The organism is Roseomonas fluvialis (genome assembly GCF_022846615.1).
GTDB lineage: Bacteria > Pseudomonadota > Alphaproteobacteria > Acetobacterales > Acetobacteraceae > Neoroseomonas > Neoroseomonas fluvialis.
In genome coordinates this window covers 5308262-5362511 of record NZ_AP025637.1, presented here as the reverse complement: position 1 = coordinate 5362511, position 54250 = coordinate 5308262, and the positions used below count along the sequence as shown (strand labels likewise).

General features: G+C 70.3%; 61 protein-coding genes and 1 other RNA gene (2 of these 62 cut by a window edge). 21 read left to right on the top strand and 41 right to left on the bottom strand.

Annotation, left to right across the window (positions count from 1 at the left end; all coding sequences use genetic code 11):
• The 11 genes from MWM08_RS25740 to MWM08_RS25690 form a co-directional block, all read right to left on the bottom strand.
• A protein-coding gene (locus MWM08_RS25740) for an alpha/beta fold hydrolase (protein WP_244457318.1) crosses the window boundary here: on the bottom strand, positions 1-208 show its beginning. 794 nt of this gene lie to the left of the window's left edge; 208 of the gene's 1002 nt are visible here — the first part of the coding sequence; the start codon lies at positions 206-208; its stop codon lies beyond the left edge, outside the window.
• A gap of 5 nt (positions 209-213) precedes the next feature.
• Positions 214-996 carry a class II aldolase/adducin family protein gene (locus MWM08_RS25735; RefSeq protein ID WP_244457317.1) on the bottom strand — a complete coding sequence of 261 codons (783 nt, stop codon included), beginning with the start codon at positions 994-996 and terminating at the stop codon, positions 214-216.
• Positions 993-1769, bottom strand: a complete 777-nt coding sequence (locus MWM08_RS25730; protein ID WP_244457316.1) for an MBL fold metallo-hydrolase — start codon at positions 1767-1769, stop codon at positions 993-995. Before MWM08_RS25730 ends, MWM08_RS25735 begins: the two co-directional genes overlap by 4 nt.
• Positions 1770-1820: 51 nt before the next feature.
• On the bottom strand, positions 1821-2231 hold the full coding sequence (locus MWM08_RS25725; RefSeq protein WP_244457315.1) for a carboxymuconolactone decarboxylase family protein: 411 nt from the start codon (positions 2229-2231) through the stop codon (positions 1821-1823).
• A gap of 62 nt (positions 2232-2293) precedes the next feature.
• Entirely contained in the window at positions 2294-3034 is a 741-nt protein-coding gene (locus MWM08_RS25720) for an acetoacetate decarboxylase (RefSeq protein ID WP_244457314.1), read from the bottom strand.
• Between the two features lie 27 nt (positions 3035-3061).
• Positions 3062-4225, bottom strand: a complete 1164-nt coding sequence (locus MWM08_RS25715) for a patatin-like phospholipase family protein (protein WP_244457313.1) — start codon at positions 4223-4225, stop codon at positions 3062-3064.
• Between the two features lie 72 nt (positions 4226-4297).
• A complete protein-coding gene (locus MWM08_RS25710) occupies positions 4298-5125 on the bottom strand; it encodes a GNAT family N-acetyltransferase (RefSeq protein ID WP_244457312.1) in 828 nt (275 codons plus the stop codon).
• Between the two features lie 32 nt (positions 5126-5157).
• The gene (locus tag MWM08_RS25705) at positions 5158-6117 is read right to left on the bottom strand and encodes a Bug family tripartite tricarboxylate transporter substrate binding protein (protein ID WP_244457311.1); all 960 of its coding nucleotides are present in this window, start codon (positions 6115-6117) and stop codon (positions 5158-5160) included.
• Positions 6118-6319: 202 nt separating this feature from the next.
• Entirely contained in the window at positions 6320-6574 is a 255-nt protein-coding gene (locus tag MWM08_RS25700) for a hypothetical protein (protein ID WP_244457310.1), read from the bottom strand.
• 213 nt (positions 6575-6787) lie between these two features.
• The gene (locus MWM08_RS25695) at positions 6788-7375 is read right to left on the bottom strand and encodes a hypothetical protein (protein WP_244457309.1); all 588 of its coding nucleotides are present in this window, start codon (positions 7373-7375) and stop codon (positions 6788-6790) included.
• A 135-nt stretch (positions 7376-7510) separates the two neighbouring features.
• A complete protein-coding gene (locus tag MWM08_RS25690) occupies positions 7511-7981 on the bottom strand; it encodes a YHS domain-containing (seleno)protein (RefSeq protein WP_244457308.1) in 471 nt (156 codons plus the stop codon).
• A 99-nt stretch (positions 7982-8080) separates the two neighbouring features.
• Between MWM08_RS25690 and ffs the strand changes: the two genes are divergently transcribed.
• The 7 genes from ffs (at position 8081) to MWM08_RS25655 (ending at position 15507) form a co-directional block, all read left to right on the top strand.
• Positions 8081-8173, top strand: an RNA gene (gene ffs / locus MWM08_RS25685) — signal recognition particle sRNA small type.
• Positions 8174-8204: 31 nt separating this feature from the next.
• Positions 8205-10142 carry a DNA polymerase III subunit gamma/tau gene (locus MWM08_RS25680; protein ID WP_244457307.1) on the top strand — a complete coding sequence of 646 codons (1938 nt, stop codon included), beginning with the start codon at positions 8205-8207 and terminating at the stop codon, positions 10140-10142.
• Between the two features lie 12 nt (positions 10143-10154).
• On the top strand, positions 10155-10478 hold the full coding sequence (locus MWM08_RS25675; protein WP_244457306.1) for a YbaB/EbfC family nucleoid-associated protein: 324 nt from the start codon (positions 10155-10157) through the stop codon (positions 10476-10478).
• Positions 10479-10518: 40 nt separating this feature from the next.
• Positions 10519-11115: a recombination mediator RecR gene (gene recR / locus MWM08_RS25670; protein WP_244457305.1), complete on the top strand. Its 597-nt coding sequence runs from the start codon at positions 10519-10521 to the stop codon at positions 11113-11115.
• A gap of 344 nt (positions 11116-11459) precedes the next feature.
• Positions 11460-12215: an alpha/beta fold hydrolase gene (locus tag MWM08_RS25665; RefSeq protein ID WP_244457304.1), complete on the top strand. Its 756-nt coding sequence runs from the start codon at positions 11460-11462 to the stop codon at positions 12213-12215.
• Entirely contained in the window at positions 12215-14590 is a 2376-nt protein-coding gene (locus MWM08_RS25660; protein WP_244457303.1) for a spermidine synthase family protein, read from the top strand. Before MWM08_RS25665 ends, MWM08_RS25660 begins: the two co-directional genes overlap by 1 nt.
• Positions 14587-15507, top strand: coding sequence for a protein-L-isoaspartate O-methyltransferase family protein (locus MWM08_RS25655; protein ID WP_244457302.1), 921 nt, complete (start codon positions 14587-14589; stop codon positions 15505-15507). Before MWM08_RS25660 ends, MWM08_RS25655 begins: the two co-directional genes overlap by 4 nt.
• 9 nt (positions 15508-15516) lie before the next feature.
• On the opposite strand, the gene MWM08_RS25650 is transcribed toward MWM08_RS25655, so the two are convergent.
• From MWM08_RS25650 to hisF, 4 genes are read right to left on the bottom strand one after another with little or no spacing between them, the layout of a single operon-like run.
• On the bottom strand, positions 15517-15903 hold the full coding sequence (locus MWM08_RS25650; protein ID WP_244457301.1) for a histidine triad nucleotide-binding protein: 387 nt from the start codon (positions 15901-15903) through the stop codon (positions 15517-15519).
• A complete protein-coding gene (locus MWM08_RS25645) occupies positions 15894-16424 on the bottom strand; it encodes a GNAT family N-acetyltransferase (RefSeq protein WP_244457300.1) in 531 nt (176 codons plus the stop codon). Before MWM08_RS25645 ends, MWM08_RS25650 begins: the two co-directional genes overlap by 10 nt.
• Positions 16421-17002 carry a phosphoribosyl-ATP diphosphatase gene (locus MWM08_RS25640; protein WP_244460031.1) on the bottom strand — a complete coding sequence of 194 codons (582 nt, stop codon included), beginning with the start codon at positions 17000-17002 and terminating at the stop codon, positions 16421-16423. Before MWM08_RS25640 ends, MWM08_RS25645 begins: the two co-directional genes overlap by 4 nt.
• Entirely contained in the window at positions 17002-17784 is a 783-nt protein-coding gene (gene hisF / locus MWM08_RS25635) for an imidazole glycerol phosphate synthase subunit HisF (protein ID WP_244457299.1), read from the bottom strand. The genes MWM08_RS25640 and hisF overlap by 1 nt, the downstream gene beginning before the upstream one ends.
• Positions 17785-17926: 142 nt before the next feature.
• Between hisF and MWM08_RS25630 the strand changes: the two genes are divergently transcribed.
• Entirely contained in the window at positions 17927-18298 is a 372-nt protein-coding gene (locus MWM08_RS25630; RefSeq protein WP_244457298.1) for a hypothetical protein, read from the top strand.
• A 277-nt stretch (positions 18299-18575) separates the two neighbouring features.
• On the opposite strand, the gene hisA is transcribed toward MWM08_RS25630, so the two are convergent.
• Positions 18576-19304, bottom strand: a complete 729-nt coding sequence (gene hisA / locus MWM08_RS25625) for a 1-(5-phosphoribosyl)-5-[(5-phosphoribosylamino)methylideneamino]imidazole-4-carboxamide isomerase (protein ID WP_244457297.1) — start codon at positions 19302-19304, stop codon at positions 18576-18578.
• 238 nt (positions 19305-19542) lie between these two features.
• Complete coding sequence (locus MWM08_RS25620) at positions 19543-20499, bottom strand: Bug family tripartite tricarboxylate transporter substrate binding protein (protein WP_244457296.1); 957 nt, start codon at positions 20497-20499, stop codon at positions 19543-19545.
• A 98-nt stretch (positions 20500-20597) separates the two neighbouring features.
• Here MWM08_RS25620 and MWM08_RS25615 point away from each other — a divergent pair, with 98 nt between their 5' ends.
• Positions 20598-21296, top strand: coding sequence for an AzlC family ABC transporter permease (locus MWM08_RS25615; RefSeq protein ID WP_244457295.1), 699 nt, complete (start codon positions 20598-20600; stop codon positions 21294-21296).
• Positions 21283-21606, top strand: coding sequence for a hypothetical protein (locus MWM08_RS25610; RefSeq protein WP_244457294.1), 324 nt, complete (start codon positions 21283-21285; stop codon positions 21604-21606). The genes MWM08_RS25615 and MWM08_RS25610 overlap by 14 nt, the downstream gene beginning before the upstream one ends.
• Before the next feature lie 134 nt (positions 21607-21740).
• Here the strand turns inward: MWM08_RS25610 and MWM08_RS25605 are convergent, their stop codons facing one another.
• Both MWM08_RS25605 and MWM08_RS25600 read right to left on the bottom strand, forming a co-directional pair.
• A complete protein-coding gene (locus tag MWM08_RS25605; protein ID WP_244457293.1) occupies positions 21741-22352 on the bottom strand; it encodes a Maf family protein in 612 nt (203 codons plus the stop codon).
• Positions 22349-23251 (bottom strand): pyruvate, water dikinase regulatory protein, encoded by a 903-nt coding sequence (locus tag MWM08_RS25600; protein WP_244457292.1) that lies wholly within the window; start codon positions 23249-23251, stop codon positions 22349-22351. The genes MWM08_RS25605 and MWM08_RS25600 overlap by 4 nt, the downstream gene beginning before the upstream one ends.
• Positions 23252-23548: 297 nt before the next feature.
• On the opposite strand from MWM08_RS25600, the gene hemE reads away from it, so the two are divergent.
• Positions 23549-24607 (top strand): uroporphyrinogen decarboxylase, encoded by a 1059-nt coding sequence (gene hemE, locus MWM08_RS25595; protein WP_244457291.1) that lies wholly within the window; start codon positions 23549-23551, stop codon positions 24605-24607.
• A gap of 38 nt (positions 24608-24645) precedes the next feature.
• On the opposite strand, the gene MWM08_RS25590 is transcribed toward hemE, so the two are convergent.
• From MWM08_RS25590 to MWM08_RS25575, 4 genes are read right to left on the bottom strand one after another with little or no spacing between them, the layout of a single operon-like run.
• Positions 24646-24891, bottom strand: coding sequence for a hypothetical protein (locus MWM08_RS25590; RefSeq protein WP_244457290.1), 246 nt, complete (start codon positions 24889-24891; stop codon positions 24646-24648).
• Positions 24888-25595, bottom strand: a complete 708-nt coding sequence (gene dnaQ, locus MWM08_RS25585) for a DNA polymerase III subunit epsilon (protein WP_244457289.1) — start codon at positions 25593-25595, stop codon at positions 24888-24890. Before dnaQ ends, MWM08_RS25590 begins: the two co-directional genes overlap by 4 nt.
• A gap of 45 nt (positions 25596-25640) precedes the next feature.
• A complete protein-coding gene (gene coaE / locus MWM08_RS25580) occupies positions 25641-26261 on the bottom strand; it encodes a dephospho-CoA kinase (RefSeq protein ID WP_244457288.1) in 621 nt (206 codons plus the stop codon).
• Positions 26258-27097 (bottom strand): shikimate dehydrogenase, encoded by an 840-nt coding sequence (locus MWM08_RS25575; protein WP_244457287.1) that lies wholly within the window; start codon positions 27095-27097, stop codon positions 26258-26260. The genes coaE and MWM08_RS25575 overlap by 4 nt, the downstream gene beginning before the upstream one ends.
• 113 nt (positions 27098-27210) lie before the next feature.
• Here MWM08_RS25575 and MWM08_RS25570 point away from each other — a divergent pair, with 113 nt between their 5' ends.
• Positions 27211-27549, top strand: coding sequence for a hypothetical protein (locus tag MWM08_RS25570; protein ID WP_244457286.1), 339 nt, complete (start codon positions 27211-27213; stop codon positions 27547-27549).
• 82 nt (positions 27550-27631) lie between these two features.
• Here the strand turns inward: MWM08_RS25570 and MWM08_RS25565 are convergent, their stop codons facing one another.
• Positions 27632-28882 (bottom strand): MFS transporter, encoded by a 1251-nt coding sequence (locus tag MWM08_RS25565; RefSeq protein ID WP_244457285.1) that lies wholly within the window; start codon positions 28880-28882, stop codon positions 27632-27634.
• Positions 28883-28942: 60 nt separating this feature from the next.
• Between MWM08_RS25565 and MWM08_RS25560 the strand changes: the two genes are divergently transcribed.
• The gene (locus tag MWM08_RS25560) at positions 28943-29779 is read left to right on the top strand and encodes a helix-turn-helix domain-containing protein (RefSeq protein ID WP_244457284.1); all 837 of its coding nucleotides are present in this window, start codon (positions 28943-28945) and stop codon (positions 29777-29779) included.
• On the opposite strand, the gene MWM08_RS25555 is transcribed toward MWM08_RS25560, so the two are convergent.
• The 6 genes from MWM08_RS25555 to MWM08_RS25530 form a co-directional block, all read right to left on the bottom strand.
• On the bottom strand, positions 29743-30324 hold the full coding sequence (locus tag MWM08_RS25555; RefSeq protein WP_244457283.1) for a class I SAM-dependent methyltransferase: 582 nt from the start codon (positions 30322-30324) through the stop codon (positions 29743-29745). The genes MWM08_RS25560 and MWM08_RS25555 overlap by 37 nt on opposite strands.
• A gap of 19 nt (positions 30325-30343) precedes the next feature.
• The gene (locus MWM08_RS25550; RefSeq protein WP_244457282.1) at positions 30344-31204 is read right to left on the bottom strand and encodes an FkbM family methyltransferase; all 861 of its coding nucleotides are present in this window, start codon (positions 31202-31204) and stop codon (positions 30344-30346) included.
• Between the two features lie 79 nt (positions 31205-31283).
• Entirely contained in the window at positions 31284-31778 is a 495-nt protein-coding gene (locus tag MWM08_RS25545; protein WP_244457281.1) for a deaminase, read from the bottom strand.
• Between the two features lie 13 nt (positions 31779-31791).
• Positions 31792-33483, bottom strand: a complete 1692-nt coding sequence (locus MWM08_RS25540; RefSeq protein WP_244457280.1) for an ABC transporter permease subunit — start codon at positions 33481-33483, stop codon at positions 31792-31794.
• A 139-nt stretch (positions 33484-33622) separates the two neighbouring features.
• Entirely contained in the window at positions 33623-34660 is a 1038-nt protein-coding gene (locus MWM08_RS25535; RefSeq protein ID WP_244457279.1) for an extracellular solute-binding protein, read from the bottom strand.
• Positions 34657-35712, bottom strand: a complete 1056-nt coding sequence (locus MWM08_RS25530) for an ABC transporter ATP-binding protein (RefSeq protein ID WP_244457278.1) — start codon at positions 35710-35712, stop codon at positions 34657-34659. Before MWM08_RS25530 ends, MWM08_RS25535 begins: the two co-directional genes overlap by 4 nt.
• Positions 35713-35982: 270 nt before the next feature.
• Between MWM08_RS25530 and MWM08_RS25525 the strand changes: the two genes are divergently transcribed.
• Genes MWM08_RS25525 through MWM08_RS25510 form a run of 4 tightly spaced genes read left to right on the top strand, consistent with a single transcriptional unit; the run spans position 35983 to position 39969 of the window.
• A complete protein-coding gene (locus MWM08_RS25525; RefSeq protein ID WP_244457277.1) occupies positions 35983-37002 on the top strand; it encodes an ABC transporter substrate-binding protein in 1020 nt (339 codons plus the stop codon).
• Complete coding sequence (locus tag MWM08_RS25520; protein ID WP_244457276.1) at positions 36999-37790, top strand: ABC transporter ATP-binding protein; 792 nt, start codon at positions 36999-37001, stop codon at positions 37788-37790. Before MWM08_RS25525 ends, MWM08_RS25520 begins: the two co-directional genes overlap by 4 nt.
• Positions 37787-38623 carry an ABC transporter permease gene (locus tag MWM08_RS25515; RefSeq protein ID WP_244457275.1) on the top strand — a complete coding sequence of 279 codons (837 nt, stop codon included), beginning with the start codon at positions 37787-37789 and terminating at the stop codon, positions 38621-38623. Before MWM08_RS25520 ends, MWM08_RS25515 begins: the two co-directional genes overlap by 4 nt.
• Positions 38624-38631: 8 nt before the next feature.
• The gene (locus tag MWM08_RS25510; RefSeq protein WP_244457274.1) at positions 38632-39969 is read left to right on the top strand and encodes a cytosine deaminase; all 1338 of its coding nucleotides are present in this window, start codon (positions 38632-38634) and stop codon (positions 39967-39969) included.
• Here the strand turns inward: MWM08_RS25510 and MWM08_RS25505 are convergent.
• On the bottom strand, positions 39956-40537 hold the full coding sequence (locus tag MWM08_RS25505) for an NAD(P)H-dependent oxidoreductase (RefSeq protein ID WP_244457273.1): 582 nt from the start codon (positions 40535-40537) through the stop codon (positions 39956-39958). The genes MWM08_RS25510 and MWM08_RS25505 overlap by 14 nt on opposite strands.
• Before the next feature lie 26 nt (positions 40538-40563).
• On the opposite strand from MWM08_RS25505, the gene MWM08_RS25500 reads away from it, so the two are divergent.
• From MWM08_RS25500 to MWM08_RS25490, 3 genes are read left to right on the top strand one after another with little or no spacing between them, the layout of a single operon-like run.
• On the top strand, positions 40564-41325 hold the full coding sequence (locus MWM08_RS25500) for a cysteine hydrolase family protein (RefSeq protein WP_244457272.1): 762 nt from the start codon (positions 40564-40566) through the stop codon (positions 41323-41325).
• The gene (locus MWM08_RS25495) at positions 41325-41753 is read left to right on the top strand and encodes a cupin domain-containing protein (RefSeq protein ID WP_244457271.1); all 429 of its coding nucleotides are present in this window, start codon (positions 41325-41327) and stop codon (positions 41751-41753) included. Before MWM08_RS25500 ends, MWM08_RS25495 begins: the two co-directional genes overlap by 1 nt.
• A complete protein-coding gene (locus MWM08_RS25490) occupies positions 41753-42337 on the top strand; it encodes an NAD(P)H-dependent oxidoreductase (RefSeq protein WP_244457270.1) in 585 nt (194 codons plus the stop codon). The genes MWM08_RS25495 and MWM08_RS25490 overlap by 1 nt, the downstream gene beginning before the upstream one ends.
• Positions 42338-42343: 6 nt before the next feature.
• On the opposite strand, the gene MWM08_RS25485 is transcribed toward MWM08_RS25490, so the two are convergent.
• Genes MWM08_RS25485 through MWM08_RS25465 form a run of 5 tightly spaced genes read right to left on the bottom strand, consistent with a single transcriptional unit; the run spans position 42344 to position 47380 of the window.
• Positions 42344-42739 carry a GNAT family N-acetyltransferase gene (locus MWM08_RS25485; protein ID WP_244457269.1) on the bottom strand — a complete coding sequence of 132 codons (396 nt, stop codon included), beginning with the start codon at positions 42737-42739 and terminating at the stop codon, positions 42344-42346.
• Positions 42740-42782: 43 nt separating this feature from the next.
• Positions 42783-44192, bottom strand: coding sequence for an FAD-binding oxidoreductase (locus tag MWM08_RS25480; protein WP_244457268.1), 1410 nt, complete (start codon positions 44190-44192; stop codon positions 42783-42785).
• A complete protein-coding gene (locus tag MWM08_RS25475) occupies positions 44189-45550 on the bottom strand; it encodes an FAD-binding oxidoreductase (protein WP_244457267.1) in 1362 nt (453 codons plus the stop codon). The genes MWM08_RS25480 and MWM08_RS25475 overlap by 4 nt, the downstream gene beginning before the upstream one ends.
• Positions 45543-46358 (bottom strand): creatininase family protein, encoded by an 816-nt coding sequence (locus MWM08_RS25470; protein ID WP_244457266.1) that lies wholly within the window; start codon positions 46356-46358, stop codon positions 45543-45545. Before MWM08_RS25470 ends, MWM08_RS25475 begins: the two co-directional genes overlap by 8 nt.
• Positions 46355-47380 (bottom strand): ABC transporter substrate-binding protein, encoded by a 1026-nt coding sequence (locus MWM08_RS25465; RefSeq protein ID WP_244457265.1) that lies wholly within the window; start codon positions 47378-47380, stop codon positions 46355-46357. Before MWM08_RS25465 ends, MWM08_RS25470 begins: the two co-directional genes overlap by 4 nt.
• Positions 47381-47622: 242 nt before the next feature.
• On the opposite strand from MWM08_RS25465, the gene MWM08_RS25460 reads away from it, so the two are divergent.
• Positions 47623-48618 carry an aromatic ring-hydroxylating oxygenase subunit alpha gene (locus MWM08_RS25460; RefSeq protein WP_244457264.1) on the top strand — a complete coding sequence of 332 codons (996 nt, stop codon included), beginning with the start codon at positions 47623-47625 and terminating at the stop codon, positions 48616-48618.
• Here MWM08_RS25460 and MWM08_RS25455 read toward each other — a convergent pair.
• The 5 genes from MWM08_RS25455 to MWM08_RS25435 all read right to left on the bottom strand — a co-directional run.
• Positions 48615-49649 (bottom strand): ABC transporter ATP-binding protein, encoded by a 1035-nt coding sequence (locus MWM08_RS25455; protein ID WP_244457263.1) that lies wholly within the window; start codon positions 49647-49649, stop codon positions 48615-48617. The genes MWM08_RS25460 and MWM08_RS25455 overlap by 4 nt on opposite strands.
• A 4-nt stretch (positions 49650-49653) precedes the next feature.
• Entirely contained in the window at positions 49654-51831 is a 2178-nt protein-coding gene (locus MWM08_RS25450) for an ABC transporter permease (protein ID WP_244457262.1), read from the bottom strand.
• A 6-nt stretch (positions 51832-51837) separates the two neighbouring features.
• Positions 51838-52869 (bottom strand): ABC transporter substrate-binding protein, encoded by a 1032-nt coding sequence (locus MWM08_RS25445; protein ID WP_244457261.1) that lies wholly within the window; start codon positions 52867-52869, stop codon positions 51838-51840.
• Positions 52870-52958: 89 nt separating this feature from the next.
• A complete protein-coding gene (locus MWM08_RS25440) occupies positions 52959-53735 on the bottom strand; it encodes an inositol monophosphatase family protein (RefSeq protein ID WP_244457260.1) in 777 nt (258 codons plus the stop codon).
• Positions 53732-54250: the 3' portion of an SDR family oxidoreductase gene (locus MWM08_RS25435; RefSeq protein ID WP_244457259.1), read on the bottom strand. It continues 264 nt past the right edge of the window; only the last 519 of its 783 coding nucleotides appear in the window; the start codon falls outside the window, past its right edge — the gene reads right to left on this strand; the stop codon is at positions 53732-53734. The genes MWM08_RS25440 and MWM08_RS25435 overlap by 4 nt, the downstream gene beginning before the upstream one ends.

Sequence of the window (54250 nt, the reverse complement as noted above, 5' to 3'; positions counted from 1 at the left end):
TCGGGTCCAGCACGCCATCCGGCCGGATCAGCCATTCGAGGTCGGGGTGCTGCGCGCCGTAGCTGGTGGGATACAGCACCACGTTGTCGCGTGCGGCCGAGAGCGTGCCATGCGCGCGCCAGACGATCTTCGCATCCGGCAGCACGCCGCCGCGCTTCAGCGCCAGGTCGCCCAGCGCGAAGGTTCCGTCCTGAACAGGCCAGTCCATGCGCGTCAGTCCCGGAACCCGGGGTCGGTGCGGTCGAGCATGCGCAGCAGGCCCTGCCATTCCAGCGGGCCATAGGTCCGCGAATTGCCGGGGGCGTACATCGAGCACGACTTCTCGACCACCGCGGGGCTCGGCATTTCCAGGTCCGTGTTGCAGGCCATGGCCGCCAGTTGCGCCTGGCAGGCGCGCTCCAGGCCCCACATCGCGATGAACGTCTCGCTGACGCTGGCGCCGAGCGTCAGCAGCCCGTGGTTGCGCAGGATGCAGTAGTTCAGCGGGCCGATGGACTGCGCGAGCAGGTCGCGCTCGGACGGGTCGCGTTCCGGCCCGCGGAAGTCGTGATAGGCGATGCGGCCGTAGAAGCGGGTTGCGGTCTGCGTCAGTGGCAGCAGCCCGCATTTCAGCGCGCTGACCGCCATGCCGGCGATGGTGTGCGTGTGCATCGCCGCCGCCGCATCGGGCCGCGCGCGATAGATCGCGGAATGGATGGTGAAGCCCGCCGGATGCAGGCCATAGGGCAGGTCGGGACGATACAGAACCTCGCCCTCCCCGTTCACCTTCAGCAGGGATGACGCGGTCATCTCGCTGAACAGCAGCCCATTCGGATTGATCAGGAACTGACCCGGCGCATCCGGCACGCGCGCCGTGATGTGGGTGTAGATCATGTCCGACATGCCGTAGCGCTCGCAGAGCCGGTAGCAGGCCGCGAGGTCGACACGCGCCTGCCATTCGGCGGCGCTGACCGACCCCTGCAGTGGCGCGATGCGCAGTGCCGATGTCTCGTTCATGGCGTGCCCTCCAGAGGTCCCAGGTCGTAGCGCGTCGTTTCGTCCAGGCTGCCGCCGAACCAGGCGCGGATGCCGGCCTGCTGCGTCCCGATCGGCCGCGGCACGCCGTTCTCGACCACCATCGGCAGGTCATGGCCCGGGATCAGCAGGCAGCCGGGGCGTTCGCGGCAGATCTCCCAGACCATGTCGATGGTGGCGCGGCTGACCGCCGGGTCATAGGTCATGTCCGTGCGCCGCGTGGTCAGTTCAACTCGGTTCTTCACTGCGTCCTGCAGCAGCACGCAATCCTGCCTGTCGCCGGTCATGACGAAGATCAGGTGGCCCGGGGTGTGGCCTGGCGCCAGGCGCGCCACGATGCCTGGCAGCACTTCGTCCCCATCATCCATCAGCTGCAGCGTCGGCCAGCGCGACAGCGCCTCAATCGTGTGTTCCGGCACGGATGTCTCGCCCCAGGGCACGCCGAGCGCCCAGGCCAATTCCACCCGCCCGATCCAGATGCGTGCCTGGCGGAACATAGGCCAGTTCACCGAATGGTCGTGGTGCGAATGGCTGATCAGCAGGTCGGTCACGTCGGACAGCGCGATGCCGCGCTGCTTCAGGTGTTCGGCCAGCGGGCGCCGAAGCCCGTAGCCGCCGCCGTCCAGCACGACTATGCGGCCGTGCCCGCGCAGAAGCACCACCGTGCTCCAGCCCAGGCCCCCATGCAGCACCGCCTTGCCCGGATACCCCGTGACCAGGACCTCGAGGTCCCAGCCGCCGCCCTGCCACTTCATGCCGCGCGTCCCTTCCCGTGCGCGAAGCGTAGAGCGGGCCGCGCGCCGCCGCTATGCCCCGAGCCCGCCTTCCGGTTCGCCGCGCATCTCGGCAAAGACCGCGCGCGCGACTATCAGCCCTTCGCGCACGGATGGCAGGCCGACATAGCCGGACATATGCAGAAGCGCCTCGGAAAGCTCCTGTTCCGACCAGCCCGCACGGCGCGCCATGCGCAGATGGATGGCGAGCTCCGGCCAGGCATGCGTCGCGGTGTCGGAGATCACGACGATAAGCGTACGCGTCTTCACGTCGAGCCCCGGCCGCGCCCAGAGCTTCGCGAAGACCGCCTCGCGCGCGTAGTCGCCGAAGGCTTCCATGATCGGGTCGTCGTAGACGCCCTTGGCCATGCCCTCGACCGTGGCCGAGCCCATCAGGCTGCGACGCATCGCGTCGCCCTTGTGCCAGTCGTCCGACTTGGACATCACGATTCCTTCCCATGGCTGCGGGGGCGAGCCTATCGCCGCGCCGCGTCGGGCGGAACCGCTCAGCCCGCCAGGTAGTCGTGCACCACCTCGCCAAGGCCGAGCGTGAGGTCCGCGACCAGATGCGTGGCCGACACCACCTCGAGCACAGGAAGCTCCGCCACCGGCGCCATGGCATGCGGTGCAAGCTGCAGCGCCCCAGGCCCGGTCCAGCCGCCCTTCAGCACCACGTCCTGCATGTAGTAACGCACCAGCTCGAGCACCCGCGGGCTGCCGTCCACATGCGGGATGATCTTGAGCAGGAAGCCAGGTTCCGCCATCGATGCCGCGAGCGCGTGCTCGGGCACGGGCCGGTGCTTGTAGCCCATGGTGGCGGTGGCGATGCGCTGGCTGCCATAGTCGAGCGTGCCGACCAGCGTGTCCTGCTCGACCCGCAGCACCGGCTTCGCCAGCTTCTTCGGAAAGCCCCACAATTCGCGCCCGCCCGCGATCGGCGATTCGTCATCCAGGAACATCGCGTGCACGTAGCCGCCGCGCTGGTCGCCCAGGCGCACCGGGATGACCTGGCCGCTTTCCGTGTAGTCGCCGAAGCCGGTGCTGTCCGGCATGCGGATGAACTCGTACTTCACCAGCGGTTCGTCGAATTCGAGCGGCCCGGGCACCACGCGTCGCAATGCGACGGGGTCGGTGCGGTAGGTGATGATCATGAATTCGCGGTTCACGAAGCGGTACGGCCCGACCGGATAGGCGGGGCTGGTGAGGGGCATGGCGAAGGCGCGGCGACGCACGTCGTCGGGGGACATCGGCGGGATCTCCGGTGCGGTATGGTGTCAGGCGAGGTCGCGTCGGCCTTGGGCGCGCAGCCGGTCGCCGACAACGTCGAAGGTGCGCGCGCCAAGGTCGGGCGGCATGGGTTCGCACCAAGGCGCCGCGTCCAGCGTCTCGCGCGCATCGGCGCGGCCATGCGCCCAGCGTTCCTCCATGGTGCCGCGGCTGAACTCGTAGTCCTTGGCCTGGCCCTGTTCGTCCTCGGGTCGGTAGATCAGCTGCGCGACGTCCATGGTGGAGGTGCAGCCGAAGGCATGCAGGAAGCGCGCCTCCGGCGTGTCGCGCAGTTCGGGTGGCAGCTTCGCCAGCAGCCCTTCGATGTTGTGGCGCAGGTCGTGGACGATGCGGATGATGCGCGACGCCGCCCGGGTGCGGCTGCTGTAGCGGATGTCCTTCTCGCGCTCCGCCGCTTCCAGCAGGGTGCGCGGCAGGCGGCCGCGCGCCGGGAAGACATCGACCTGGAAAATCAGGCGCGACCGGCGCGGCACGCTCGCGATCACGTATTGCAGCGGCGTGTTGGACACCAGGCCGCCATCCCAGAAGTACTCACCGTCGATCTCGACCGCGGGGAAGCCGGTGGGTAGCGCGCCGCTCGCCATGACGTGCTCGGCGCGCAGCGGTTTTTCCGCGCTGTCGAAATAGGCGAAGTTGCCGGTCTCGACATTCACCGCGCCGACGCTGAGGCGCACACCCTCGCGGTGGTTGATCCGGTCGAAGTCGATCAGGGATTCGAGCGTCCCCTTCAGCGCGCCGGTGTCGTAGTAGCTGGTGGGCGGCGGGTCCCGCAGCCAGGCGCCCGGCGCCTGCGGTGCAAAGAAGCCCGATTGGCCGAACAGCACCGCATTCGCCGCGCCGGCCTGGCGGCGTAGTTCCGGCACGACGCCGAACACGAGGTCCGTCCACCCGGCCCAGCGCGGCGGCGCGGTCACCGTCTCCCAGAAGCGGCGCAGCTTCGCCACGCGATCCTTGGGCGGATTGCCGGCGATGATCGCGGCATTGATGGCGCCGATCGAAATGCCCGCCACCCAGTCCGGCTGCCAGGCGCTGTCGGCGATCTCCTCGAAGACGCCGGCCTGATAGCTGCCCAGCGCGCCGCCGCCCTGCAGGACCAGCGCGACGGGCCGTTCGTCGGCAGCGTCGCGGGTGGCGCGGGGGCGTCGGGTCATGGGCGGCTCCGTCGGCAATGAGGCGCGTATCGTAGCCGGCACGATCCGCCGCGCACGCGAATTCGCGCGCGATCAGCCGAAGCGCATCGCCGGCAGCGAATCCTGCGCGCGCACCATGTAGCGGTAGCGATACGCCTCTGCCATGCCGAGCCCCGTGTTGAGCGCGAGTGAGGCCGCATTCGCCGCGGCCACCTGGCAGAACAGCCAGGCCGCGCCCTGTTCGCGCGCCCAGTGCGCGGCCGCGCGCACGGCACGCGCGGCGAGGCCCCGCCGGCGGAAGTCCGGTCGCACCGCGAGGTCGAAGAAGCCCGCCGTCTCGCCTGACGCGACCACCGAGATCACCGCCGCAGCGGCGCCGTCCTGGTGCAGCGTGATCCAGGCGCCGGGCACCATCAGCAGCGCGGGGTTGCCTTCCTTCTCGCGGCGGCGCGCGGGGGTCTGGTGCTCGGCTGTCGCGGTCACCGCCATCCAGTCGGCGTCCGGCGCGGGCAGGGCGGTGGCGGCGGCGTCGGGGGCCGCGATGGCGCCGATCGGCGCGAGCAGGATGACCGTCTCGTCCTTTTCGACATAGCCTCGCGCAGCGAGCATACCGACCAGCCCCGGCGGGTCGAGCGGGGTGGACCGGAAGCGCGGCGGCAGGCCATGGGCAGCGTACAGCGCCTCGATCCGCGCGATGCGGTCCTCGAGCGCCGGGTCCGGCGCGGGGTCGATGGACGATGCGGCATTGGCGCGCCCGGTGCCGCCGGCGAAGGCCCGCACCACGAAGGGGCCGTCGAAGGCGACGCGCGCGGCAGGCACGGTGGACAGCGCCGCGTGCTCCAGCGCGCGGATGTCGGGCGTCGCGCGCTCCGGCGCGCGCAGGCCGGTCAATGCGCGCTCCGGCGCGCGCAGGTCGGTCAATGCGCGCTCCGGTGCGCGCAAGCCTGACGGTGTCACGGCTGCAGGCCCAGGCGGCCGATCAGCATTTCCTCCATGCGGGCCGATTCCGCGAGGAAGGCGCCATAGGCAGCACCGTCGCGGTAGTCGTCGGTCATGTCGTTGCGCGCCAGCGCGGCGCGGTAGTCCTCGTTCTGCATGCCGGCACGGAAGGCCGCGCGCAGCGCCTCGGCGATCGGGTCGGGCAGCCGCGGCGGGGCGATGATGCCGAAGGGTGCGGTGACGGTCAGGCGGTAGCCCAGTTCGCGCAGCGTCGGGGCATCGGGCCAGCGGGGCAGGCGCTGGGCGCTCCAGACATGCAGCCAGGCGGCCTCGCCCTCATCGACCAGCGTGCCGATGCGCACCGGGCCCGCCATCACGTCCACGTCGCCGGCGGCCAGGGCGCGCGCGCCGTGCAGAGCGCCGCGGAAGGGAACGTGCACGGCCTGCACGCCCTCGCGCCGCAGCAGCCGGGCCATGGTCAGGTGGCCGTTCGAATTCACCCCGGAGCTGCCATAGGACAGCACGCCCGGCTTCTCGCGAGCCTCGCGCAGGAAGCCGGCCCAGCCATCGGGGAAGCGCCCGGCCTTGGCGATGGCGCCGAAGGCCGCGCCCGCGATGCCCATGAGCGGCGTCGTGTCGCCCGGAATCTCGAACGGCATTTGTTCGAGCAGCGCGGTCCGCAGCGCCGCCGACGGAAGCTGCGCAATCAGCGTCCCGTCGGGCGGGGCGGAGACCAGCGCGGCGATGGCGCGCATGCCCGCGCGGCCGGGCTTGTTCTGCACCAGGATCTCCTGGCCCAGCGTCGGTTCGGCGGCATCAGCCAGGGCGCGCATCACCACGTCGTTCGTGCCGCCGGCGGCGAAAGGCACCACGAGCTTCACCGGCCCGGGCGGCGCCCAGGCGCGCGCCTGGCGGCGCAGCGCCGGCACGCCCAGGGCGCCCAGCAACACGGCGCGTCGCGCCAAACCGGACATCAACCGTGTCCCCTCCGTCCCCGCGGCATGGCCTGGCGCGCCCTGCACCGGCCGGCGGCGCATCCTGCGCAACCTCCGGGCGGCGCGCCAGCGACCCGCCGTTGCATTCGCCCGCGTGCCGGGCACACGCCCGCCACGCCAACCTGCCCCGCTGGATCGCACGAAGGCGTTAAGGAGGAAAGATGGCGCGGGCGCGGTTCGCTCACCAACGGTCGCGCGGGCCCCAGGCGTAGCGGTGGTCTCGCGAGTGATGGCGCGGCCTCTCCTGGCGCCAGCCATGCCAGGCCGGCGCCGGCCGATGCGGCCGGTACCAGTGCCGCGGCGGCGGCGCCGGGCGGTGGTGCCAGGACGGCGCATGGCCCCAGCCCGGCCCATGGCGGCGATAATCCCCGGCATCGGCGGGGGTGGCGGCGAGCATCGCGAGAAACAGGGCGGCGGCGGAAGCCAGGCGGCGCATCGGGAAATCTCCTTTCCGGCGACGCACAGCAGGCACCCGCGGCAAGGCGGCCCCACGTCCAAGCCGTGGCGGGACCGCGGCAGCGCGTGACGGGATGTGACGGCGCGCGGCCCTCACGCATCACGTCCCCCGAGATGCGCGCCTCCGGTCCCCCGGCGCAGGTCGGGGGCCGGCACCATCGATGGCGACGGTCGAGGACGGCGGTCGCCGGGATCAGTGCGGCCGCGCCGTCGGGTCGCCCGAGCAGCACCGGAGCCAGGGCAGACCGGCGAGCAGGCCGGCCGGCATCGCCGCGGCGCCGTCGGTGAGCAGGGCCTGGAGGTCGGCGTCCGCCGCCAGCGCCCCGTCGCCGAAGGCCGCGCCCACCTCGATTGGGGCGCCATCGACCAGGCGATGCGCTTCCTCCATGCCGAAAACCAGGCCGTGGATGTGCCGCAGCGCGGCGGACAGGGCGCGGTCGCTGGCCGGGGCCGCGGTCGGGTCGCCCTGGCTGGCGGCGAGACCGAGCAGGTAGCCCAGCGCATGGTCGCCACGCAACGAGGCGCGGGCCGCCTGGGGGCAGACGCCCAGCGCGCGCTGGACCGCCCGCGCCGCCAGCAGCTGTTCCAGCAGCACCATGCTGCGGGCATGGCGCAGCCGCGCCGCGGCGTTCCGCTCCGCGGCGGCGAACAGGGCGCAAGCCTCGGCATGGGCTTCGCGCAGGTCGTGCTCGGACACCGCCAGCCAGTCGTCGGCCGCGGGCTCGGGACTCCCGGGCCGCGAGGCGGGCAGGGGGGCGGGTGCGTGAACGAGGTCGAGCATGCCGGCTTCTCCGGGTCGGGGCGGCACGGGCCGTGCCTGTCCCGGAAGGAATGCCCTGAAACGCGACCGGATTGTTCGCCACAGTCTTCATGTGCCCAAGCGGTGGCGTGCATGGGGCCCCACCGCGCGGGTGGGCTATCGCGCGGCCAACGCCGGCCAGTTCGCGTCCCCGCGGGCGATGCGTCCCGGGATGTCGCCTTCCCAGCGGCGCTGCACCGACCGGTCGTAGTTCAGGAACAGCCGGCCATCGACGATCCGCCAGGCGGCAGGGTCGATCGGGGCGGTGTAGCCCTCGCTGACCGCAAAGGCGCAGAAGCCGCCATAGGCCGGGGCGTAGCGCTCGGGGTCGGCGGCAAACAGGTCGCGATGCGCGGCGGAGGCGAAGCGCCAAGTGGCGCCCCGCCAGTCATGGGTGAATTCCGCCCGCCCGGGCACGGCGCGCCCCTGCGTCGCATAGGCGACCACGTCGGTGCCGCGCACCGCGATGCCACGGTCCGCATTGACCTGCGCGGCGCGGCCTTCCTTCGGCAGCAGCAGGGCGCCGAGCGGCACGGCGACCGTCGCACCGGGAATGATCCAAAGCATCGAGCGACGCGACAGGGCCATGGCTGTTCTCCTTCTGCCACGGATTTCGCCGGCGCACCGGCCCCGGTTACGCCCCCCCATTGGCGCGGTGGCGCGCCGGCATGATATGGTGCCCTCGGAAGGTCGGCGGCGGACGGGCTCCTCGCCAACCCGGTCAGGTCCGGAAGGAAGCAGCCGTAACGGGTTCTTGCCCGGGTCGCTTGCCGGCCTTCCACCCTTCTTCGCCCCCCGATCCAGGGACAGCATGGCCTCCGACCTCCTCGGCTCCCCCATTTCCGACCTGGGCGGCGCCGCAGCGGAAGAAGGCCTGCCGGAACCGCCCGCGCCCGAGGGGCCGGGGCTGTTCGGCGAGCCTGCGCCCGCGCCCGCCGCGCCCGCCGCGCCCGCCGCGTCCCCGCCGCCCAAGCCCGCCGCCGCGCCGACCGGCCCCTATCGCGTGCTGGCACGCAAGTACCGCCCAACCCATTTCGACGACCTGATCGGTCAGGACGCGCTGGTGCGCACGCTGCGCAACGCCTTCGCGCAGGGGCGCGTGCATCACGCCTTTTTGCTGACCGGCGTGCGCGGCGTGGGCAAGACCACCACGGCGCGCATCATCGCCCGCGCGCTGAATTGCATCGGTGTGGACGGGAAAGGCGGCCCGACGGCCGATCCCTGCGGCGTCTGTGCCGAATGCCGCGCCATCCTGGCCGACCGCCACCCCGACGTGACCGAGATGGACGCCGCGTCCAACAACGGCGTGGACGACGTGCGGGAACTGCGCGAGGCGCTGCGATTCCGTCCCGCCCAGGGCCGCCAGAAGGTCTTCATCCTGGACGAGTGCCACATGCTCTCGGCCGCGGCCTTCAACGCGCTGCTGAAGACGCTCGAGGAACCGCCGCCCTCCGTCACGTTTGTCCTGGCCACCACGGAACTGCGCAAGGTGCCCGTCACCATCCGCAGCCGCTGCCAGGTGTTCTCGCTGCGCCGCGTGCCGCAGGAGATGCTGCGCGACCATTTCGCCGGCATCGCCGCCAAGGAGGATGTGGCGGTCGAGGCCGAGGCGCTCGGCATGATCGCCCGCGCCGCCGACGGGTCGGTGCGCGATGGCCTTTCACTGCTGGACCAGGCGATTGGTTTGGCAGGCGGCGGCGCCGTGACCGGCGAAGGTACGCGCGACATGCTCGGCCTGGCCGACCGCTTCATGGTCTTCGACCTGATGGAGGCGGTGATGGGCGGCGATGTCGCCGCCGCGCTGTCCATCCTGGACCGCACGCATGAAGTGGGCGCCGACCCGCTGGCCGTGCTGCAGGACCTGGCGGAACTGACGCATCTGCTGACCCGCTTCCGCGCCGCCCCCGCGCTGAAGGACGATGCCTCCCTGCCCGAGGCCGAGCGCACGCGCGGCGCCGCGCTGGCCATGCGCCTGTCGGTGCCGACGCTGGCGCGCGCCTGGCAGATGCTGCTCAAGGGCGTGGCCGAGGTGCAGCAGGAAGGCGTGGACCGCCGCGCGGCCGCCGAAATGGTGCTGATCCGCCTGGCGCATGTGGCGGACCTGCCTTCGCCGGGCGATCTGGTGAAGCGCCTGACATCCGAAGGCGGTGGCGATGCAGCCCCGCGCCCCGCGCCGGGCGGCGGTTCGGGTGGGATGCGGGCGATCGCCGGCGGTGGCGCCGTGGCCTCCGCCGCGCCGGAACCGGTGGCGGCCGCTCTGCCGCAGCCGCGCGAATGGCGCGAGGTGGTGGCACTCGCCTCCGGCGTGAAGCCGCTGCTGCACGCGCATCTACTGCACGACGTGCATCCGGTCCGTATTGCGCCCGGGCGCGTCGAGATCCGCCCCCTGCCCTCCGCCCCGCGCGACCTGGCCGCGCAGCTCACGGCGCTGCTGGCCGAGCGCACCGGCACGCGGTGGACCGTGGCGGTCAGCAACGAACCGGGCGAACCGACGCTGGCCGAACAGGGCCGCAGCGCCGAGACAGACCGCCGCGCCATCGCCCAGAGCCACCCGCTGGTGCAGGCCATCCTCGCCGCCTTCCCCGGTGCGACCATCGAGACCGTGCGCGACGAAGCCGCCGATGACTACGGCCTGGTCGCCACCCCCGCGGCGATTGGCGCCGAACCTGACGACGACGGCCGCGGTTTCGCGCCGCCGGAAGCGGATTCCGCCTGGACCGACGACGACGACATCCCCAACGACGATTGAAGGCACAGCACGATGAAGAACCTCGGCAACATGCTGAAGCAGGCGCAGCAGATGCAGACGCGCATGCAGGAAATGCAGGCCAAGCTGGAAGCGACCGAGGTCGAAGGCTCCTCCGGCGGCGGCATGGTCAAGGTGCGCATGACCGGCAAGAGCGAGCTAAAGCGCGTGACCATCGACCCGTCCCTGATGAACGCCGACGAACGCGAAGTGCTGGAAGACCTGCTGGTCGCCGCCCACGCCGACGCGAAGCAGAAGGTGGAGGCGACGATGGCCGAGGAAATGCAGAAGGCCACCGCCGGCATGAGCCTGCCGCCGGGGATGAAGCTGCCGTTCTGAACGGCGCCACACTCCTGACGGAAAGCCACCTGCAGGCGCGATGATTCCCAACGACCCCGTCGAACACCTGATCGCCCTGCTCTCCCGCCTGCCCGGCCTAGGCCGGCGCAGCGCGCGGCGCGCCGTGCTGAAAATGCTGATGGACCCAGCCGACAAGATGCTGCCGCTGGCCGAAGCCCTGCACGCCGCCGCCGAAGCCGTCCGCCCCTGCGAAACCTGCGGCAACCTCGACACCACATCTCCCTGCCACATCTGCACGGACACGCACCGCGACCGCAAACTCGTCTGCGTGGTGGAAGGCGTGGCGGACCTGTGGGCCCTGGAGCGCGCCCACGCCCACCGCGGCACCTACCACGTGCTCGGCGGACTGCTCTCGGCTCTCGGCGGCACCGGCCCCGACGACCTGAGCATCACCCCCCTGCTCCGCCGCATCGAATCCGACGGCATCGAGGAAGTCATCCTCGCCCTGCCCGCCACCGTCGACGGCGCCACCACCAACCACTACCTGACCGACCGCCTGAAACCGACCGGCGCCACCATCACCCGCCTGGCCCAGGGCGTGCCCATCGGCGGCGCCCTCGACGTGCTCGACGACGGCACACTCGCGGCGGCATTCAAGGCACGGCGGCCGCTTTGACCGGGCGGCGCGTGATCGGGGGGCCAGCCCCCCGGGCCCCCCGCTGGGAGGCAACCGCCTCCCAGACCCGGGGTCAGATGACAGGGTTGGGGGAGGGGCTCGGCGGCGCCACTGGCGCGACGGGCACGCCATGCCCCTCCCCCAACCCTACCATCTGGTCTCCGCGGGTCCGGGGGCACGTATGCCCCCGGCGGGAGGGTCCGGGAGGGCAGAGCCCTCCCGATCACGCGTCCACCCCTGTCAAAGCCACCCGCCGCGCCCTGATCGTCCTCGCCGGTGTTGCCCTCGCCACGCCCGCCGCGGCGACGACGACAGGCGAGCGCTGGTTCAGGACGAGTGACGGCGTGCGGTTGCGGTATCTGGAGGCTGGGTCGGGGCGGGTGGTGGTGTTCGTGCCGGGGTGGTGCATGCCCGGGCGGATTTTTGCGCCGCAGATCGAGGCCTTGTCGCGGCGGTGGCGGGTGGTGGTGTTGGATCCGCGCGGGCAGGGTGGGAGCGAGGTGCCGCGGGAGGGGTATGAGCCGACCAGGCGTGGGCAGGATGTGCGGGATTTGCTGGCGCATCTGGGGGGTGGGCGTGTGGTGTTGGCGGGTTGGTCGCTGGGTGTGCTGGACGTGTTGTCCTATGCCGACCTGGCGGGAGATGGGCGGATTGCGGGGTTGGTGCTGATTGATAATTCGGTGGGCGAGGGGCAGCCGCCGCCGCCGCGGGCATCTCGGTTTTTCCAGAATCTGCGGCAGCGGCGGGATGCGACGGTGCGGGGGTTTGTCGCCAGCATGTACCGCACGCCGCAGGACGCTGCGTATCTCGATGGCATTGCGCGCGATGCGCAGCGCATGCCGGTGGAGGCGTCCATTCGCCTGCTGTCCTATCCGCGGCCGCGGGAGTTCTGGCGGGACAGCCTCTATGCCGTGCGGCGGCCGGTGCTCTATGCCGTGACGCCGCGGCTGCGCGGGCAGGCGGAGGCGGTGGCGCAGCGGCATCCGGCGCCGACGGTGGAGATTTTCGAGACCGCCGGCCATGCGCTGTTCGTCGATGAGCCGGCGCGCTTCAATGCGGCGGTGGATGATTTTCTCGCGCGCAAGGCGGCCTGGTCCTGATGGCATCGTTGTTCCCGTTGTTCCTCATCGCCGGTGCGGCGGTGGGGGTCGAGATCGCGCTCACACGCTTCTTCGCCGTCGCGAGCTGGTCGGAATACGGCTACTGGGTGATCTCGATCGCCATGACGGGGTTTGCCGTCTCGGGCGTGGTGATGGTGCTGGGGCGGGGCGTGTTCCTGCGCCATGCGCGATGGCTGTTGCCGGCGCTGCCGATCGCAATGCTGGCGGTGGGTGGCGCGGGGTGGGTCGGCGCGACGCTGAACGGGTTCAATCCGCTGGAATTGCAGAACCCGGCGACGGCCGAGGCGCAGCTAGTGAACATCGCGCTGTATTACGCGGCGCTGTTTCCGTTCTTCTTCCTCGCGGGTTTGGCGGTGTCGCTGAACTTCGTGGTGCATGCGGACCAGGTCGGGCGGGTCTATGGCTATGACCTGCTGGGGGCGGGCACCGGCGCGGTGCTGGCGCTGGTGCTGATGTTCGTGCTGCATCCCTTCGCGCTGGTGCCAGCGCTGCTGCCGCTGCTCGCGGTGGCAGCGATGCTCTCGGGCGGAACGCCGTGGCGGATCGCGGCGGTGGTGGTGCTGGCGACGACGGAGGCCGCCGTCTTCACGCTGGCCGCGCCGCGGGTGAACGAGTTCAAGGCGATCTATGCGCCGCTGAACGTACCCGACAGCCGGGTGGTGGCGGAGGTGCTCTCACCGCGCGGCGTGTACCAGCTGCTCGACAATTTCACCGAGCGGCTGGACGTCGATGTGTCGAACAATGCGGGGGGCCTGGGCGTGCCGGCGCCGCCGCGGTCCTTCGGGCTGTATCGCGACGGGTCGCGCATCGCGGCGCTGCCGAATGGGCAGCCGGTCGCGGACCATGCGCGCGCGGCGCTGGATGGCGCGCCCTATGCGTTGCTCGATGCGCCGCGCGTGCTGGTGCTGGGCGGGGCGGGTGGGTTCCGCGCGGCGGAGGCGCTGGCCCTCGGCGCATCACAGGTCACGGTGGTGGAACCCGAACCGGTGCTGCGCGATGCGCTGCTGCATGGGATGGGGCCTTCGCCGGCGCCGGCGGCGGATCCGCGCGTGACGATCTCGGCGGCGCATCCGCTGACGGCACAGGGGCGCTTCGATCTCGTGGATTTCGCTGGGGATTTCCTCGGCGCGGATGACCAGAACCGCACGGCCTATACGGCGCAGGCGTTGGCGGGGTTCCTCGAACGGCTGGAGCCTGGCGGGATGGTCTCGGTGCCGGTCGGCATCCGCGAACTGCCGGTCTATGCGGTGCGGGTGCTGTCCACGGCGCGCGAGGCGCTGCGCATCGCCGGCGTGGCGGACCCGGCGCGGCATGTCGTGGTGATCCGGTCCGCGTGGAACCTGCGCGTGCTGGTCGCACGCGACCCCTTCACGCCCGCGCAGGTCGAACGGCTTTCGGCGTTCGCGGAGGAACGCTCCTTCGACCTTTCCTATGCGCCTGGCCTGGTGATGGAAGGGCGGGAGGTCTGGAACGACCTGCCGCCGGTCTCGCTCGAGGCGACCACGGTGGACCAGGGCGGCGCGGCGCAGGACGCGGTAGCGCGGGAGGCCGCGCTGGTGCTGGCCGGCACCGCGCCCGAGGACGCCTTCGACCGTTCGCCGGTCACCGCCGACCGGCCCTGGCTGTCGCCGCTGGTGCGTTTGCCCTCGTTGGGCGCGGCGCTGGATCGCATCGAGATCCTGCCGCAGCAGGAGATCGGCCTGCTCGTGAATGTCGCGGTGCTGGCGCAGGCCATCGTGCTGGCGCTGGTCGTCTCCCTGCTGCCGTTGTTCGCGCGCGGCGCGCTGCGTGTGCCCGCACCGGTGCTCGGCCGCGCGCTGGTGTATTTCCCGGCGCTCGGCCTGGGGTTCCTGCTGGTCGAGATCGCCTTCATCGAACATGCGGCGCTGCTGCTCGGGGACCGCACCTCGGGCTTCGCGCTGGTGCTGACGACCATGCTGGTGTTCTCGGGCATCGGCGCGATGTGGGCCGGGCGGGTCGCGGATGCCGGGCGCGCGCTGCGCTTCGCGGTGGTGCTGGCGCTGGCCTGCGGCGCGCTGGCGCTGGCGGGTGTGCGGCCGGCCGTGCTGGCGGCGCTGGACCTGCCCTGGCTGGTGCGCGCGGCGATCCTGGTGGTGGCGCTCGCACCCATCTCGCTGGCGCTGGGCTTTCCCTTTCCGCTCGGGCTGGACCGTTTCCAGCAGGAGGGACCGGCGCTGCTGCCCTGGGCCTGGGCGCTGAACGGGGCCTTCTCGGTGGTGGCGACGCCGCTGGCCAACCTTCTCGGCCACGGGGCAGGTCTGTCCTGGCTTCTGGCGGCCGGTTTGGTTTGTTACTGTGCGGCAGCCATCGCCTGGCCAAGGACACGCCCATGACGATATCCCGCCGCCCCCTGCTGCTTGGCGCCCTCGGCGCGCTGGCCGCGCCGCCGCTCGTGCAGGCGCAAGGCAGCGCCGCCTGGAACCGCGAGGCCTACCTGGCCGCGATGCGCGCCTCGGGCCGCGAGACCACCATCACCGAGGCGACCTTCACCGCCATCCAGGCCCGCAAGCCCGCAGCGCTGCGCCGGATCGAGAGCTACCTGAAGGCGCGCTTCAACGGCGAGGCCGACCCCGCGGTGATGCGCGCCTTCGAGACTCTGCCGCGCGAATACTTCCACTGGAACTACGAGGGCCGGGCGAACGGTGCGGTGAACGCCTACGAGGCAGATCCGAAGCCATGGGGCCTCGGCTTCGGTTCGGCGCTGTCGGACTACCTGGGCCAGGCCTACATGACGCAGGTCTGCGCGCCGAAGCCCGAACACGTGGTGCTCGAGATCGGCACCGGCTCCGGCTACCAGGCCGCGCTGCTGTCGCGCTGCGTGGCCAAGCAGTATTCGATCGAGATCATTAACCCGCTCGGCACCGCCGTGCAGCGGATCTTCGCGCCGCTGGGCTATTCCAACGTGGAAACCCGCGTGGGGGACGGCTTCTTCGGCTGGCCGGAGGTGCAGGGCGGCTTCGACACCATCATCGTGACCTGCGCCGCGCAATACGTGCCACCGGCGCTGATCCAGCAGCTCAAGCCCGGCGGTCGCCTGGTGATCCCGATCGGGCAGCCGTTTCGCCGCGGCCAGTTCCTGTACATCTATACCAAGGACGAGGACGGGCGCGTGCGCAGCCGCAAGGACGTGGGCGTCTACTTCATCCCGATGACCGGCACGATGATGAACCGCCCGCGTCCGGCCGACGCGCCGAATCCTGAGGGCGCGCCGGCGCGGCCCACGCCGGCGCCCGCGCAGCCGGCGGGCTGACGCGGCGGCTCAGCCTTCCGCGCGCGGCACCATCCGGCCGATCCATCGCCCGCCGAAGATATGGACGTGGAAATGCGGCACTTCCTGCCCGCCATCCACGCCCATGTTCGTCAGGACGCGATAGCCGCCGGCCTCGAGCCCGAGGTCCTTCGCCACCTTTCCCACCAGGCGCCAGAAGCCGGCGACCTCGGTCTCGGTCGCATGCGCCGAGAAGTCGGCCACCGACACGTAGCGCCCCTTCGGGATTACCAGCACATGGACCGGCGCCTGCGGGTTGATGTCGTGAAACGCTAGAGCGTGGTCGCTTTCCTCCACGCGCTTGCAGGGAATCTCCCCGCGCAGGATGCGGGCGAAGATGTTGGCGTCGTCATAGGGCGGCAGGCCGGTCACGGACATGGCGGGTCTCCTTCGCGTGCATCCTCGCCCAGCGCGCCGAAGGCGCAAGCGTAGCGGACCACGCCGTGTGGCACGGCCCGCCCAGGCACGAGCGACAACGCCTGGAAGGCCGGGTGCGCGCACCAGGGGGCGCCGGTGATGCCCTGCGCCGGCGCAAAGCCGAACCGCGCGTAGTAGGCGGGGTCGCCAAGCACCAGCACCGCGGCCGCGCCCACATCGCGCGATGCCACCAGCCCCGCGTGCACCAGCGCCGCGCCCAACCCTCGCCGCCGCACATCAGCAGCGACAGCGAGCGGGGCCAGCGCCAGCACCGCTGCCTCGCCGATCGGCGCGCGGGTGAACATGACATGGCCGCGCAGGCCCTCATCGGCGTCGAGGACCAGTTCGACCGCCACGGCGCCCTCGGTGCGCAATGCGGCGACCAGCGCAGATTCCGCGCGATCCTCGAAGGCGGAGTCGAGCAGCGCGGCGATGGCGGGCGTGTCCTCCGTCCGCGCAGGGCGGATGCGCGGCGCGGTCACGGCAGCTTGGTGGTGCCCGCCGCGCGCAGGATGCCCTGAGGGCGCGACGCCTTCTCGGCGATGCCTGAAATGCCCTGCCGGCGCGCCAGCTCGGCCCAGACCTCGGCCGGCGCGATGCCGGCATCCACCCAGACCACCACCAGGTGATAAAGCAGGTCCGCACTTTCCAGCACGGTCGCGGCGCGATTGCCGGTGGCGGCCTCGATCACGCATTCCACCGCTTCCTCGCCGAGCTTCTGCGCGACCTTCGCGGTGCCGCGGGCGAGCAGCCTGGCAGAATGCGACGTGGCGGCGCTGCCCGCCCGGCGCCGCGCCTCGACCACCTGCCAGAGCCGGTCGAGGATGGCGGCATCCGCACCGGCAATGTCAGGCGCGAGCGGCGCAAGCAGCCGCTTTTCCGCCTTGCGCACAGGCTTGGGCAGCTTGGCCTTGCGGGCTGCCGCAGTGTCGCGCACCACCGCCGGCACCGGCAGCTTGGCCTTCTTGGGCGCGGCTTTCTTCGCGGCGGATTTCTTCGGCGCAGGCTGCTTGGGCGTTGCCTTCTTGGCGGATGTCTTCTTTTTCGCGGCCTTGCCCATCACGCGGCCCTCATGCTGCGCGGGGCGTGGCGCACCGGCAGGCCCGCCGCGACGAGCGCGGCCTTGGCATCAGCGATGCGGAATTCCCCGTAGTGGAAGACGGAAGCGGCGAGCAGCCCGGTGGCACCGGCGAGCGCTCCCTCGGCGAAGTGTTCCGGCGCACCGACGCCGCCGGAGGCGACGATGGGCAGGCGGACGGCCGCGCGCACCGCGCGCGTCAGCGGCAGGTCGAAGCCCTGCTTGGTGCCGTCGCGATCCATCGAGGTCAGCAGGATTTCCCCGGCGCCAAGCGCTTCCACGCGGCGTGCCCAGTCCACCGCGTCGATGCCGGTGCCGCGGCGGCCGCCATGGGTGAAGACCTCCCAGCCCTCGCCGGTCGTGCGGCGGCGGGCGTCGATCGCAACGACGATCGCCTGGCTGCCGAAGGCCTCGGCGCAGCGGCGCACCACCTCGGGGTCGGCCACCGCGGCGGAATTGATCGAGACCTTGTCGGCCCCGGCCAGCAGCAGGCGCCGCGCATCCTCGACCGAGCGCACCCCGCCCCCCACGGTCAGCGGGATGAAGACCTGTGCGGCGGTGCGCGAGACCACATCAAGGATGGTGTCGCGGTTCTCGTGGCTGGCGGTGATGTCGAGGAAGGTGACCTCGTCGGCGCCCTCTGCGTCGTAGGCGCGGGCCTGCTCGACCGGATCGCCGGCGTCGCGCAGGGCGACGAAGTTCACGCCCTTCACGACGCGACCGTCCTTCACATCCAGGCAGGGAATGACGCGCAGTGCGAGCACGGGATCGGATGACCTTCCATCTTGTTCGGATTCCGGCGCGAGGTGACGCACCGCACTGGAAACGCAAGCGATTGCGGCCGAATGATGCGTCGGTCAAGTGAATGCGTGCTGACCAGGGAGCAGGATGGTGCAGGGCCTGGGCGTGATCGAGGACGGCTTCACCTTCACCGAGGCGGAGATTGCGCGCGCCTCGCCCCGCTTCTGGTGGGGCGCGCGCAAGCGGGCGGCCTATGAACGGGTGCTGGAGCGACGCGGCATTCGGCGCGAGCGCGACGATGATGACACCCAACATGAGTCCGACACTGATGACGACCGCCGCAACGCAACCACCGCAGGCACTGCTGGTGCCGCGACACTTCTGATGGCGGAGAATGAGAAGCGGCACGAGGATGGCGGGTCATCCGGCGGCTCGTGGTTCGGCGGGGGCGGAAGCGGCGATGGTGGGGGTGGGTCCTCCGACAGCAGCAGTTCGTCGAGCAGCGGCGGGTCGGATGGGGGTGGGGGCGGCAAATAGCGGCTGCTTGTTCGTGGTCCCGGTGGCGCGGCAGGATCATGCCCATGAAGCCGGTGTCGATCAGTGCGCGTAATTTGCTTGCGGCCGTGTCCGCGGCCTTTTCGCGGCACGCCCCCGGATCTCGGACCTTGCGCCGTACGACGGGGCGGGTGTGGTGCCCAGTCGCCTGCGCCGGGATGATCTCGCCGATGCCGCGTTCCGCGATGCTGTCGCGGCGGCCCGCGCCGAGCCTCAAGGCATCCGCGGCGCGATTCGGCGGGACATGGCCGCCGGCGGGCTACCGCGCCGCCGCCAACGCCGCCGTCACGTCGATCCGCCCATCATACAGCGCGCGGCCAATGATTGCCCCCTCGATGCCCGCGCCCACCGCGCGCAGCGCGACCAAATCCTCAACGCCCGCCACCCCGCCGCTTGCGACCACGGGCAGCGCCACCGCCCGTGCCAGTGCCGCCGTCGCCTCTACATTCACGCCACCCAGCATCCCGTCCCGTGCGATGTCGGTATAGATCACCGCCGCTGCGCCGCTGTCCTCGAAGCGGCGCGCGAGGTCGGTCGCGGACACGTCGCTGGTTTCCGCCCAGCCTTCGGTCGCCACCATGCCATCCCGCGCATCGATGCCCAGCGCTACGCGCCCCGGAAAGGCGCGACAAACCGCGCGGGCAAACACCGGGTCCTTCACCGCGGCGCTACCCAGGATGATTCGCGCCACCCCGGCGGCCAGCCAGGCTTCTGCCACCGCCATGGTGCGGATGCCGCCACCCAGCTGCACCTGCGCACCCGGCACAGCCGCCAGGATTCCGCGCACCGCCTCGGCATTGGCGGGCTTGCCGGCGAAGGCGCCGTCCAGGTCGACCACATGCACCCAGCCGAAGCCAGCCTCGATGAAGGCACGCGCCTGGGCGGCAGGGTCGTCGGCGTAGATCGTGGCTTGGTCCATCTCGCCACGCTTGAGCCGGACCACCTGGCCGCCTTTGAGATCGATGGCGGGATAAAGCGTCAACGTCACGGCAAGCATCCGTATCCGGGAGGGGGTCGCGGCGAGCGCCCCTTTGGCGGCCCCGCCGCGGTTTCCTAGAACAGCGCATGGTCCAGTGGAACCTGCGACGGCAATGGCGTGTGGTCGCTCGGATGACCGGTGCCGCGTCAACCATGGCATCCCGTCTGCCGTGCTGGGCGCGATGACGCCCTGGATCGAATGCGACACGCGTCACCACCAGGCCACGGTTGCCCGGTGCGCGCGTGCCCTATTCTGGCTGGATCCCGGCCGCGCGCGTCACGCGCCCCCATTCCGCGACCTCCGTCGTGACCTCCCGCCCGAAGGCCTCTGCCGGGCCGCCGGCGGGCGAGATTCCCTGCGCACGCAGGCGTTCGGCCACCACAGGCATCCGAACCGCGCGGGACATCGCTCCGTTGATCTGTTCCACCAGCGCAGTTGACATCCCGGCCGGGCCGAAGGCGCCGTACCAGTTCATCGACAGGAACCCTGGGTAGTTCTCCGCGAAGGGCACGACATCGGGCAGCACGGCCTGGCGTTCGGCGCTGCCGATCGCGATCGGCACCATCTTCCCCTCCGCGATATGCGGCAGCGAATTCACCAGGTTGTTCACCAGCGCCTGCACCTGCCCGGACAGCAGCGCGGTCGTCGCCGGCGCAGCGCCATTGAAGGGAATATGGGTGATGTCGAGCCCCGCCGCCTGCTTCAGCCGCTCCATCGTCAGGTGGTTGCCTGTCCCGTGGCCGGCCGAGCTGTAGTTGAGCTGCCCAGGTTTCGCCCGCACTGCCGCCACGAATTCCGGCAAGGTGCGCGCGCCCAAGCCGGGATGCGCCACTAGCAGGAAGGGTGCATCGGCCAAGCGGCAGATCGCAGTGAAGTCGCGCACCGTGTCGAAGGGCAGGTTGCGAAGCACCGACGGATTGATCGCGTGTGAATTGGCCGTGACCAGCAGCGTCAGGCCGTCCGGCGCCGCCCGTGCGACGATGGCACTGCCCGTGCTACCGCCCGCGCCGGGGCGGTTGTCCACCACCACGGACTGGCTCCAGGCTGCCTCCAGCTGCTGGGCCACCATGCGGGCGATCGCATCGGTCGGGCCGCCAGCGGGGAAGGGCACCACGATCCGGACAGGACGCGGCGGGAAGCCCTGCGCGCGCGCCAGTTCCGGCAGAGACAGGCCAGCGGCTAGCACGATGCGGCGACGGAGCACCGGGCATCCTCCCGTGTTTGTTCTGCCGCGATCATGGTGTTGCCGGTCGCGGGCTGTCACGCCCTGTCGCGTCGCCGCGCGCGTGGCAACATGGGGGCGTGCTGCCCTCTGCCCTCCTCCCCGGTTTGCGCGAAGCGCTTGGCGCGCCGGGCGTCGCGATGGCGGCGACCTTCCTGGCCTTCGGCGCGGCGGTACAGGAAGCGGGGCTTTCGCCCGGCTGGGCGCTGCTCGCCTGCTGGGGAATCTATGGCATGCCGGGGCAGCTTGTGCTGGTGCAGGCGGCAGCGGGGGGATGGGCCGGCGGGGTCGGGGTTGCGGTGCTGGGGGCGGTCGCGGTGAATGCGCGCTTCCTGCCCATGGCGGTGTCGATCACGCCGGTGCTTGCAGCGCGCGATCGCTGGCGATTGCTGCCGGCAGTACCGTTCATTGCCGTCACGCCCTGGGCGGCGGCGATGCGGGCCTTGCCGGCAGTGGATCGGCCCGACCGCGTTGCCTGGTTCCTGGGCTTCGGGCTGACATCCTGGGTGGTGGCAGGATTTGCCGCGCTGGGCGGATTCTTCGTGGCCGGCGGGCTCGGTCCTGACGCACGAGCAGCATTGCTGTTCGTGAACCCGCTCTACTATGCGCTGTTGTTGGCGACGGATCTCGATCGCCCCGCGCCGCGGCGCGCGATCCTGTGCGGGGTGGCGGCGGCTTCTGTTGCGCTGGTGCTGCCGGCCGCGGTCGCGCTGCTGGCGGCGGGGCTGGTGGGTGGCACGGTGGCCTTCCTGCTGGGGCGGCGCCATGGCGCCCCCTGATCTGGCACTGGTCCTGACCGCCGCGGCCTGCCTGGGATTGCGCTTGGCGGGGGTGTGGCTGGCGGGCGGACTGACCACGGACCATCCGGCGATCGCCTGGGCGACGGCAGTGGCGCAGGCGACACTCGCGGCCTTCGTGGCACTCGCCATTGTGGCGCCTGCCGGTGCGTTGGCCGAGGTGCCGCTGGCGGCGCGGATGGCGGGGCTCAGCGTTGGCGTGGCCGCCTGCCTCGCGATACGACGGCGGTTATTGCCCGCGCTCCTGGCCGGGCTGGTGGCGATGCTCGTTGTACGGGCGGTGATCGCGTAGCGGTCATTGGACCAACGCCCCGGGCGCCTGACGCGTGCCAGACCCCCGAATGATTGCTGCGGATGATCCCGCAAAGCCAAGGGTTTGCGCCAGGCATCAGTAGTGTGGAAACGCCACTAGGCGCGTCGTTGATATCAGTCGGGCAGCACCCCGTGCTGGCGCAGGAAGCCGAGCAATTCCATCAGCGGCAGGCCCAGGATGGCAGCCTGGTCTCCCTGGATGCGCGCAAACAACTGCACCCCTGGGCCTTCGAGCCGATAGGCCCCGACCGAACCCAGCACGCGATCCCCCTCGGCCGTCAGATACGCGTCGAGGAAGGCATCGCTGAACTGCCGCATCGTCATGCGCGGCCTTGCCAGGTGCTGCCACACCCGCGCGCCATGGCGGTGGCAGACCACTGCGGTCACCAAATCATGCGTCCGGCCACGCAATTCCAGCAACTGCGTGCGGGCGGCGGAAATATCCGGCGGCTTGTCGTACCAGCGGCCGTCGCAGACCAGCAGCTGGTCGCAGCCAATGACCAGGGCCTCGGGGTCGCGCCGCGCGATCCGTTCGGCCTTCGCATCGGCCAGCATCATCGCGGTATCGGCGGCGGGGATGTCCTCCGCCTGGGCAGCCTGCTTGATGGCGGCCTCGTCAACGGCGGCGGGCAGCGCTTCGAAGCGCAGACCGGCGGCATCCAGCAGTGCGCGCCGGGCCATCGACGCCGATGCCAATACCAGCCGGGGCATGTCCGCCTGCATCATGCGCGCGGGCTGCCCACACCAATCACGCCGGCGGCGGGGTCGTCGGGCGGCGGTGGCGCCGCCGCATCCTTGCGGCGCGCGTGCCAGGCTTCCATCAGCTGCAGCACGGTGGCGGCGGTTTCCTCGATGCTGCGGCGGGTCACGTCGATCACCGGCCAGCCGCGGGCTGTGCATAGACGCCGGGCGGCGACGATCTCGGCCTTCACCGCCTCGGGGTCGATGTAGTCGGTGGCATCCTGCCGCACCCCGCCCGCACCGATGATCTTGAGGCGATGGCGGCGGATGTCGATCAGGGCATTCACCTCGATGTGCAGGCCGACCACCGGACAGGGCGGGTTCTCCAGCGCATCCGGCACGGCCGCGCCGGGCACCAGCGGCACGTTGGCCGCCTTGATGCCGCGGTTCGCGAGGTAGAAGCAGGTCGGTGTCTTGCTGCTGCGCGACACACCGACCAGCACCACATCGGCATTGCGGATGCCGAGCGTGCCCTGCCCATCATCGTGGCTCAGCACGTAGTGCATGGCATCGATGCGGCGGAAGTAGTCGGCATCCATGACGTGCTGCGCGGCGCGCTTTTCCTTGGCCCGGGCACCGAGTGCGCCCTGCAGCAGGTCCATCACCGGATCGAGCGGCGAAAAGCAGGGCAGGCCTAGCCGGCCGCAATGTTCCTCGAGCGCCAGGCGCAGGCTAGAATCGACCAGGGTGTAGAGCACCGGGCCAGGCTCGTGCTCCATGCCCTCGAGCACACGGTCGAGCTGCAGGCGGGACCGCACCAGGGACCATCGGTGATGGATGACGTGATGGTCGTCGAACCGCGCGAGCGTGGCGCGGGCGATCGAGTTCAGCGTCTCCCCGGTGGAGTCCGAGACAAGATGGAGGTTGATCTGGCGGTGGATCATCGTGGGGACAGTAGCGCGCTTCGCTGTGGATGGCGGGGACGGAATCATGCCGGGGGGCCGCGCCGGGGGATATCGTGATTCGTCGTACCACGCCGGTCCGGCCTGTATGGACCGGACCCTGTGCCTGGGGATGATGTGGACAGGTCGCACAAGCCCTGCTCGGCGCTGGCCTAGCCATGCCAGGCCGGGGTGGACAGCCGGTGCTCCAGCCTGGGGATGGGCTGCATCCCCGTCATCCACACCCCCAACTGCCTTCACACCCTTCCTTAAACTCTGATTCCCTGCGAAGGGTTGGGCATGGACAGTGAACGCCCGACCATCCCGGCCAAGCCCCTTCTGCGCGCCCTGGGCGGCGAAGCGGTATGGCCGCCGCCTGCCTGGCTGATGCGCCAGGCAGGGCGGTACCTCCCGGAATACCGCGAACTCCGGGCGCAGGCCGGGGATTTCATCAGCCTCTGCACGACCCCGCCGCTGGCGGCCGAGGTCACGCTGCAACCGATCCGGCGCTACGGCATGGAAGCGGCGATCCTGTTCTCCGACATCCTGATGATCCCGTGGGCACTCGGCCAGCCGCTGCGTTTCGCGGAGGGCGAGGGGCCGTTGCTCGAACCCCTGCGCACGCCGGAATCGATCGCCGCGCTCGACCCATCCGTGGTGGTGGCGCGCGCTGCCCCGGTATTCGAGACGGTTGCGCGGGTACGCGAAGGATTGGCCACCGAGGCGCCGCGCACCACGCTGATCGGCTTCGCCGGCGGTTGCTTCACGGTCGCCTGCTACATGCTGGAAGGCAAGGGCAGCAAGGAATTCCCGGTCGCGCGGAGCCTCGCCTACCAGGACCCAGCGCTGTTCGGACGGTTGATCCGCACGCTGCAGGACGCCACGGTGGAATACCTGGTGGCGCAGGTGGAAGCCGGCGCCGAGGCGCTGATGATCTTCGATTCCTGGGCCGGCATGTTGTCGCCCGGCCAGTTCCGGCGATGGGTGATCGAACCCACCGCGGCGATCACGCGGGCGCTGCGCAAGCGCTGCCCTGGCGTGCCGCTGATCGGTTTCCCGCGCCTCGCCGGACCGCTGCTGACCGACTACGCCGCACGGGCCGGGGTGGATGCAACGGCGATCGACACCTCGATGGATCCGCGCTGGGCGGCGCAGGCAGTGCCCGCCACCATGGCGCTGCAGGGCAACCTTGATCCGCTGGCGTTGGTGGCGGGCGGGGCCGCGCTGGAAGCCGAGGCACGATCGATCCTGGGAGCGATGCGCGGACGGCCGTACATCTTCAATCTGGGCCACGGGATCGTGCCGCAGACGCCGCCAGAGCATGTCACGCAGCTGATGCGGATCCTGCGGTCTGCCTGACGATCTCGGCGGCGGCTTCCGCTGGAATCTTCACCCGGTCAGGCGGGTCCGTCTGACTGGGGCATGCGGCGGTGAACATGGCGGTTCCAGCTTGCCCCCAACACCCCACCCAGGACGGCGCCCGCGACCGCGCCAGCCGGCCCCGCCACGAAGATGGCGCCCATCGCGAAGGCACCTTCCGCCTGGCTGACACGGGCGAGTTCGCCATAAAGGAGAACGGCCGCTGCGGTGCCGACCCAGCCCAGCACCAGACCGAGCATGATGCCGAGCAGGATGCGAATCACGGAACCCGCGGCGTTTCGGCGAAGGGCTGTTTGAGCCACGCCGCATCCTTGACCTTGGTCTGCAGGAAGGCCGTGTGCGCCGCGACTTGCGCCTCGGTCGGCTCGATCGGGTGCGGGGTCCATGCGATGGCGTCCTGGACCGCGATCACCTGGCGTTGGCTCGCCAGCGCTGCCGCCAGGTCGAAACCCGGCTGCTTGCCACCCATCAGTTCGAGGTAGACCTCGGCCAGGAGGCGGCAGTCCAGGATCGCGTTGTGGGCAGTGCGCATGGAGTTGTCGATGCCCAGACGCCGGCACAGGGCGTCGAGGCTGTTGGGCATCCCCGGATAGCGTTGCTTGGCCAAGGCCAAGCTGTCGATCATGCGGCTGCGGTCGAGCGGCGGCGCCCCGCCGCGGCGGAATTCGGCATCGAGGAAGCCGAAATCGAAAGGCGCGTTGTGGGCGATGATCGGAGAATCGCCCAGGAACGCGACCAATTCCGCGATGATCTCGGGGAAGCGGGGCTTGCCCGCCAAATCTCCATTGGTGAAGCCATGGATGCGCGTGGCCTCGGCCGGGATGTCGCGCTGCGGATCTACAAGGCGATGGAACACCGCCCCGGTCGGCAGCAGGTTCACCAGCTCGACAGCCGCAACCTCGATGATGCGGTCCCCTTGCAGGGGATCGAGCCCTGTCGTCTCAGTATCGAGGATAATCTGCCGCATTCATCCGACCTACCAGGGTTCGGCGCGAAGCCAAAATCCCCGCGATCAAAGGGCCCGTCGGCCCCTTGATCGCGGGGCAGAGCCCCGCATCCGCTTGATCATCCGCCGCACTGCCGCCTGTGCGAAGAACCTGCTCAGCCCCGTGCGCACCACATGATCCGCGCGCCGTCTTTTCTCGGCGTCCGGCATCTGCCGCGCATGGATGGCCGCGAAGCGTTCCGCTGTCATGCCGGGCCGGCGCATCACGCGGGCGCGCTGCACTGCCGCAGGGGCCGAGACCACCACCACCTGATCCACCCGTCCCTGCCCGCCATTCTCGAACAGCAGCGGCACGTCGAGAGCCACGATGCGGGCCCCGCTGCGGCGGGCCTGCGCGAGGAAGCGCCGTTCCTCGTCCCGCACCAACGGCCAAACGATGCGTTCCAGGCGCCGCAGTGCATCGGTGTTGCCGATCACGGCACGGCGCAGCGCCTCGCGGTCGACGCGCCCGTCACGCACGGTGCCGGGAAAGGCAGCGGCGATCGGCACCACCGCGCGGCCGCCTTTCGACTGCAGCCTGTGCACCGCGGCATCTGCATCGAAGACCGGTACGCCCAGCCGCCGCAGCGTGGCCGTGGCGGTGGATTTGCCCATGCCGATACCGCCGGTCAGGCCGAGTACGATCATCGCGCTGGAATATCCGCGGCGACCACGGCGCGCAGCGCTGCGTCGACGGCAGGCGCGACGCCGAACCAAGCTTCGAAGCCCGGGCGGGCCTGGTGCAACAGCATGCCGAGGCCATCCACGGCCTGCAGGCCGCGGGCACGGGCCGCGGCCAATAGGGGAGTCTCAAGCGGGACATAGACGATATCGGCGACCACCGCGGTAGCGGGCAGTGAAGCCGGGTCGATGGCAAGCACCGGCTGGCCCGGCATGCCGAGCGAGGTCGTGTTCACCAGCAAGGCGGCATCGGCCAGCGGCGGTGCGTCGGCAATGGTGATCGGTCCGCCGAGATCCTGGGCCAGGGCCTCGGCCCGCACGCGCGATCGGTTCACCAGCGTGACGCGCGGGCAGCCGGCGTCGACCAGTGCAGCAGCGATGGCGCGGGCTGCCCCGCCGGCACCCATTAGTACGGCAGGGCCAGCGGTGGGCTGCCAGCCCGGTGCACCGGCGCGCACGCTCTCCAGGAAGCCGAAGCCGTCGGTGTTGGAACCCTCGATGCGTCCGTCGCGGAAGACCAGGGTATTCACCGCACCGGCACGGCGGGCGGTGGCGTCCACAACGTCACAGACGCCGAAGGCGGCCTGTTTGTGGGGAATGGTGACGTTGGCCCCTTGAAAGCCAAGGTCGGCCAGCGCCCTCACCGCCCCTTCGAAACGGTCGGGACGTACCGGCAAGGGCAGGTAGGCGCCATCGATACCAAGGGTCGCAAGCCAATGGCCGTGCAGGCGGGGCGAACGGGAATGCGAGACGGGCCAGCCGAGAACCCCGGCAAGGCGAGCGTGACCGGTGAGAAGGCGCATCAGCACAGCAAGCCCGGCCGTCGCTTTTCCTGCAAGAGGGAGGGCCGCGGATCTGCTCCGCAGCGGCAGGCGCCGGGTTTGCAAACCGGCAACAGGCGATCCATCTGCGAGGCATGTCGTCTCAAACGGATGAGGGTGCCAGCGTCGCGCGGGTCGGCTTCGATGCCGTGGTCATCCTGTCGCAGGATCTGTTGCAAGCGCATCGGCTGGAGGGCCGCGGTCAGGCCGCCGAGACTGCCGCGCGCCTGGCGGTCCAGCGCCTACCCGGCGCGGCGATGGTGCGTGTGCAGTGGCGTGGGCCGCAGCCTGGCGCGCCGGAACCGCAGCTCGTGACGATCTTTCCGCTGGGCAGCGCCGGGCCCGCGGCTGGGGCTGCCTGGCATGCGCTGCAACAGGTCGCGGCCGGAGTTGTGCGGGAGGCCTTGGACCGCCTCGCAGCCAGCCCAGGATAAGGCGGAGCGCCCTATCCGCTGGACACCCCTGGTCGGGCGAAGATACCGGTGACAGTAAGGCGAACCGAGGCGGTTCCGGCGACTACTCGGCAGCAACCACGCCGGGGCGGGTCGTGGGCGCGAATTCTGGGGCGTTGGCCCAGAGTTCCGGCTTCAGTTCCTCCGGCCGGTCGGGGAAGGCGAAGGCGCAGACCAGCGTGACCATGGCAAAGCCGCCCAATACCAGCATCGCCACCGCCAAGGATCCGGTCGCCTCGTGCAGGAAGCCGACCAGCGGAGAAGCGACCGCTGCCCCCAGGAACCCGACGGTAAAGCGGATCGAATACAGCTTCGCGCGCAACTGCGGCGCGACATAGCGGGCCGTCATGGTCTCGTTCACCGTGACCTGGCCGAAGACGCAGGCGGCGACGAGGCCGGCGACCGGCAGCACAAGCCAGCCATCCAGGAAGGACAGGGCGAACAACCCCGGCACCACCGCGATACCGAGCGGCATGAACACGCGCTTCAGCGTGGTGCGGTCGATGATGTGCCCCACCGTGTATTGCGTGAGACCGCCGCAGATCGTGGCCAGGAAGGCCAGCAGGCCGACCACCGGCAGCAGGTCCGGGCTATTGGCCAGGCGTTCCTGCATAAGCTTCGGGATCAGCAACGTATAGGCGTTGAACACCAGCCCCGACACGGCGGCGATGGACATCAGGATCAGCACGGCGCGGCGCACCACGCTGCGGGGGATCTCGGGGAAGGGGCGCGCGCCGCCGCCGGCCTTGACCGCGTCGAATTCCGGTTCGCGCATGTACAGCAGGCCAACCGCGAAGCACGCGATGCCCGGGATGATGAAGGCCCAGCGCCAGCCCAGCGCAGCAGCAACGAAGGCGGTGACAACCGGCGCTGTCGCGACGCCGATATTGCCGAAGACGCCATTGATGCCCATGGCGCGGCCGACGCGTTCGCCCGCTGCCTCGACCAGCACGGCGGTGCCGATCGGGTGGTAGATGGCGGCGAAGCAACCCATCAGACCCAGCGCGATGCCGATGGTCGCCGGACTGTCCATGAGACCGGCCACCCCCATGAAGAACCCGGTGCCGAGAAAGAAGGCCGTCATCAGCGCGCGGCGGCCAAGCCGGTCCGCGAGCCAGCCCATGGGCAGGGCGCCGAGGCCATAGGTCACGAACATCGCCGTACCGAGGGCGAGGATCGGACCGTAGTCGGCGCCGAAGGTCTCGCGGTCCTGCGTGACCATGGCGAGCACGGCGGTCGCCAGGATCAGCAGGCAGTAATGGGTGAAGGTATGGGCGGCGTTGATGAACACCACCTGGCGCTGGGCCGCGGTCATGGCTGGTCCTCGAATGCCGGGACTTCCGCCCGGGTATGGCCGCAGGCTACGCTCGGCCGCATGGCGACGTCAGGCCAAATCCTGTCGGCAGACGGCCAGGCGCCGCGGCGCGACATTCCCCAGGACCGGGTGGACCGCCCGCTGGCCGCCTTCGCACGCGATTACGCGGAGGGCGAGGCGGTGCCGCGCCACAGCCACGACCGCGCGCAGCTGCTGTACGCCACCGCCGGCATCATGCGCGTGACGACGGATGCCGCGCGCTTCACCGTGCCGCCGGCGCGCGCGCTGTGGATCCCGGCCGGACTGCCGCATGCTGTGGCGATGCCCCGCGGCCTGGCGATGCGCGCGCTGTTCCTTCGCGCGGATGCGGCAGCGGCTGGGCCGGCGCATCCCGCGGTGCTGTCCGTCGCGCCCCTGCTGCGCGAACTGATCCTGGCCGCCTGCGCCGAGCCGCTGGAATGGGACGAGAAGGGTCGCGGCGGCCACTTGGCCGCGCTGATCCTGGAGGAGATCGCCCGCGCGCCGACGCTGCCCCTGGCGGTGCCACAGCCCCGCGATGCGCGGCTGCTGCGCCTGGCGGCCGCGCTGGCGCTGCAGCCCGACAGCGCGCTGACGCTGGATGACTGGGCAGTCCGGACCGGCGCGAGCCCGCGCACGCTGCGCCGGCTGTTCCGCGCCGAGACCGGCATGGGATTCGCCCGTTGGCGCCAGGCGCTCCGCCTGACCGAGGCGGCGGCGCTGCTGGCGAACGGCATGGCGCCGGCGCAGGCCGCCGCCGCGGTCGGGTATGCCAGCGCGCCGGCCTTCGGAGCGGCCTATCGTGCGGCCTTCGGCGTCACGCCAGGCGCCGGGCGCCAGGGTCAGCCGGCGACACTGGCCGTGGCCCAGAGCGCGTAGGCGTCATCGCGCACGACCCGCACGGCATCGAAGCGCGCGGCGACCAGCGCGGCTTCCAGCGTGCGCGCGGTGAAGCCGGTGCGGTGCCCCATGAAGTGATTGCCCGCCGCGATCGCCGCGCCATGGCCGTAGAGCATGTCGAGCGGCGCGATCGGCCCGGCAGGAGAGACATAGGCGGGTTCGGCGAGACGGTCCTGCGCCACCAGCTCCGCCGCGCGCTGCAGATCGGGCAGGGTGATCAGCGCGAAGCCGCCGGGGCGCAGCACGCGGCGGAATTCGCGCAGCGCGAGCGGCACCTCGTGTGCGAACAGGTGCTCGAGGTTGTGGGCGGACCAGACGGCATCGAAGGAGGCCGTCTCGACCATCGCCATATCGGTGATGGAGGCGACGATGTCCGGCGCAACACCGGGATCAAGGTCGAGCCGCACCTCGCGCCATTCGCCGGGCGCGAAGAAGGCGGGGGGCAGCTTGCGCGGGTCGGGCATGCCGCAGCCGACATGCAGAAGGCTGCGCAATGTCGGCGGGGCCTCGGCGGTCAGGGTCATGGGGCGTCTTGCCTCCGTGTCAGGCCGCGCGGGGCAGCGGGGATTGCAGGCCGGCGAGGTAGGCCGTGGCATGGGCGGTGCCGCGGCGACGGTCATGTTCCGCGACGAGGCGAAACGCGATGTCATAGGCGGCGTAGCAATCGTGCAGGATCGCCGCCATCGCCATCAGCTGCCGGTCAGTCAGCGCCTCGGGCCGCGCAAAGTCTCGGATGAAGATGGCATCCGCCCAGACCAGCTGGCCGAGCCCGGCGTAAGGGTCGGCATTCACCATCATGGGCTGGACGGCGCGACTGACGGCGGGAAAGAAGCGGTGCAGCACGAAGCCGCGTTCGCGCAGGAAGATGTCCATGTCGCTGAACAGCGGCTGGCCCTTGTAGAGCGGCAAGAATTCGACCTCGGCTTGGATCACGACCACGTCGCGCAGCCGGGCTTCGGCATGGCGTAGTACCATCAGCTCCGCACCCTGGATGTCGAGCTTGAGCAGATCGGCTCCGGCGGTCTCGGGCACATCGTCGAGGCGTACGGTGTCGACCGGTTCGGTGGACAGGACCCGGCCCCAGTCGGGAAAGCCGTGGAACAGGCCGAGCACGGCCGGGTCCGGTTCCAGCAGCGAGGTCATGCCCGGGGCCTGGCAGATATGTAGGGCGTGGCGCCGGCCGTCGCCTACGGCGTGCGGGAAATAGCGTTCGTAGGGGCCCTTGCGGGTGTTCAACAGGTCCAGCGCCGCGGCGTTGGGTTCGAAGCCGACCACCTCGGCGTCGCCGGCGCGCAGCATGGCGGCATAGGGCGGGTCGGCATCGATCGGGTTGGCGCCGATGTCGATGACCTTCACGCGCGGGCTGTCGCCGCCGGTCAGGGCACGGAAGGTCCGGTCGGACATGCACGCTGCCTCCTGCAGCGGGCGCATCCTAACCGGGCGGGGTTTCGGATTCGTTCACGCAGCGCCTTGATGGCGGTGCCTATGCCGCGCCGGTCGTCCAATACCCCTGATGCGGGATGGCTGCCTCGTCTTCCAGGCAAGGCCCGACGACCTCGACGTGTTCGGCAGCTGTCTCCAGCACTGCCCGGCAGGACAGTGCCAGCCCCGCCGTATGCGCCTGCGCGTTGCGCAGATGCAGGATGGCCTGCGCCGAGAGCCCGTACACCACGCGCCCGATTCCGGCGTAGAAGGCGGCGGCCGCGCACATCGCGCAGGGTTCGCCGGAGGAATACATGGTGCCGGCGCGCAGCACGCGACGCGGCACGCCGGCGGCAAGTACGGAACCAAGCGCGTTCATCTCGGAATGCGCCAGCGTGCCCGCGCCCGACGCGCCCTGCATCGACCCGGCCTCCGCCAGCACGGCGCCATCGGCGCCGGCGATGACGGCCGCGAAGGGGCGGTCGCCGCGGGCGCGCGCCTCGGCCGCCAGGGAGATGGCACGGCGGAGCAGCGTGGCGTCGGTGTCGGTCAGCATGGCGCGCATCCTGTCATCGCCGCCAGACCCGATCCAGCGGCACCAGGCGGTGCATCAGCAGCAACAGCGCGACCGTGAGCAGGATGAAGGCGGTGGAGATGGCGTTGATGGTGTTCTCGAGGCTGAACGACGCCTCGGCATAGAGGCGCACCGGCAGCGTCTGTAGCCGTGCGGTGGTGAGGAAGGCAGTGACGGTGACCTCCCCGAACGAGATCAGGAAGCCGATCAGGCAGGCCACCGCGATGCCCGGGGCCAGCTGCGGCAACACGATGCGCAGGAACACCCGCCAGGGCGGCGCGCCGAGGCCGCTGGCGGCTTCCTCGAGCCCGCGGTCCAGCGCGGCGACGGACGCGCGCAGCATGGCCAGCATGAAGGGCGCGACCAGCACGACATGCACGGCCAGGATACCGAGGAAGGCCGGCAGCGCGGTGAACCATTGCAGCAGCCGCAGCATGCCCAGCCCGATGGCGATGCCTGGCAATGCCAGCGGCAGCATGAAGAAGGCGGACAGCGCCTCGCGCCCCGGGAAGGTGCCGCGCACCAGGGCGAGTGCTGCCGGCAGCGCGATGGCGAGCGAGACGACGGTGGCGGCGAGGCCGAGCTTCAGGCTGACCCAGGCATCGGCCAGGTAGCGGTCGTTGTCGAGCACCGCCGCATACCACCGCCAGGTGAAGCCGAGCCACTGCGCGACCGTCGCCTGGGGCGAATTGTTGAAGGACGAAACCGCGACGAGCACCAGCGGGAACAGCAGTAGCAGCAGCGCGATGGCCAGTAGGATGCGGGATACCGCTGGGCCGATCGTTTCCAGCAGCGCGACCAGCACGCGCGGCATGGACGGCAGCCGCCGCGGCGGGCGTGCGGCGATCCAGGGCGTAGCGAAGCCAATCGCGCGGCCGATCAGGAAGGTGACGAGCACCGAGGCCGCCAGCATCACCATCGCGAGTGCCGATGCGGCGGGGTAGTTCAGGATCTCCAGCCCCTCCTTCAGCACCACCATGCCGCTGACCATGACCTGGCGCCCGCCCACCAGCGTGGCCGAGACGTAGGCAGTGGACGACAGCAGGAAGACGATGACGACGCCCGCGCGCAGCCCCTGCAGCGACAGCGGCAGCGTCACGCGGAAGAAGGTCACGACCGGCCCGGCGCCGAGGCCCGCGGCGGCTTCCGCCAGCCGCTTCTCCTGCGCCTCCAGCACGTCGTACAGCGCCAGCACCATGTAGGGCAGGAACACCTGCGTCAGCGCGAGGCCGACGGCGAACCAGCCAAACAGCAGGTTGACCCGAGGCAGGCCGAGCAACGCCAGCGCATTCGACACCAGCCCGCCCGGCGCCAGCAGCAGGATGATGCCGAGGCTGCGCACCACCACGTTGGTCAGCAGTGGCACCAGCACGCAGGCGAAGCCGAGCGGCCGCCAGCCAGGCGGCAGGCGCGTCAGCCACAATGCGATGGGGTAGCCCAGGATGGCGGAGGCCAGCGTGACGCAGGCGCCCAGCGCCAAGGTGCGCAGGATGGTGCGCCGGCTGAACGGGTCGGTCGCCAGGTCCAGGTACTGGATGGCGGACGGGTTCAACGAGAGCGGCGCGAACAATTCGCTGCTCTCCTGCACCGAGAGCAGCGCGACCGCGCCGAGCGGAGCGGCGAAGGCTGCCATCAGCCAGAGGAAATACGGGGCGGCGAGCACCGGGCCGGTCGATGCTGCCTTCATGCGTTTCGCAAGCGGCGGGCGCGACCCTTCGGGGCCGCTCGGCACCGCGCGGGAGGCACGATCGCGCCATGACGCCGGGCTGTCGGCGGGCCGTATTCGCGGCCTCGGCGCACCGACCGTGCGCCGCCACAAGGCTGGCTCACCCGGCAATCTCGCGCGTGAAGCGCGACGACCAGCGCGGCTGGTTGCGGATCACGACATCCCAGTCGAAGTCGACCAGCTTGCTGACCGCTTCCTCGCCCATCACCAGCTTGGCGGTGAGGTCTGCAGGCAGGGTCAGGTTGCGGATGGTCGGGCTGTAGTAGATGCGCTCGGCATAGGCGCGCTGGCATTCTGGGGACAGATGCAGGTTGATCCAGGCCTCGGCCAGCGCCTGCTTCTGCGTGCCGACCGTGATGCACGCCACGTTGGTGGCGATGGCCTGGCCCTCGACCGGGTCGGCAATGACGATGTTGGGGTTGCGCGATTCGGCATAGGCGCGGGTAAAGGACCCGAACTCGACGCTGGCCGCGCCGACCTGCTGGTCGAACATGGTGTAGAGCTGGTCCTGGCTGCCCTGGATTGCGGCGAAGGGCTTGAGCGCCGCGATCTGGCGGAAGGCGGGGTCGATGTCGTTCTCGCTGCCGCCCCAGATCTTGGCCGCCATCAGCAGCGCCGCGGTGCCCTGCGCGCCCGGATAGGTCGGCCAGATCACCTTGCCGCGCAGGTCAGGACGCCAGAAATCCTTCCACGACGTCATGGGGGATGCCACGGCGCGGCGGTCGTACACGATCGTCACCGGGTTGAAGGCCACGCCATAGCCGCCGAGTTTCGCGACTGGATACAGGTTCGCGGCATTCGCGACGCGGTCGGTCGGCGCCTGCGTCACGCCATCGCGCACCGCCTGGCGGCTTTCAAAGATGTTCAGGTAGACGATGTCGAAGGACGGGCGGCCGCGTTCTGCATAGGCGCGCGCGCGGCGTTCCGGCGTGCCGCCCAGCACGAAGTTGATCTTCACACCATGCTGCTGTTCCAGCGGCGTGGCGACGAATTCGCGCAGGATGCGTTCCTGCATCCCGCCCCAGACGCCGACCGTCAGTTCATCCCCGCGGCGGATCTGCGCGACGGCGGACCGCACGAAGGCGAAGGGCGCGGCGGCGCCGGCACCGAGCAACAGGCGACGGGTGGTGCTGGTCATGGCGTGTCTCCGAAATCGTCCAGGAAGGTGAGGGCATCGGCGCCGGCAGCCAGCGTGACCGCCGTGCCGGGCGGCAGCGCGGGTTCCGTGGTGGGGCGCAGCACGCGGATGCGCGGGCCGGCATCGAGCATGACCTCGTAGTGGATCTCGTCGCCGAGCCAGGCGGCTTCCGCGATGCGGCCCGGCGCGGCGAGCAGCGTCCCGTCATCCGCTGCCAGGCGCAGGCGCGCCGCGCGCAGCACCAGGTGCGTTGGCCGCGCCGGCGCGTCGGCGGGCGGGGCGATGGCAAGGCCCGGGGCGGCCTGGAACAGGCCATCGGCGAAGCGGCCCGGCAGAACGGTGCGCGCGCCCAGGAAGCCCGCGGTGAAAACATGGCGCGGGCGCTCGGTCAGTTCCTCGGGCGGCGCGCATTCCACGATGCGGCCCTGGTGCATCACGGCAATGCGGTCGGCCAGCGCCAGCGCTTCTTCCTGGTCATGCGTGACGAACAGCGTGGTGATGCCGGTGCGCCGGCGCAGCGCGGCGATTTCCTGCCGCATCTCCACGCGCAGGCCGGCATCGAGGTTGGACAGCGGCTCGTCCAGCAGCAGCAGGGCCGGGCGGATGACCAGCGCGCGCGCGAGTGCCACGCGCTGCTGCTGGCCGCCGGAGAGCTGCGCCGGGTAGCGTGCGGCGAAGGCGGCAAGGCCAACCATGGCCAGCGCCTCGGTGACGCGCGCGTCGCGTTCGGCACGGCCGATGCCCTGCATCTCGAGCCCGAAGGCGACATTGCCTGCCGCGGTCATGTGCGGGAACAGCGCGTAGTTCTGGAACACCATGCCGATATTGCGCTTGTGCGGCGGCGCGCGTTCGATCGCGCGGCCATCCACCACGATGCGCCCGGCGTCGGGGCTGACATAGCCGGCCACCATGCGCAGCGTCGTGGTCTTGCCACAGCCTGAGGGCCCGAGCAGCGCGATGCACTCACCGCGCGCGACATCGAGTTCGAGGCCATCGACCACGGTCTGTGCGCCGTAGCGCTTGGTCAGGCGTTCGAGCAGGAGATGTGTCACGGGAACCGATCGCCGGGGATGCGCATGGATACCAAGAACCATGCCATCAAGGGACCGATCGGGCGATGCGGCGCGGACGACACGGTTGCGCGATCGGCGGGCAGTCCTGCGCCGAATGCCCAAGCGGCGGGCGCCGGCGGTCTTCGCCCGGACCTCGATCCGCACGCCTCCATGGCATGTGGCTTGCTGTTGTGGCTGCCTGCCGTGGCTTGCTGCGGCGAACGCGGTTTTGCGCTATCGCGCGCAGGCGACATGCAGACGGAGGCAGAGATGCGCACCAGGTACCGGATCGAGCGCCGGACGGCGCTGCAGGGCGCGGCGGGCTTCGCCCTGGTGGCGATGGGCGGGGTGCGGGTACCGGCAGCGCAAACGCTCGACCGCGTGTCCTTCCAGACCAACTGGCGCGCCCAGGCGGAACACGGCGGCTACTACCAGGCGGTCGCCGCCGGCATCTACCGGCGCCACGGCATCGAATGCGACCTGCGCATGGGCGGGCCGCAGCAGAACCCCGCGCAGTTGCTTCTGGCCGGGCGCGTCGACATGGTCATGTCGAACGGCTTCCAGGCGCTGAACTTCGTGCGCGAGAACGTGCCCTTCCTGACCATCGGCGCGATCTTCCAGAAGGATCCGCAGATCCTGATGAGCCACGAGGAAGCCAATATCACCGGCTTCGAGCAGATGCGCGGCCGCCCGATCCTGATCGGCGCCGGCGGGCGCGTGACCTACTGGCCCTTCCTGCGCGCGCGCTTCGGCCTGACCGACGACCAGATCCGCCCCTATACCTTCAACATCCAGCCCTTTCTTGCCGACAAGGGCGCCATCCAGCAGGGCTTCCTGTCGTCCGAGCCGTTCTCGGCCATCGCGGGCGGGGCGCGCCCGCGCGTGCACCTGATCGCCGATGCCGGCTTCCCGAATTACCAGACCACGATCGACGTCTCGCGCCGCATGGTGGCGGAGAAGACCGACCTGGTGCAGCGCTTCGTGAACGCCACCATCGAGGGCTGGTCGCAATACATGCGCGGCCAGGATGTCGAGGCGGCGAACCGCCTGATCATGCGCGACAATCCCGACATGACGGCGGATCGCATCGCCTACGCCGTGCGCGTGATGAACGAACGCGGCATCGTCATGTCCGGCGATGCCGAGACGCTGGGCATCGGCGCCATGACCGATGCGCGCTGGGAGAATTTCTACACCACCATGCGAGATGCCGGTGCGATGCCGCCGGGCCTGGATTTCAAGCGCGCGTACACGCTGCAGTTCGTGAACAAGCGGGTGGGCCTGGCTTGACGCAAGCCCGCCCGCTGGTCGCGCTGCGCGGTGTCACCAAGCGCTACCGTACCGGCACGCTGGCGCTGAACGGGATCGACCTGTCGATCCGGCAGGGCGAGTTCGTGGCACTGCTGGGTGCGTCGGGGTGCGGGAAGTCGACGCTGCTGCGCATCCTGGCCGGGTTGTCGGCGCCGTCATCGGGCAGCATCGACTGGCCGCAGGCGGCGCATGACGCCTCGGGCGACCCACTGCGCGACATCGGCTTCGTGTTCCAGGAACCGACGCTGATGCCCTGGGCGACAGTCATGCGCAACGTGACGCTGCCGCTGGAACTGGCCGGCGTGAATCGTACCGAGGCCGAGGACCGCGCGGCCGAATGGCTTGCACGCGTCGAACTGAAGGGCTTCGAGAAGGCGTATCCGCGCGCGCTGTCGGGCGGCATGCGCATGCGCGTTTCCATTGCCCGGGCGCTGGTGACGCGCCCGCGCCTGCTGCTGATGGACGAGCCCTTCGCCGCGCTGGACGAGATCACCCGCTTCCGCCTGAACAACGACCTGTTGCAGCTCTGGGCGGCCGACCGCTTCACAGTGGTGTTCGTGACGCATTCGGTGTTCGAGAGCGTCTTTCTTGCCGAACGCATCGTGGTGATGGCGCCGCGGCCCGGCCGCATCGCGGAGGAAGTCGCGGTCGCCGTCGAGGGCGCGCGTGACGAAGCCTTCCGCACCTCCGCGCTCTACGCCGACCACTGCCGCACCGTCTCCGCCGCGCTGTCGGCCACCATCAACCCCGCCGAGCGCCCCGCATGAGCGACGAACCGACCCCCGAACGTGCCATGCCGCGCATCGTGGATGCCGAGACATGGCTGCGCATCCTCGCGCCGACGGTCATCGCCTTCCTGTTTCTCGGCGCCTGGGAAGCCGTGGTGCGGATCAACGAGATCCCGCACTACATCCTGCCCGGCCCGGTGCTGGTGGCGCAGACGCTGGTGAAGGACTGGGGGTCCCTGTCGGTTTCGCTGCTGATCACGCTCAAGATCACCTTCATGGCGCTGTCGGTGGCCGCCGTGCTGGGGCTGGCGCTGGCGGTGCTGTTCGCGCAGTCGCGCATCATCGAGCTATCGCTGTTTCCCTTCGCGGTCATCCTGCAGGTGACGCCGATCGTCGCCATAGCGCCGCTGATCATCATCTGGGTGAACGACGTCACGATATCGCTGCTGATCTGCGCCTGGATCGTGGCGTTCTTCCCGATCCTGTCGAACACCACGGTTGGGTTGAATTCGGCAGACCACAACCTGATCGACCTGTTCCGGCTGTATCGCGCCAATCGCTGGCAGGTGCTGGTGCGCCTGCTGCTGCCCTCGGCGCTGCCTTACTTCCTGGCGGGGCTGCGGATTTCGGGCGGGTTGGCGCTGATCGGGGCGATCGTGGCGGAATTCGTGGCCGGGACGGGGGGGAGCGCTTCCGGGCTCGCGTACCGCATCCTGGAGGCCGGCTACCAGTTGCAGATCCCGCGCATGTTCGCCGCGCTGGTGCTGGTGAGCGGGACGGGGATCGCGATCTTCCTCGCGCTGACGCTGCTGTCACACCTGCTGCTGCGCAAGTGGCACGAGAGCGCGATGGGACGGGGTGACCGGCGATGAGCCAGGCGATGACGATACTGCGCGGGGCGCTGGCGAATGCGGGTGCGGCGTATTGGCTGCGGGATGCGCGCGTGCCGGCCTGCCTGCTGGATGCGCCGCCGCCCGGGCCGGTCGACCGCGAGGGGCTCGTGCGGGTGGACCTGTCCGTCGCGGCGGGGCGCATCGCCGCGGTGGCACCGGCCGGTAGCGCGCCCGACGGGCTCTCGCTCGATGGCGGGCAGATCTGGCCCGGCCTGGTCGATGGCCACACGCATATCGACAAGGGCCATATCTGGCCGCGCATGCCGAATCCGGACGGCACCTTCGGCGGCGCGATCGGCGCCGTCATGGCCGACCGCGGCGCGAAATGGTCGATCGAAGACATGCGCGCGCGTGCCGATTTCGCGCTCCGCGCCGCCCATGCCCACGGCACCGTCGCGCTGCGCACCCATCTCGACAGCTACATGCCGCATGCGCCGAATGCCTGGGCCATGTTCCGCGCGCTGCGCGATGACTGGGCCGGGCGGATCACGCTGCAGGCCTCGTCCATCGCGCCGCTCGATCGTTTCGCCGGGGAGGAAGGCGCGGCACTGGCGGATATCGTAGCGGAGTCGGGTGGCGTTCTGGGCATGGTCACGCGCCTGACCGGTGGGCTGCACGATGATTTGCCCGCGGATTTTCAGCCGATGCTGGACCGCTTCTTCGCGCTGGCGGAGGAACGTGACCTCACGCTTGACCTGCATGTGGACGAGAGCGGCGAGACCGGCGCCCGCGCGCTGCGCGAGATTGCCGCCACCGCGCTGAAGCGCGGCTTCAAGCGCCCGATCCAGTGCGGCCATTGCTGCGCGCTGTCCCTGCACCCCGACGAATTCGCGGCCGAGACCATCCACCTGTGCGCCGAGGCCGGCATCGCCGTCATCGTCCTGCCGATGTGCAACATGTACCTGCAGGACCGCGTGCCCGGCCGCACGCCGCGCTGGCGTGGCGTCACGCTCGTCCATGAGATGCGCGCGGCGGGCGTGCCGGTCTCGGTCGCGTCGGACAACACACGCGACCCGTTCTACGCCTATGGCGACCTGGACATGGTCGAGGTGGTGCGCGAAGCGACGCGTATCCTGCATCTTGACCATCCCTTCGGGGATTGGCCGCGCGCCGCGGCTGCCACGCCCGCGGCCGCGCTGGGTCTGCACGACCATGGCTTGATCCGCGTGGGCGCTGCCGCCGACCTCATCCTTTTCCGCGGCCGTGTGATGACCGAGCTTCTGTCACGTCCTCAGGCTGACCGCATCGTGCTTCGTGCCGGTCGCGTGCTGGATGCCGAGCTGCCCGATTGGCGGGAGCTCGACCACTTGTTCACCAGCGGCTGAAATGGTTGCGCACCTTCACCACGAAAGCGTCGAGCTCGGCGGGCTTTCGCTGGTCCATCGCGTTCAGGTAGACCCAGTCGAGCCCGCAGCCCTTCGCGCAGAGGCGCCGGATGCCGCGCCCGATCAGCTTGCGGTCCGGCCAGCCGATATACCAGAGCAGCCAGGACGGCGAGCCATAGGTCGTGACCACGCCGATGCGCTTGATGTTGGTCAGCAGCGGCTCGATCGCGCCGGCGCCCAGGCGGAACGCCACGCCGGGCGACCACACGCGGTCGAACCAGCCCTTCAGCAGTGCCGGCATGCCGTACCACCAGGTTGGATAGACCAGCACCAGCGCCTCGGCCCAGCGCAGCGCGGCGACGTGGTCCTCGATGCCGGCTTCGTTGTCGCCCTCGGTGTGGTATCGGGCGCGCTCTTCGGCGCTCAGCGCGGCGGCGAAGCCCTCGGCATAGAGGTCGCGGATGTCCACGGCATGGCCGGCGGCCTTCAGCGCCGCCGCCGCCGTGTCGCGCAGCGCGGCGGAGTAGCTGTCGGCCCGCGGGTGGCAGTGGATCATCAGGACGCGCATCGTGGTCTCCGCCGGAGCATCGCCGCATGATCCCGATCGGGCCATCACGACGCAACACCTGGCGCGTGTCGGCCGATGCTGCCGAACTGATGCGCCCTGCCTTGCAGGAGCGCCGCGTGGACGTCGCGGCGCGACCGAAGCGCGTCGCCTTCGACCTGGCGCGCACCGCCTTCATCGTCATCGACATGCAGAACGACTTTTGTCACCGCGATGGGTGGCTCGCGTCGATCGGCGTGGATGTGGAACCCGCGCGCGCCCCGATCGCACCGTTGACAGCATTGCTGCCGGTGCTGCGCGGCGCGGGTGTGCCAGTGGTCTGGGTGAATTGGGGCAGCCGGCCGGATCGGCTGAACCTCTCGCCGGCGCTGCTGCATGTCTACAACGGGTCCGGCACTGGCACGGGGCTGGGCGATGCGCTACCCGCCACCGGCAGCCCTGTACTGCAAGGCGGATCGTGGTCGGCGCAGGTGGTGGATGAACTGGCGCCGGACCCGCGCGACATCCGCGTCGACAAGCACCGCATGTCGGGGTTCTGGGATACGCCGCTCGACAGCATCCTGCGCAACCTGCGCATCGAGACGCTCCTGTTCGCCGGCGTGAACCTCGACCAATGCGTGCTGCACACGCTGGCCGATGCGAACTTCGCCGGCTTCGACACGCTGCTGGTCGAGGATTGCGCGGCCACGACCAACCCGCGCTTCTGCCACGACGCGACGATCCTCAACATCCACCAGATCTTCGGCTTCACCCTGCAATCCCCCGACCTGGCAAAGGCGATCGCCCCATGATGAGCGCCCCCGTCATCGGCAAGCGCGCGGCCGACCTGCGTGGCTTCCGCATCACGCCGACCGATACGAATTATTTCGCCTGCCTGCTGGATCCGCTGGCCGATGGCGTGTCCTTCACGCTGGTGGTCGAGATCTTCGAGCCCGGCGGCAAGACACCCCCCAACACGCACAGCGCGGCGGAGGAATGCTTCTTCGTGCTGTCCGGCACCGGCACCGCTTTCGCCGACGGGAAGTCCATGCCGATCGGTCCTGGCGACTGCTTCGTGCTGCGCCCCGGCGTCGAGCATGTGGTCGAGAATACCGGCACGACGAAGCTCTATTGCCTCACGCTGATGACACCGAACGAGGGTTTCGCGGAACTCATCCGCAACGGCACGCCGGTGACGCTGCCGCCCGAGGACATCGCGGTGCTGACGGGCCGCGCCTGATGCGCGTGCTGGTGCTCTACGCGCATCCGCTGCCGGATTCCTTCCACGCCGCGCTGCATCGCGCCGCGCTCGACGGCCTCGTGCAGGCCGGGCATGAGGTCGACGATTGCGACCTCTATGCCGAGGGCTTCGACCCCGTGCTGTCGGCCGCGGAACGCCGCGACTACCACGATCCCGCACTGAACCAGCGCCTGGTCGCCCCCTGGGTCGCGCGCCTGCAGGCCGCGGAGGCGATGGTCTGCGTCTTCCCGACCTGGTGCTTCGGCCCGCCGGCGATCCTGAAGGGTTTCTTCGACCGCGTGTTTCTACCCGGCGTGTCGTTCACCTTGCAGGACGGCGTCGCGAAACCCGCGCTGACCAACATCCGCCGCATCGCCGGCGTGGTGACCTATGGCCGGCCCTGGTGGACGGCGCTGCTGATGGGTGATCCGCCGCGCATGGCGGTCACGCGCTACCTGCGCGTGCTGACCGGCTGGAAGGCGAAGGCCGAATACCACGCGCTGTACGACATGAACCGCGCGACGCTGGTGCAGCGCGAGGCGTTTGTGGCGCGCGTGCGCACGCGCATGGCGCAGCTGCGATAGGCGTGGCTAGGGGTGCGGTGCCAGCGGGGCGGCAGGCAGGATGAACTGGATTTCGCCATTCGTGGTGCTTGCTTCGCGCCATCCTGCGGCGCGGTAGAAGCCCTCGGCACGCGTGCCGGCGCCGGTGGTGAGGCCAACCTCTGCGGCGCCCTGCGACCATAGCCAGTCCACGGCGCAGTCGAGCAACCCTCGGCCGATTCCGCGCCCCTCGTGATCCGGGTGTATAAACAGCGCCCAGATGGTCGCGGTGGCGCGCGTCGCGGCCGAGAAGCCGAGGATCACGCCGTCTTCCTCATGCACCCAGGTCTGGCCGGCAGGACCGAGATGATCCTGGTAGTCGCGCAGCGTGACACGGCCCGGATCGCTCAGCAGGTTCTCACGCACCGCGGCGCGTATCGCCAACAGCCGCGGAAAGTCGTCGAGCGTCGCGGGCCTGATTGCCGTGTTATTCGCCGAGCGCGTCCTCGACCTCCGGCGCATCCGCGTCGCCGAACATGTAGTGGCTGCGCGGTGCATCGGGTGTCCAGGCGGGATTGTCCCAGGCCAGCATCTTGCCGGGGTTCAGCAGGCCGAGCGGATCGGCCTCGCGCTTGAAGGCCAGCTGTCGCGCATCGACGCGCTTCATCCCGCCCTCCTCCAGCGTGAAGGCGTGCGGGTTGAAGATGGGGCAGCCGCTCTCCTCGTGCAGCCGGATGATCTCGGCGAGGCGTTCCTCGGTGGTGTAGCGCACGAGCTGCAGGCCGAAGCAGGTGACCTCGCCGCCGAAGCGCACGAATTCCAGGTGCATCGGCACCTCGTCCCCGAACATCGCCGCCATCTTCTCGACCAGTGCGAGATGCCCCGGCGGCGGGAACAGTGTCTGCAGATAGGTGATGCTGCGATCCACCTTCAGCGCCTGCAGCGTCGTGTGGTTCCAGGAATGCTCATAGAGCGGCACCGCGGCCTGGTCCGTCGGGCAGCGGTAAAGCTCCCGGCCGTTGGTGCGCTCGATATAGGGCGGCAGGGCTTCGAGGAACGGGGCGGCGACCATCGCCAGCACCACATGTGTCCCCGCTGGCACCACGCCCTCGAAATGCTTGAAGTACTGCTGCGGCACGGGTGCTGCGATCACGCAGGCGAGCTTCTTCACGATGCCATCGGCACGCGTCAGCGCATCGGCGAAGCGTGCGGCGTCCATCAGCGTCGGGAAGCCGAACATCAGGTCCACCCAGTCCTGGGCGGGGGCGAGCGGCACCTCGACCTCGGTGATCACGCCATTGGTGCCGTAGGCGTGGTTGGCCTTGTCGATGTCGGCGCCGCGCAGTTCCAGAACGCGGGGCGTGGCCTCCATGGTCACCACGCGCAGGCCCAGGATATTGCCCGGCTCGCGTAGCGACCCCCACATGCACGACCCCGCGCCGGCCGACCCGCCGGCGATGAAGCCGCCGATCGTCGCGGTGCGCTTGGTCGAGGGATGGAAGCGCAATTCGCCGCCCACCTCGCGCCGCGTCTGCTCGTCGATCGCGATCAGCTTCGCCCCGGCCTGCGCCCGCAGAACGCCGGGCTTTGCCCATATCACGCGATCCATCGCGGACAGGTCGAGCACGATCCCGCCCTTCAGCGGCATCGCCTGCCCGTAGTTTCCGGTGCCGGCTCCGCGCGGCGTGACCGGGATGCGCCGTGCATGGCACTCGGCCAGGATGCGGATGACCTCCCCTTCGTCCTTCGGCAGCGCGACCGCGTCCGCCTTCACGCCGTTCAACTGCCGCTTCAGCACCGGCGAATACCAGAAGAAGTCGCGGCTACGCTGGCGCACCAGCGCGGCATCGGTGATGAACACGATGCCCGGCAGGGCGGCGATCAGTTCGGTCGTCATGCGGCGTCGGTCTCCGGGGCGTCGAAGCTCGCCATCTTGCCGGGGTTGAACAGGCCGAGCGGATCTACACGCCGCTTGAAGCCCAGCTGGTCCCCAGGCACGCGGCGATAGCCCGATCCGCCTTCGATGGTGAAAACATGCGGGTTGGCGATGCCGATCCCCTCCGCTTCGAACCCTGCCATGATGGCGTTCAGCCGGGCCTCGTCCGTCCAGCGGATGACGGGCAGCGCGGTCATGGTGGTGCGACCGCCGAAGCGCACGCATTCCGTGTGCATCCAGACCTCGTCGTGGAACTTCGCCCGCACTGCTTCCACCGCGCGCAGCGTGTCCTCGAACGGGAAGCGGCACTGCAGGTACGTCACGCCGCGGTCGCGCTTGAGGACCTGCAGCGTGGTGTGGTTCCAGCAGTATTCGTAGAACGGCGTTGCGTCCGGATCGCGTTCCGCGGCCACGGTGTCCTGGTCGGCCACGATAGTGCCGCCGTGTTCGCGCACCAGGTCGCGGAAGGCGACGAGGCCCGAAGGTGCGATCATCGCCAGCACCAGTGCGTTGCCTTCCGGCACCGCATCCGCGAGGCCGCGGAAGAAGGGCGGCAGCCGGGCGTCGAACACACCCGCCATCTTCTTCTGGATGCCATCCGCGAAGGCGAGGGCCAGTGCGAAGCGCGCCGCATCGGAGAAGTCGGCAAATGTCACCGCCATGTCGCGCCAGGCCTGCGCAGGCACCAGCGGAATCCGCACGCGGGTGATGACGCCCGTCGTGCCGTAGGTGCGGTTGACCGGCGCAGCAGCATCGCCGTCCAGGTCCAGCAGCGCCGGCGGGTCCTGCAACGTCGCCACGCGCACGCCGTTGAGGTTGCCGCGCTCGCGCATCGTGCCATGCGCGATGCCCCCCACGCCGGCGCCGCCGCCGGCGACGAAGCCCGCGATGGTCGCAGTGCGCTTGGTGCTGGGCCAGAGCCGCAATTCCCAGCCGCGATCGCGCGCCCAGAGGTCCAGGTCGATCATCCGCGCCCCGGCCTCGGCCTCGAGCACGCCATCGGTGATGCCGATCGGCGCCGTCATCGCCGTCGTGTCGAGCACGATGCCGCCGTTCAGTGGCACGCATTGCCCATAGTTTCCGGTGGCGCCGCCACGCACCGTGACGGGCACGCCGGCCGAGCGCGCGGCCACCAGCACGCGCAATACCTCGGCCTCGTTCGCCGGTCGCACCCAGAGGTCGGCGCGCTTGCCGTCCAGCTGCGCCTTCAGCACCGGACTGTACCAGTAGAAGTCACGGCTTTTCTGCCGCAGCAGCGCCGCGTCGTCCGATTGCTCGATCCCGGCCAGCGCGGCCGACAGCGCCGCGATGTCAGGCATCGGGGTCGGGCGCGTTGGACAACCAGGCCTCGACGTCCATCGCCGCGACCTGCTGCCAAAGTGCGGCCATGCGGGCAGCGGCGTGATCGAGCAGCGCCTCGCCGATCTCCACCGTGGCGGCGGAGGCATCGCCCACCGCGCCTGCCGGGTGCAGGTCCTGCGCCTGCCAGGCCAGCGGCGCACCGGCATCGGGCGCCATGGACGGCGTCTCGTTCGAGACACCCTGCCAGCGGCTGACGAAGTTGCGCGCCTTGTCCATGTGCACGAGGTGCGGTGTGAGCGCGAGCATCACCGATGTCTCGTCGCGCCCCGCATGGATGCCGAAGCGGCCTTCCACCGCGTCGCGCAGCGCCTCCGGCTTTCCCATGCGCGCCCACATCGCGTTCACGGCGAACAGCCCCTGTTCGATCCGCAGTCGCCGCGCCGCGATATCCAACGCCGAGACATTCCCGCCATGGCTGTTCACGAAGACAAGCCGCTTCACGCCCGCACGCGCGACCGACGCCCCGATGTCGCAGACCAGGGCGAGCAGCGTCTCGGCGCTGGTGGTTAGCGTGCCCGGGTAACGCAGGTGCTCCACCGACAAGGCGACGGATTGCGTCGGCAGCACCAGGACGGGCAGGTCGGCCGGGATCACCTTCAGCGTCCGGCCCACCACGCCCTGGTTGATCGTGGTGTCGACCGACACGGGCAAATGCGGCCCGTGTTGTTCGATCGACGCGACGGGCAGCACCGCGATGGTGTTCGCCGGCAGCGAGCGGAAGGCCGGCCAGGGCAGGTCGGCCCAGTAGCGGGAGGGAAGCGTCACGCGAGCCTCATATCCGTTGCCGGAGGCAGGTAGCGTGGATCATAGACCTCGGTCCAGGGCAGCGGGCGGCTGATGGCGAAGGCGTCGCGCACCATGTCGATGCCGCGCTGCAGCCGGGCGGTATCGATGCGCCCGAAGCCGTTGGCGCGCACATGCGGCGTGAAGGTGAGGTCGTTCAGCGCGAGCTCCAGCCGTTCGCGCTCCAGCGCCACGTCGGTCAGCGGTTCGCGCGCGCGCAGCACCGCGATGGTGGCCGCCGGGTCCGCCAGGCTGTCGTACTGCGCGCGGACGAGGCCGCGGATCAGTCCGGTCACCGCGGCCGGGTTCGCCTCCGCCCAGCGCTTCGAGGTGATCAGCGAGGTCGCGTAGAAGTCCGCGCCGAAGTCGCTGTACTTCATGGTGATGATGTCGTTCGCCGCCACGCCGAGCCCGCGCAGCGACAGGATGCCCGAAGTGATGAAGCCCGTGATGGCATTCACGCGGCCTTGCGCCAGCATCGTCTCGCGCAGCTGCGGCGTGACCGTCTGCCAGCGGATGCGCGCCGCATCGATGCCGGCGGCCTTGGCGAAGGCCGGGAACAACTGGCGCCCCGCATCGGATTCCGGTGCGGCGACCGACTTGTCCAGCAGGTCGGCCGGGCGCGCGATGCCCTCTCGCCGCAGCGTCATCACTGCCAGCGCGGTGGCGTCATAGACAAGGAATGGGCTGAACAGATCCACCTCGGGCCGTTCGAGCTTCATGCGGATGGTTGGGTTCAGGTCCGCCACGCCCACGTCGTAGGACCCGCCGGCGATCTTCACAGGGACATCACCGGAGCCGAAGCCGCGATCCATCGTGACGTTCAGCCCCTCGCGCCGGAAGTAGCCACGTTCCAGCGCCACCAGGAAGGCCGCCTGCGGGCCCTGGAAGGCCCAGTCCAGGCTGAAGCGCACGGGCAGCAGAGTCTGCGCCTGCACCGCCGGCGCGGCGAGTCCGGCAAGGGGCGTGGCAGCAAGAACGCGAAGGGCGCTGCGGCGATCCATGGGGGCGTCTCCCGGCGAAGGTTGCAAGGGCGGTCGTCCGCCGACCGCTGGATTTGGCATGGCGCAGCGGCGTGCAAGCAGCGGACCATGGCCGCATGCGGCATCCGGGCGTGCTGCTGCCGCGTTTCTGGGCGCCAGGCGGTCCATCCCTGCCATTGCTTTGGGCACCCGTTGCGGGCGGTCCACCCGGCATGCTGGTCCGGCGCTTGCAGAGCCGCGCGCACCGACACGGAGCTCCCGCCATGCTCGCCACTGCCACGCCGCTGCTGACCCGTTTCTGGTATCCGGTGATGCCGATGGCGATGCTCGCTGACGGGCCGAAGCCGTTTCGCCTGCTCGGGCGCGACCTGGTGCTCTGGGTCGATGGGGATGGCCAGCCTGCGGCCATGGATGACCGCTGCTGCCACCGTACGGCGAAGCTGTCGAAGGGCTTCTACGCCGAAGGCCGCCTCGCCTGCGGCTACCATGGGTGGGAATACGGGCGTGACGGGTCGGTCCTGCGCATCCCGCAGCGCCCGCCCGAACGCCAGGGACCGACGCGCATGGGCACGCGCGCCTACCGTGCCGAGGCGCGCTACGGCTATCTGTGGGTGGCGCTCGACAACCCGCTTTTCCCGGTCCCGGAGTTCGAGGAGGAGGCCGAGGGCTTCCGCCGCATCGACGAATTCTACGAGCCCTGGACCTGCGCGGGCCTGCGCCTGATGGAGAACAGCTTCGACAACGCGCATTTCTCCTTCGTGCATCGCGCATCCTTCGGCGACCAAGGCCACCCGGAACCCGCGAAGCTCGAGATCGAGGAACACCCCGACGGCTTCCTCATGATCACCGAGGTGCCGGTGCGCAATCCGGAGATCCAGAAGAAGGTCCTGCGCATGGAGAACGACGAGACGGTGCGTTCCATGCGCGGGCGTTGGTACATGCCCTTCCTGCGCAAGTTGCGTATCCGCTACCCGAACGGGCTCAGCCACAGCATCGTCACCGCCGCCACGCCGATCGACGACGCCACCAGCCAGGTGGTGCAGTTCGTGTTCCGCAACGACACCGAGGCCGATGCGAAAGCCGAGGACGTGATCGCCTTCGACCGCATCGTGACGAACGAGGACCGCGACATCCTGGAATCGACCGACCCCGACGTGCCGCTCGACCAGTCGGGGATCGAATTCAACATGCCATCCGACCGGCCGGGCGTGCTGATGCGGCGGATGCTGGCGGCAGCGCTGGCGCGCGAGGCAGCCTAGCCGCGCAGCGGGATCGCGCGGTCGAGGCGACAGGCGACTGCCGCACCTTCGTCCCAGGCCGGCGCAGCCGCGGGCGTCACGACGAACAGCGTGCCGGCCGCGGTCTCCACTTCGTATTCGCGAGTCTGGCCCAGGAAGGCAGCGCGCTGCACGCGGCCCGGCAGGCCGGCGTCTTCGGGGGGCAGCAGGCGGATCGATTCCGGCCGCACCGCGAGCGACGCCGCGCCCGGCGGATGCGCGCGCATCACTGTCTCCAGCACCGCGCCGCCGACGGCGATGCGCCCTTCGCCCAGCACATCGCCGGCCAGCACATTCGCCTCGCCCATGAAGTCGGCGATGAAGGCGTCGGCCGGGTCGTCATACAGCGCGTGCGGCGTGCCCTTCTGCGCGATGCGGCCATCCTTCATCACCACCACCAGGTCGGAGACCGCGAGCGCCTCCTGCTGGTCGTGCGTGACGTACACGACCGACAGGCCAAGCCGCTTTTGCAGGTCGCGAATATCCTCCCGCACACGCCGGCGCAGGCGGGCATCGAGGTTCGACAGCGGTTCGTCGAACAACAGCACCTTGGGGCGCAGCACCAGTGCACGCGCCACCGCCACGCGCTGCTGCTGCCCGCCGGATAACTCCGCCGGCAAGCGAGCACCGAGGCCATCCAGCCCCAGAGTCTTGAGCATAGCACTGGCCTCGGCCTCGGCGGCCTGCCGACGCGCGCCGCCGACGACGAGGCCGTAGGAGACGTTCTCCAGCACGTTCATGTGCGGAAACAAGGCGTAGGACTGGAACACCATGGCGATGCGGCGTTCCGCGGCCGCGAGGCGCGTGACGTCGCGCCCCTCGATCTCGATGCGCCCGGCGGTCGGCAGTTCCAGCCCCGCGACCAGCCGCAGCGTTGTGGTCTTGCCGCACCCCGACGGGCCCAGCAGCGTGACCAGCGCCCCCTGCGGCAGGTCGAAGGTCACGTCGTCCACTGCGCGCACGAGGCCGAAGGCCTTCGTGACGCCGGTGAAGCGGATCGCGGCGTCGGTCATGGATTCACGCTCCGGTCCTGACAGGCGCCATTGGCGTCGCGCGCCGGCCGATCTGCGCGCGCCCGACGACGCGTTCGATCCCCAGCACCACCGCCAGCATGACCACGATCAGCACGGTGGAATAGGCGATGGCGAGCGCCATTTCGCCCGCCTCCACGCGGCCCACGATGTACACCGTGGCCAGGTTGTGGCGCGCCGAGACCAGGAAGATCACCGCCGAGACAGCTGTCATGGCATGCACGAAGCTGAACGCCAGCGCAGCCACGATCGCCGGCCGCAGCAGCGGCAGCACCACGCGGCGCAGCGTCTGGAAGGCGCCGCCGCCCATGGTGGCTGATGCTTCGTCCAGCGATTTGTCGATTTGCGCCAGCGCCGCGATGCCGCCGCGCACGCCCACCGGCAGGTTCCGGAATACGAAGCAGATCACCAGGATCAGTGCCGTGCCGGTCAGTTCCACCGGCGGTTCGTTGAACGCCATGATGTAGGCAACGCCGACGACCGTCCCCGGAATCGCAAAGGACAGCATGGTCATGAACTCGAGCGACCTGCGGCCGGGAAAGACCTGCCGCGCCAGCAGCCAGGCCAGCAGGATGCCGAGCCCCGCGGTCAACGGCGCCGAGATCGCCGCCACCTGGATGGTGGTGAACAGGCTGTCCCAGGCCGACCCACGGAAAGCGGGGCCATTGGCCCATTCCACCTCGAACCCCGTGACGAAGTGCCGCCAGGTGAAGGACATGTCGGCGCGCCCGATATCGTGCACGAAGCCGCCCACCAAGATGATGCCGTAGACCGCCGCGGTGAACAGCATCCACGGCCAGGCCAGCGCGCCGCAGGCCATTTTCAGCCCGCGCGGCAGCGGCGCCGGTACGCCGGAATCGCCCTTGCCGGTCACTGTGGTGTAGCGCCGCTTGCCCAGCCACAGCCCCTGCAGCGCGAAGGCGCCAAGGGTCAGCGCCAGCAGCAGCAACGCCAAGGCCGCCGCGCGTCCGGGCTCATGCCGCGCACCGGCAATGGCGAAGAAGATGCGCGTGGATAGCACGTCGAAATCCCCGCCCAGGACCAGCGGATTGCCGAAATCGGCCAGGCTTTCCACGAAGGCCAGCAGCAGGCAGGCGGCAATGGCCGGGCGCAGCAATGGCCAAGTCACGGTGCGAAACACGGTGAAGCGCCGCGCGCCCATGGTCGATGCCGCTTCCTCGAGCGATGGCCCGATCGCGCGCACCGCGCCTTCCAGCAGCACGAAGGCGATCGGCGCCTGCGCCAGCACCTGGGCCAGCAGCACGCCCGGCAACCCGTAGATCCAGCGGCTGCGCGGGATGTCGAACCACTCCCACAGCGCTGTCGTGACGATGCCGGTGCGCCCGAACAGCACGATCAGAGCCAGTGAAACGACGAAGGGTGGCGTGATCAGCGGCAGGATGGTCATGGCGCGGAAGGCCGGTTGCGCGCGCACGTTGCCGCGTGCCGCCAACAGCGCAAAGGCAAGGCCGATCAGCGTCGAGATCACCGCCGTCAGCGTCGCCAGCACCAGCGTGTTCCACACCACGCCGCAGCCCTGGTGCGTGGCGATGCAGGCGAGGCTCCAGGCCTCCGGCGCCGTCAGCCGCTGCGCCAGCGCGGCGGGCGCGACACGGCCATCCTCCATCACCGCTGCCGCCAGGATGGTCGCCAGCGGCACGAACACGAACAGCAGCAGCAAGGCCGCGCTGCCTGTCACCAGGAAGGCGATGAAGGCATCCCCGCCGAACCGACCCTGTGCCGCAAGCCCGGCCGAGAGCATGGCGAAGGCGCCGGCGACCAGGATGGCGGCGCCCCAGCCGAGCGCGGCCTGGGGTCCGGCATCGCCCAGCAGCGGCGCCAGTATCGGCCAGGCCAAGCCGCGCAGCCCGATCGCGTGGCCCTGCAGGAAGACCAGCGCAATCGCGCCCGCGCCGCACCAGGCCAGCAGCCGTCCCGGCACGCGCCCCGCCAGCAGCGCCGGCGCCGGCGCCAGCAGCAGGATCACCGCCGGCCACAGCCACCACCGCGTGCCGATCGTCAGCAGGACCGCGAGCGGCGCCGCCTCGCCCGCGGGCCACGCCACCAGCCCGCTAAAGCCGGATTCCATGCCATGCCAGGGTGCCAGCAGCACCCCGGCCAGTACCGCCGCGAGCGCGGCGCGCCCGAGGATCAGCGCGCCCACGCGGCGTCAGCGAGCGCCGGCGCGTACCTCGCGTTCCCAGCGCGCCAGCAGTCGCGTGCGTTCCTCGCTGCTGCCCCAGCGGGCGAAGTCGTAGTCGATCAGGCGCACATCCTCGAAGCGCGGTGCCTGCGGCGGAATCGGCGAGGCGCGGTTCGACGGCAGCTGGAAGGTATTGGCGGTGCCGGCGATCGCCTGCGCCTCGGGGCTCAGCGCCCAGTCGTAGAAGCGGCGCGCATTCTCCATGTTGCGTGCGCCGCGAATGATCGACATGGAGCCGATCTCGTACCCGGTGCCCTCGCAGGGCGCCACGATGTTGACCGGCGCGCCGGCGAGCTTCTGCGTCACCGCGTCATGCAGGAAAGTGATGCCGACCAGCGTTTCCCCGGTTGCGGCCGCGCGGGCGGGCGCGGCCCCGGACCGCGTGTACTGGTTCACGTTGCGATGCAGCGCGCGCAGGTAGGTGAAGGCAGGCTCCTCCCCCATCACCTGCACCAGCGTGGCCAGCATGGTGTAGGCAGTGCCGGAGGTGTTGGGGTCGGCCACCTGCACCTCGCCGCGGAATTCCGGGCGCGCCAGGTCGGCCCAGCAGGTGGGCGCGGCGATGCGGCGGCGTTCCAGTTCGCGCGTGTTGTAGGAATACCCCAGCGCGCCGGCGTAGATGCCCACCGTGCGGAACTGTGCCTGTTCCGCTTGGCGCGTCGCCCAGGGGTGCAGTTCCGCCAGGCGCGGGGAACGGTATTCGACCGTCAGGTTCTCCTGCGCGGCCTGCATGTGCGGGTCGCCGGTGCCGCCCCACCAGACGTCGCCGCGCGGGTTCGACGCCTCGGCGCGGATCTGCGTCATGGTCTCGCCGGAGGATTTGCGCGTCATGGCCACGCGGATGCCGGTGGCCCGCTCGAAGGCGGCCATCATCGGGCGGCACCATTCCTCCTGCACCGAGCAATAGACGGTCAGGTTGCCCTGCGCCTGCGCGCCGGCGGGCACTGCGAACGCGACGCCGGCGACTAGCGCGGCGCCAAGGATGCGGCGGTTGGTCATGAGGACGGAACTCTCCCTGTGCCTGAGGCCGCGCTTGGGTGCACGGTTCGCCCGGTGCCGCAAAGTTAAGTCACGATGAAAGGCGCCCTTCAAGCCTCCAGCAGGGCCGCAAGCTGCGCGCCCAGCGCCGGCGCGCCGACGCCGATCGGATTGCCGCTGGCGAGCCAGTCGCCACTGTCGAAGCCATTGGTCCAGCAGCCGGCCTCGCGCGCGATGATGATGGCAGCGGCGGCATCCCAGGCATTGATGTGCAGTTCCAGATAGGCATCGAGCCGCCCCGCGGCGGCTTCCACCAGGCCGAGCGCGCCGGACCCACCGCTGCGCAGCCCCGCGCCCCGCGCCGTCACGCCCTCGGCCATGCGATGGAAGCGCGCGATCGGTTCGCGCAGCGACCAGCCGCATTCGATGATGGCGCGGCCGATGTCGGTGGTGGGTGCGGCGTGGATCGGGGAGCCGTTCAGCGTGGCGCCGAGGCCCTGTGCGGCGGCGAAGACTTCGGCCGGCGCATGGCGCGCGATGGCACCGGCGACCGCGTGGCCGTCCACCACCAGGCCGATCGACACGCACCAGCGGTCCCCGCCACGCGAGAAGTTCGACGTGCCGTCGATCGGGTCGAGCACCCAGAGTGGCCCTTTCGTGTCGGCGGCGCCGCCCATCTCCTCGCCCAGGATCGCCTCGTCCGGGAATTGCGCAGCGAGGCGGTCGCGGATGAAGCGCTCGGTCGCACCATCGGCCTCGGTGATGAAATCCTGCGCGCCCTTCAGGCTTGCCACGCCGCCGCCCGCTTCGCGCATGCGTTGCGCGAGGTCTGCCGCTTCCACCGCGATCTGCGCGGCGGCGTCACGCCGGCGGGCCAGGTCGTTCATCCATAGGCTCCCATGACGTTCTGGTCGAAGTCGATCAGTGCGCCGGTCATCATCGCCGCGGCGTCCGACAGCAGGTGGACGGCGAGACCCGCGACGTCGCGCGGTTCGATCAACCGGCCGAACGGCTGCGTGGGCGCCGCCTGGTCGAGCCAATCCGCTGGATTGCCGTCGCGCGCCTGAATGGCATGCTCGCCCGGCGTGTCGGCCCAGCCGAGGTTGATCCCGTTCACCCGGATGCGATGCGCGCGCAGCCCATGCGCGGTGTTCTTCGTAAGCGTCGCGAGCGCGCCCTTCGACGCCGCATAAGCCGTCAGGAAGGGCTGCCCGCCATGGGATGACATGGTGATGATGTTCACGATCGCGCCTGACCGCCGGAGCGCGACCAACCGCTGCGCCATGGCCTGCGTCAGGATGAAGGGCGCGCGGGCGTTGACGGCAAACAGCCGGTCCCACAGCGCGACCGGTGTGTCGAGGATGCTGCCGCGATCCGTCAGCCCCGCCGCGTTCACCAGCGC

Excerpts from the sequence above, each read along its gene's own strand:
- MWM08_RS25460 (WP_244457264.1), top strand. The coding sequence starts at position 47,623 with ATGCTCGCCACTGCCACGCCGCTGCTGACCCGTTTCTGGTATCCGGTG.
- MWM08_RS25675 (WP_244457306.1), top strand. The coding sequence starts at position 10,155 with ATGAAGAACCTCGGCAACATGCTGAAGCAGGCGCAGCAGATGCAGACG.
- MWM08_RS25735 (WP_244457317.1), bottom strand. The coding sequence starts at position 996 with ATGAACGAGACATCGGCACTGCGCATCGCGCCACTGCAGGGGTCGGTC.
- MWM08_RS25500 (WP_244457272.1), top strand. The coding sequence starts at position 40,564 with ATGATCCCGATCGGGCCATCACGACGCAACACCTGGCGCGTGTCGGCC.
- MWM08_RS25555 (WP_244457283.1), bottom strand. The coding sequence starts at position 30,324 with ATGACCCTGACCGCCGAGGCCCCGCCGACATTGCGCAGCCTTCTGCAT.
- MWM08_RS25565 (WP_244457285.1), bottom strand. The coding sequence starts at position 28,882 with ATGACCGCGGCCCAGCGCCAGGTGGTGTTCATCAACGCCGCCCATACC.
- MWM08_RS25680 (WP_244457307.1), top strand. The coding sequence starts at position 8,205 with ATGGCCTCCGACCTCCTCGGCTCCCCCATTTCCGACCTGGGCGGCGCC.
- MWM08_RS25640 (WP_244460031.1), bottom strand. The coding sequence starts at position 17,002 with ATGGGCAAGGCCGCGAAAAAGAAGACATCCGCCAAGAAGGCAACGCCC.
- MWM08_RS25700 (WP_244457310.1), bottom strand. The coding sequence starts at position 6,574 with ATGCGCCGCCTGGCTTCCGCCGCCGCCCTGTTTCTCGCGATGCTCGCC.
- MWM08_RS25690 (WP_244457308.1), bottom strand. The coding sequence starts at position 7,981 with ATGGCCCTGTCGCGTCGCTCGATGCTTTGGATCATTCCCGGTGCGACG.
- MWM08_RS25510 (WP_244457274.1), top strand. The coding sequence starts at position 38,632 with ATGACGATACTGCGCGGGGCGCTGGCGAATGCGGGTGCGGCGTATTGG.
- recR (WP_244457305.1), top strand. The coding sequence starts at position 10,519 with ATGATTCCCAACGACCCCGTCGAACACCTGATCGCCCTGCTCTCCCGC.
- MWM08_RS25490 (WP_244457270.1), top strand. The coding sequence starts at position 41,753 with ATGCGCGTGCTGGTGCTCTACGCGCATCCGCTGCCGGATTCCTTCCAC.
- hemE (WP_244457291.1), top strand. The coding sequence starts at position 23,549 with ATGGACAGTGAACGCCCGACCATCCCGGCCAAGCCCCTTCTGCGCGCC.
- MWM08_RS25535 (WP_244457279.1), bottom strand. The coding sequence starts at position 34,660 with ATGACCAGCACCACCCGTCGCCTGTTGCTCGGTGCCGGCGCCGCCGCG.
- MWM08_RS25480 (WP_244457268.1), bottom strand. The coding sequence starts at position 44,192 with ATGACGACCGAACTGATCGCCGCCCTGCCGGGCATCGTGTTCATCACC.
- MWM08_RS25725 (WP_244457315.1), bottom strand. The coding sequence starts at position 2,231 with ATGTCCAAGTCGGACGACTGGCACAAGGGCGACGCGATGCGTCGCAGC.
- MWM08_RS25515 (WP_244457275.1), top strand. The coding sequence starts at position 37,787 with ATGAGCGACGAACCGACCCCCGAACGTGCCATGCCGCGCATCGTGGAT.
- MWM08_RS25720 (WP_244457314.1), bottom strand. The coding sequence starts at position 3,034 with ATGTCCCCCGACGACGTGCGTCGCCGCGCCTTCGCCATGCCCCTCACC.
- MWM08_RS25575 (WP_244457287.1), bottom strand. The coding sequence starts at position 27,097 with ATGCGCCTTCTCACCGGTCACGCTCGCCTTGCCGGGGTTCTCGGCTGG.
- dnaQ (WP_244457289.1), bottom strand. The coding sequence starts at position 25,595 with ATGCGGCAGATTATCCTCGATACTGAGACGACAGGGCTCGATCCCCTG.
- MWM08_RS25525 (WP_244457277.1), top strand. The coding sequence starts at position 35,983 with ATGCGCACCAGGTACCGGATCGAGCGCCGGACGGCGCTGCAGGGCGCG.
- MWM08_RS25475 (WP_244457267.1), bottom strand. The coding sequence starts at position 45,550 with ATGCCTGACATCGCGGCGCTGTCGGCCGCGCTGGCCGGGATCGAGCAA.
- MWM08_RS25660 (WP_244457303.1), top strand. The coding sequence starts at position 12,215 with ATGGCATCGTTGTTCCCGTTGTTCCTCATCGCCGGTGCGGCGGTGGGG.
- MWM08_RS25440 (WP_244457260.1), bottom strand. The coding sequence starts at position 53,735 with ATGAACGACCTGGCCCGCCGGCGTGACGCCGCCGCGCAGATCGCGGTG.
- MWM08_RS25715 (WP_244457313.1), bottom strand. The coding sequence starts at position 4,225 with ATGACCCGACGCCCCCGCGCCACCCGCGACGCTGCCGACGAACGGCCC.
- MWM08_RS25695 (WP_244457309.1), bottom strand. The coding sequence starts at position 7,375 with ATGCTCGACCTCGTTCACGCACCCGCCCCCCTGCCCGCCTCGCGGCCC.
- MWM08_RS25655 (WP_244457302.1), top strand. The coding sequence starts at position 14,587 with ATGACGATATCCCGCCGCCCCCTGCTGCTTGGCGCCCTCGGCGCGCTG.
- MWM08_RS25465 (WP_244457265.1), bottom strand. The coding sequence starts at position 47,380 with ATGGATCGCCGCAGCGCCCTTCGCGTTCTTGCTGCCACGCCCCTTGCC.
- MWM08_RS25550 (WP_244457282.1), bottom strand. The coding sequence starts at position 31,204 with ATGTCCGACCGGACCTTCCGTGCCCTGACCGGCGGCGACAGCCCGCGC.
- MWM08_RS25445 (WP_244457261.1), bottom strand. The coding sequence starts at position 52,869 with ATGACCAACCGCCGCATCCTTGGCGCCGCGCTAGTCGCCGGCGTCGCG.
- MWM08_RS25455 (WP_244457263.1), bottom strand. The coding sequence starts at position 49,649 with ATGACCGACGCCGCGATCCGCTTCACCGGCGTCACGAAGGCCTTCGGC.
- MWM08_RS25560 (WP_244457284.1), top strand. The coding sequence starts at position 28,943 with ATGGCGACGTCAGGCCAAATCCTGTCGGCAGACGGCCAGGCGCCGCGG.
- MWM08_RS25605 (WP_244457293.1), bottom strand. The coding sequence starts at position 22,352 with ATGATGCAGGCGGACATGCCCCGGCTGGTATTGGCATCGGCGTCGATG.
- MWM08_RS25730 (WP_244457316.1), bottom strand. The coding sequence starts at position 1,769 with ATGAAGTGGCAGGGCGGCGGCTGGGACCTCGAGGTCCTGGTCACGGGG.
- MWM08_RS25540 (WP_244457280.1), bottom strand. The coding sequence starts at position 33,483 with ATGAAGGCAGCATCGACCGGCCCGGTGCTCGCCGCCCCGTATTTCCTC.
- MWM08_RS25705 (WP_244457311.1), bottom strand. The coding sequence starts at position 6,117 with ATGTCCGGTTTGGCGCGACGCGCCGTGTTGCTGGGCGCCCTGGGCGTG.
- MWM08_RS25570 (WP_244457286.1), top strand. The coding sequence starts at position 27,211 with ATGTCGTCTCAAACGGATGAGGGTGCCAGCGTCGCGCGGGTCGGCTTC.
- coaE (WP_244457288.1), bottom strand. The coding sequence starts at position 26,261 with ATGATCGTACTCGGCCTGACCGGCGGTATCGGCATGGGCAAATCCACC.
- MWM08_RS25545 (WP_244457281.1), bottom strand. The coding sequence starts at position 31,778 with ATGCTGACCGACACCGACGCCACGCTGCTCCGCCGTGCCATCTCCCTG.
- MWM08_RS25610 (WP_244457294.1), top strand. The coding sequence starts at position 21,283 with ATGGCGCCCCCTGATCTGGCACTGGTCCTGACCGCCGCGGCCTGCCTG.
- MWM08_RS25505 (WP_244457273.1), bottom strand. The coding sequence starts at position 40,537 with ATGCGCGTCCTGATGATCCACTGCCACCCGCGGGCCGACAGCTACTCC.
- MWM08_RS25650 (WP_244457301.1), bottom strand. The coding sequence starts at position 15,903 with ATGTCCGTGACCGGCCTGCCGCCCTATGACGACGCCAACATCTTCGCC.
- MWM08_RS25495 (WP_244457271.1), top strand. The coding sequence starts at position 41,325 with ATGAGCGCCCCCGTCATCGGCAAGCGCGCGGCCGACCTGCGTGGCTTC.
- MWM08_RS25600 (WP_244457292.1), bottom strand. The coding sequence starts at position 23,251 with ATGATCCACCGCCAGATCAACCTCCATCTTGTCTCGGACTCCACCGGG.